This is a genomic window from Luteibacter sp. HAY1-4A, assembly GCF_056755355.1.
On sequence record NZ_JBNDHZ010000002.1, the window covers coordinates 1 to 56,835 of the forward strand.

50 protein-coding genes (1 of these 50 only partly in view) are annotated in these 56,835 nt (G+C 67.7%); 16 read left to right on the forward strand and 34 right to left on the reverse strand.

What is annotated here, in order from left to right:
- Nucleotides 1-233: 233 nt before the first annotated feature.
- Nucleotides 234-677 (forward strand): DUF192 domain-containing protein, encoded by a 444-nt coding sequence (locus ACPYOD_RS00900; RefSeq protein ID WP_481299840.1) that lies wholly within the window; start codon nt 234-236, stop codon nt 675-677.
- A 229-nt stretch (nt 678-906) separates the two neighbouring features.
- Here the strand turns inward: ACPYOD_RS00900 and ACPYOD_RS00905 are convergent, their stop codons facing one another.
- Entirely contained in the window at nt 907-1,098 is a 192-nt protein-coding gene (locus ACPYOD_RS00905) for a rubredoxin (RefSeq protein WP_481299841.1), read from the reverse strand.
- 72 nt (nt 1,099-1,170) lie between these two features.
- Here ACPYOD_RS00905 and thiE point away from each other — a divergent pair, with 72 nt between their 5' ends.
- Entirely contained in the window at nt 1,171-1,818 is a 648-nt protein-coding gene (gene thiE / locus ACPYOD_RS00910) for a thiamine phosphate synthase (RefSeq protein WP_481299842.1), read from the forward strand.
- Nucleotides 1,815-3,092 carry a glutamate-1-semialdehyde 2,1-aminomutase gene (hemL, locus tag ACPYOD_RS00915; RefSeq protein ID WP_481299843.1) on the forward strand — a complete coding sequence of 426 codons (1,278 nt, stop codon included), beginning with the start codon at nt 1,815-1,817 and terminating at the stop codon, nt 3,090-3,092. The genes thiE and hemL overlap by 4 nt, the downstream gene beginning before the upstream one ends.
- A gap of 13 nt (nt 3,093-3,105) precedes the next feature.
- On the opposite strand, the gene ACPYOD_RS00920 is transcribed toward hemL, so the two are convergent.
- Nucleotides 3,106-5,841, reverse strand: coding sequence for a putative bifunctional diguanylate cyclase/phosphodiesterase (locus ACPYOD_RS00920; RefSeq protein ID WP_481299844.1), 2,736 nt, complete (start codon nt 5,839-5,841; stop codon nt 3,106-3,108).
- A 59-nt stretch (nt 5,842-5,900) separates the two neighbouring features.
- Nucleotides 5,901-6,677, reverse strand: coding sequence for an iron-containing redox enzyme family protein (locus ACPYOD_RS00925; RefSeq protein ID WP_481299845.1), 777 nt, complete (start codon nt 6,675-6,677; stop codon nt 5,901-5,903).
- A gap of 220 nt (nt 6,678-6,897) precedes the next feature.
- Between ACPYOD_RS00925 and ACPYOD_RS00930 the strand changes: the two genes are divergently transcribed.
- A complete protein-coding gene (locus ACPYOD_RS00930) occupies nt 6,898-8,949 on the forward strand; it encodes a M13 family metallopeptidase (protein ID WP_481299846.1) in 2,052 nt (683 codons plus the stop codon).
- A 4-nt stretch (nt 8,950-8,953) separates the two neighbouring features.
- On the opposite strand, the gene ACPYOD_RS00935 is transcribed toward ACPYOD_RS00930, so the two are convergent.
- The 8 genes from ACPYOD_RS00935 to ACPYOD_RS00970 all read right to left on the reverse strand — a co-directional run bounded on the left by ACPYOD_RS00935 (nt 8,954) and on the right by ACPYOD_RS00970 (nt 19,343).
- Nucleotides 8,954-9,670, reverse strand: coding sequence for an ABC transporter permease (locus ACPYOD_RS00935; RefSeq protein ID WP_481299847.1), 717 nt, complete (start codon nt 9,668-9,670; stop codon nt 8,954-8,956).
- Nucleotides 9,667-10,596, reverse strand: a complete 930-nt coding sequence (locus tag ACPYOD_RS00940; RefSeq protein WP_481299848.1) for an ABC transporter ATP-binding protein — start codon at nt 10,594-10,596, stop codon at nt 9,667-9,669. Before ACPYOD_RS00940 ends, ACPYOD_RS00935 begins: the two co-directional genes overlap by 4 nt.
- The gene (locus ACPYOD_RS00945) at nt 10,593-11,756 is read right to left on the reverse strand and encodes an ABC transporter permease (protein WP_481299849.1); all 1,164 of its coding nucleotides are present in this window, start codon (nt 11,754-11,756) and stop codon (nt 10,593-10,595) included. The genes ACPYOD_RS00940 and ACPYOD_RS00945 overlap by 4 nt, the downstream gene beginning before the upstream one ends.
- Nucleotides 11,757-11,769: 13 nt before the next feature.
- Entirely contained in the window at nt 11,770-12,672 is a 903-nt protein-coding gene (osmF, locus tag ACPYOD_RS00950; protein ID WP_481299850.1) for a glycine betaine ABC transporter substrate-binding protein OsmF, read from the reverse strand.
- Between the two features lie 3 nt (nt 12,673-12,675).
- Nucleotides 12,676-15,276 carry a glycoside hydrolase family 31 protein gene (locus ACPYOD_RS00955; RefSeq protein WP_481299851.1) on the reverse strand — a complete coding sequence of 867 codons (2,601 nt, stop codon included), beginning with the start codon at nt 15,274-15,276 and terminating at the stop codon, nt 12,676-12,678.
- 45 nt (nt 15,277-15,321) lie between these two features.
- On the reverse strand, nt 15,322-16,485 hold the full coding sequence (locus ACPYOD_RS00960) for a GGDEF domain-containing protein (RefSeq protein ID WP_481299852.1): 1,164 nt from the start codon (nt 16,483-16,485) through the stop codon (nt 15,322-15,324).
- Between the two features lie 103 nt (nt 16,486-16,588).
- Nucleotides 16,589-18,298 (reverse strand): ATP-binding cassette domain-containing protein, encoded by a 1,710-nt coding sequence (locus ACPYOD_RS00965; RefSeq protein ID WP_481299853.1) that lies wholly within the window; start codon nt 18,296-18,298, stop codon nt 16,589-16,591.
- 1 nt (nt 18,299) lies between these two features.
- Nucleotides 18,300-19,343 carry a phosphoenolpyruvate carboxykinase (ATP) gene (locus ACPYOD_RS00970; protein ID WP_481299854.1) on the reverse strand — a complete coding sequence of 348 codons (1,044 nt, stop codon included), beginning with the start codon at nt 19,341-19,343 and terminating at the stop codon, nt 18,300-18,302.
- A gap of 168 nt (nt 19,344-19,511) precedes the next feature.
- Here ACPYOD_RS00970 and ACPYOD_RS00975 point away from each other — a divergent pair, with 168 nt between their 5' ends.
- Together ACPYOD_RS00975 and ACPYOD_RS00980 are read left to right on the forward strand one after the other, a co-directional pair.
- Nucleotides 19,512-20,984, forward strand: a complete 1,473-nt coding sequence (locus ACPYOD_RS00975) for a B12-binding domain-containing radical SAM protein (RefSeq protein WP_481299855.1) — start codon at nt 19,512-19,514, stop codon at nt 20,982-20,984.
- A gap of 9 nt (nt 20,985-20,993) precedes the next feature.
- Nucleotides 20,994-22,211 carry a nucleotidyltransferase family protein gene (locus tag ACPYOD_RS00980; protein WP_481299856.1) on the forward strand — a complete coding sequence of 406 codons (1,218 nt, stop codon included), beginning with the start codon at nt 20,994-20,996 and terminating at the stop codon, nt 22,209-22,211.
- Nucleotides 22,212-22,226: 15 nt separating this feature from the next.
- Here ACPYOD_RS00980 and ACPYOD_RS00985 read toward each other — a convergent pair whose 3' ends face one another.
- The 12 genes from ACPYOD_RS00985 to ACPYOD_RS01040 form a co-directional block, all read right to left on the reverse strand.
- Complete coding sequence (locus tag ACPYOD_RS00985) at nt 22,227-23,348, reverse strand: glycosyltransferase family 4 protein (RefSeq protein WP_481299857.1); 1,122 nt, start codon at nt 23,346-23,348, stop codon at nt 22,227-22,229.
- Nucleotides 23,345-24,454, reverse strand: coding sequence for a glycosyltransferase family 4 protein (locus ACPYOD_RS00990; protein WP_481299940.1), 1,110 nt, complete (start codon nt 24,452-24,454; stop codon nt 23,345-23,347). Before ACPYOD_RS00990 ends, ACPYOD_RS00985 begins: the two co-directional genes overlap by 4 nt.
- 23 nt (nt 24,455-24,477) lie before the next feature.
- Entirely contained in the window at nt 24,478-25,986 is a 1,509-nt protein-coding gene (locus ACPYOD_RS00995; protein ID WP_481299858.1) for a B12-binding domain-containing radical SAM protein, read from the reverse strand.
- Nucleotides 25,983-26,699, reverse strand: a complete 717-nt coding sequence (locus tag ACPYOD_RS01000) for a class I SAM-dependent methyltransferase (protein WP_481299859.1) — start codon at nt 26,697-26,699, stop codon at nt 25,983-25,985. Before ACPYOD_RS01000 ends, ACPYOD_RS00995 begins: the two co-directional genes overlap by 4 nt.
- On the reverse strand, nt 26,696-27,907 hold the full coding sequence (locus ACPYOD_RS01005) for an amidohydrolase family protein (RefSeq protein ID WP_481299860.1): 1,212 nt from the start codon (nt 27,905-27,907) through the stop codon (nt 26,696-26,698). The genes ACPYOD_RS01000 and ACPYOD_RS01005 overlap by 4 nt, the downstream gene beginning before the upstream one ends.
- A gap of 2 nt (nt 27,908-27,909) precedes the next feature.
- Nucleotides 27,910-28,755, reverse strand: a complete 846-nt coding sequence (locus ACPYOD_RS01010) for a class I SAM-dependent methyltransferase (protein WP_481299861.1) — start codon at nt 28,753-28,755, stop codon at nt 27,910-27,912.
- Between the two features lie 375 nt (nt 28,756-29,130).
- A complete protein-coding gene (locus ACPYOD_RS01015; RefSeq protein ID WP_481299862.1) occupies nt 29,131-29,955 on the reverse strand; it encodes a Wzz/FepE/Etk N-terminal domain-containing protein in 825 nt (274 codons plus the stop codon).
- Entirely contained in the window at nt 29,928-31,112 is a 1,185-nt protein-coding gene (locus ACPYOD_RS01020) for a hypothetical protein (protein WP_481299863.1), read from the reverse strand. Before ACPYOD_RS01020 ends, ACPYOD_RS01015 begins: the two co-directional genes overlap by 28 nt.
- Nucleotides 31,109-32,047: a glycosyltransferase family 2 protein gene (locus ACPYOD_RS01025; RefSeq protein ID WP_481299864.1), complete on the reverse strand. Its 939-nt coding sequence runs from the start codon at nt 32,045-32,047 to the stop codon at nt 31,109-31,111. Before ACPYOD_RS01025 ends, ACPYOD_RS01020 begins: the two co-directional genes overlap by 4 nt.
- Before the next feature lies 1 nt (nt 32,048).
- Nucleotides 32,049-33,299 (reverse strand): O-antigen translocase, encoded by a 1,251-nt coding sequence (locus ACPYOD_RS01030; RefSeq protein WP_481299865.1) that lies wholly within the window; start codon nt 33,297-33,299, stop codon nt 32,049-32,051.
- Nucleotides 33,296-34,414, reverse strand: coding sequence for a DegT/DnrJ/EryC1/StrS family aminotransferase (locus tag ACPYOD_RS01035; RefSeq protein ID WP_481299941.1), 1,119 nt, complete (start codon nt 34,412-34,414; stop codon nt 33,296-33,298). The genes ACPYOD_RS01030 and ACPYOD_RS01035 overlap by 4 nt, the downstream gene beginning before the upstream one ends.
- Before the next feature lie 2 nt (nt 34,415-34,416).
- Nucleotides 34,417-34,842: a sugar 3,4-ketoisomerase gene (locus ACPYOD_RS01040; protein WP_481299866.1), complete on the reverse strand. Its 426-nt coding sequence runs from the start codon at nt 34,840-34,842 to the stop codon at nt 34,417-34,419.
- A gap of 141 nt (nt 34,843-34,983) precedes the next feature.
- On the opposite strand from ACPYOD_RS01040, the gene ACPYOD_RS01045 reads away from it, so the two are divergent.
- From ACPYOD_RS01045 to dusB, 8 genes are all read left to right on the forward strand, one after another.
- Nucleotides 34,984-35,532 carry a cytochrome b gene (locus ACPYOD_RS01045; RefSeq protein WP_481299867.1) on the forward strand — a complete coding sequence of 183 codons (549 nt, stop codon included), beginning with the start codon at nt 34,984-34,986 and terminating at the stop codon, nt 35,530-35,532.
- Nucleotides 35,533-35,582: 50 nt separating this feature from the next.
- On the forward strand, nt 35,583-36,923 hold the full coding sequence (locus ACPYOD_RS01050) for a cytochrome C (protein WP_481299868.1): 1,341 nt from the start codon (nt 35,583-35,585) through the stop codon (nt 36,921-36,923).
- A 26-nt stretch (nt 36,924-36,949) separates the two neighbouring features.
- Nucleotides 36,950-37,342, forward strand: a complete 393-nt coding sequence (locus tag ACPYOD_RS01055) for a c-type cytochrome (protein ID WP_481299942.1) — start codon at nt 36,950-36,952, stop codon at nt 37,340-37,342.
- Nucleotides 37,343-37,385: 43 nt separating this feature from the next.
- Entirely contained in the window at nt 37,386-38,156 is a 771-nt protein-coding gene (locus ACPYOD_RS01060) for a TorF family putative porin (RefSeq protein ID WP_481299869.1), read from the forward strand.
- A gap of 69 nt (nt 38,157-38,225) precedes the next feature.
- Nucleotides 38,226-38,810, forward strand: a complete 585-nt coding sequence (locus ACPYOD_RS01065) for an RNA polymerase sigma factor (protein ID WP_481299870.1) — start codon at nt 38,226-38,228, stop codon at nt 38,808-38,810.
- On the forward strand, nt 38,807-39,448 hold the full coding sequence (locus ACPYOD_RS01070) for an anti-sigma factor family protein (RefSeq protein ID WP_481299871.1): 642 nt from the start codon (nt 38,807-38,809) through the stop codon (nt 39,446-39,448). Before ACPYOD_RS01065 ends, ACPYOD_RS01070 begins: the two co-directional genes overlap by 4 nt.
- Nucleotides 39,445-40,761, forward strand: a complete 1,317-nt coding sequence (locus tag ACPYOD_RS01075) for a S8 family peptidase (protein ID WP_481299872.1) — start codon at nt 39,445-39,447, stop codon at nt 40,759-40,761. The genes ACPYOD_RS01070 and ACPYOD_RS01075 overlap by 4 nt, the downstream gene beginning before the upstream one ends.
- A gap of 10 nt (nt 40,762-40,771) precedes the next feature.
- The gene (gene dusB / locus ACPYOD_RS01080) at nt 40,772-41,758 is read left to right on the forward strand and encodes a tRNA dihydrouridine synthase DusB (protein WP_481299873.1); all 987 of its coding nucleotides are present in this window, start codon (nt 40,772-40,774) and stop codon (nt 41,756-41,758) included.
- Nucleotides 41,759-41,765: 7 nt separating this feature from the next.
- Here dusB and ACPYOD_RS01085 read toward each other — a convergent pair whose 3' ends face one another.
- From ACPYOD_RS01085 to ACPYOD_RS01115, 7 genes are all read right to left on the reverse strand, one after another.
- A complete protein-coding gene (locus tag ACPYOD_RS01085) occupies nt 41,766-43,058 on the reverse strand; it encodes a dicarboxylate/amino acid:cation symporter (RefSeq protein ID WP_481299874.1) in 1,293 nt (430 codons plus the stop codon).
- 23 nt (nt 43,059-43,081) lie between these two features.
- Complete coding sequence (locus ACPYOD_RS01090) at nt 43,082-43,954, reverse strand: amidohydrolase family protein (RefSeq protein WP_481299875.1); 873 nt, start codon at nt 43,952-43,954, stop codon at nt 43,082-43,084.
- Nucleotides 43,955-43,958: 4 nt separating this feature from the next.
- A complete protein-coding gene (locus ACPYOD_RS01095; protein ID WP_481299876.1) occupies nt 43,959-44,651 on the reverse strand; it encodes a 4-carboxy-4-hydroxy-2-oxoadipate aldolase/oxaloacetate decarboxylase in 693 nt (230 codons plus the stop codon).
- Entirely contained in the window at nt 44,648-45,370 is a 723-nt protein-coding gene (locus tag ACPYOD_RS01100; RefSeq protein WP_481299877.1) for a PIG-L deacetylase family protein, read from the reverse strand. The genes ACPYOD_RS01095 and ACPYOD_RS01100 overlap by 4 nt, the downstream gene beginning before the upstream one ends.
- 23 nt (nt 45,371-45,393) lie before the next feature.
- A complete protein-coding gene (locus ACPYOD_RS01105) occupies nt 45,394-46,476 on the reverse strand; it encodes a 4-oxalomesaconate tautomerase (RefSeq protein ID WP_481299878.1) in 1,083 nt (360 codons plus the stop codon).
- Between the two features lie 151 nt (nt 46,477-46,627).
- Complete coding sequence (locus tag ACPYOD_RS01110) at nt 46,628-47,536, reverse strand: LysR substrate-binding domain-containing protein (protein WP_481299879.1); 909 nt, start codon at nt 47,534-47,536, stop codon at nt 46,628-46,630.
- Between the two features lie 64 nt (nt 47,537-47,600).
- The gene (locus tag ACPYOD_RS01115) at nt 47,601-48,953 is read right to left on the reverse strand and encodes a carbohydrate porin (protein ID WP_481299880.1); all 1,353 of its coding nucleotides are present in this window, start codon (nt 48,951-48,953) and stop codon (nt 47,601-47,603) included.
- A gap of 296 nt (nt 48,954-49,249) precedes the next feature.
- Here ACPYOD_RS01115 and ACPYOD_RS01120 point away from each other — a divergent pair, with 296 nt between their 5' ends.
- Both ACPYOD_RS01120 and fdhD read left to right on the forward strand, forming a co-directional pair.
- Complete coding sequence (locus tag ACPYOD_RS01120) at nt 49,250-51,586, forward strand: FdhF/YdeP family oxidoreductase (protein ID WP_481299881.1); 2,337 nt, start codon at nt 49,250-49,252, stop codon at nt 51,584-51,586.
- Nucleotides 51,576-52,406 carry a formate dehydrogenase accessory sulfurtransferase FdhD gene (gene fdhD / locus ACPYOD_RS01125; protein ID WP_481299882.1) on the forward strand — a complete coding sequence of 277 codons (831 nt, stop codon included), beginning with the start codon at nt 51,576-51,578 and terminating at the stop codon, nt 52,404-52,406. Before ACPYOD_RS01120 ends, fdhD begins: the two co-directional genes overlap by 11 nt.
- Nucleotides 52,407-52,433: 27 nt before the next feature.
- Here the strand turns inward: fdhD and ACPYOD_RS01130 are convergent, their stop codons facing one another.
- The 4 genes from ACPYOD_RS01130 to ACPYOD_RS01145 form a co-directional block, all read right to left on the reverse strand.
- Nucleotides 52,434-52,769 carry a hypothetical protein gene (locus tag ACPYOD_RS01130; RefSeq protein ID WP_481299883.1) on the reverse strand — a complete coding sequence of 112 codons (336 nt, stop codon included), beginning with the start codon at nt 52,767-52,769 and terminating at the stop codon, nt 52,434-52,436.
- Nucleotides 52,766-53,317: a molybdenum cofactor guanylyltransferase gene (gene mobA / locus ACPYOD_RS01135; protein ID WP_481299884.1), complete on the reverse strand. Its 552-nt coding sequence runs from the start codon at nt 53,315-53,317 to the stop codon at nt 52,766-52,768. The genes ACPYOD_RS01130 and mobA overlap by 4 nt, the downstream gene beginning before the upstream one ends.
- 188 nt (nt 53,318-53,505) lie before the next feature.
- Nucleotides 53,506-55,575: an elongation factor G gene (gene fusA / locus ACPYOD_RS01140; RefSeq protein ID WP_481299885.1), complete on the reverse strand. Its 2,070-nt coding sequence runs from the start codon at nt 55,573-55,575 to the stop codon at nt 53,506-53,508.
- 560 nt (nt 55,576-56,135) lie between these two features.
- Nucleotides 56,136-56,835, reverse strand: the final stretch of a protein-coding gene (locus ACPYOD_RS01145) for a membrane-bound PQQ-dependent dehydrogenase, glucose/quinate/shikimate family (protein ID WP_481299886.1). The gene runs 1,688 nt beyond the window's last position; the window shows 700 of its 2,388 coding nt (coding positions 1,689-2,388); its start codon lies off the right edge, out of view; its stop codon occupies nt 56,136-56,138.

The window sequence follows — 56,835 nt, forward strand, 5'->3', positions numbered from 1 at the left end:
CGTCCCGAGGTGAGCCGCCCATTCTATATCGTTTTTCCTGTCCGTCAACACCCTCGTGATGCTTATTTTCGAGGTGGCTGACGCTTCGGAACCCCTCGCAGGGAGGCTTTCGTCGCGAGGGATTGAAAGTATAGGCCGACCTCGCATCGGTGTGAAGGGGGTCTCGACATCTTTTCGGAAGATGTTCGCGCGGTAGACTCCGCGAGTCCCTTCCACACTAATAAGGTCAGACGATGTCGAAGCGGTTCCTGCCGGCGGTTCTGCTGGTGCTTTCCCTGGGCGCGCATGCCGCCGACAAGCCCTCCGTGACGCTGCACGGGAAGGTTTTTTCCACCGAATTCGCCACCGACGACGCGTCGCGCGAACTCGGGTTGATGAACCGCACGTCGCTCGCGGCGGATCACAGCATGCTCTTCATCTTTCCGGACGACCAGCCGCGCGCGTTCTGGATGAAGAACACGCTGATCCCGCTGGACATCCTCTACTTCGACAAGGACCGGAAACTCGTCTCGATGCAGCTCAATGCGCTGCCGTGCAAGGCCGATCCGTGCGCCATCTATCCCAGCGACGGGAATGCCCGCTATGTCCTGGAAGTGCCGGCGGGCACCGCCGGAAAACTGGGCCTGAAGGTCGGTGAGTCGCTTGCCGTGGAGGGTGAGCCGGGTTCCGTCCGCTGATCCGGCGACAGCCCGTGTTCGCAGGGCACGCCCACGTGGTACGGGACGAGCTGGGCCGGATCGAGGCCGGCAAGCTCGTCCCATTGGTCGTCGAAGGGGATGAATCGCTGCATGACCGCTTCCTCCGCTGATGGCCGCGTTGCGCGGCCTGGGACCATGGAAGCAGGTTTTCCTGCGCAATCGCTGGCGAATTGGGGCGAAATTGTGTCCGCCCCCTCTCGTAACCGCGTCAGTCGAGCTCGACCATCTCGAAGTCGTCCTTGGTCACGCCGCAGTCCGGGCAGGTCCAGGTGTCGGGGATGTCTTCCCAACGGGTACCCGGCTCGATGCCCTCGTCCGGCAGGCCCAGCGCCTCGTCATAGATGAAGCCGCAAACGACGCACATCCATTTGCGGGTGGTGGTTTCGGTGCTCTGGCTCATGGCTTTGCGTGTAGTCAACGTGCGGATAGTCCCTCATTCTGTCACCCCCCGCGCTCAAACCCAAGGAACACCATGACGACGCTTCTACGGTCCCGGCCCTCGGGAAAGGGAATCTACGCCATCACCGACGGCCCCCGCGACGACCTGTTCGCAGCGGTCGAAGCCGCCCTGGCAGGCGGAGCCCGCCTCTTGCAGTACCGGGACAAGACGACCGACGCCGAACGCAGGCGCTCCGAGGCGGACGAGATCTCACGGATCTGCGCCCGCTACGAGGTGCCCTTCGTCGTTAACGACGACGTCGCGCTGGCCGGCGAGACGGGTGGCGGCGTGCACCTGGGACGTGAAGACGTCTCCATCGCGGAAGCCAGGGCGGCCCTTGGCCCCGACGCGATCATCGGCGTGTCCTGCTACGGCTCCCTCGAGCGAGCGCGCCAGCTCAAGGCGGAAGGGGCGGATTACCTCGCCTTCGGTGCGATGTATCCCTCCACGACGAAACCGCATGCGCCGGTGGCCTCCCATGACGTATTGACGCAGGCGAAGGCCCTGGGGCTGCCGATCGTGGCGATCGGCGGCATCACCGTCGACAATGCGCGGGTACTGATCGGTGCCGGCGCCGATTATCTGGCCGTGGTTTCCGCCATTTTCGCCGCACCGGATATCCAGACGGCCACACGCCGTTTCGCCGACCTCTTCGACCCACGTCCCGGACTCATTCGATGACCACGAACCACGAACTCTTCGCCCGCGCCCGACAGTTGTTGCCCGGTGGCGTGAACTCGCCCGTGCGTGCTTTCAAGTCGGTGGGCGGCGAGCCGTTCTTCACCGCGCGTGCGGATGGCGCCTACCTGTGGGACGTCGAGGGCAACCGCTACATCGACTATGTCGGCTCCTGGGGCCCGATGATCGTCGGCCACAACCACCCCGCCGTGCGCGAAGCGGTGGAGCGCGCGGTCCGCGACGGCCTTTCGTTCGGCACGCCCTGCCCCGCGGAAGTCACGATGGCCGAGACCATCGTGTCGATCGTTCCGTCCGTCGAGATGGTGCGCATGGTGAACTCCGGCACCGAAGCCACGATGTCGGCCATTCGCCTGGCCCGCGGCGCCACGGGCCGCAGCAAGATCGTGAAGTTCGAGGGCTGCTACCACGGCCACGGCGACAGCTTCCTGGTGAAGGCGGGATCGGGCGCGCTCACGTTCGGCGTGCCGACCTCCCCCGGCGTGCCGAAGGCGGCGGCCGACCTGACGCTGACCCTGCCGTTCAACGACATCGATGCGGCGCGCACGCTGTTCGCGCTGGAGGGCCACGACATCGCGGGCCTCATCATCGAGCCGGTGGCCGGCAACATGAACTGCATCCCGCCGAAGGAGGGTTACCTGCAGGCCTTGCGCGACCTCTGCACGGAGCATGGCACGCTGCTGATCTTCGACGAGGTGATGACCGGCTTCCGCGTCGCGCTCGGCGGCGCACAGGCCTACTACGGCATCACGCCTGACCTCACCTGTTTCGGCAAGATCATCGGTGGCGGCATGCCGGTCGGCGCCTATGGCGGACGCCGCGACCTCATGGAGCAAGTGGCGCCAGCCGGTCCGATCTACCAGGCCGGCACCTTGTCGGGAAATCCGGTGGCGATGGCCGCGGGCCTGGCCATGCTGGAACTCATCCAGGCACCCGGCTTCCACGACGACCTCGCGGCGCGCACGGTACGCCTCACCGACGGCCTGCTCGATGCCGCGCGGGAGGCCGGCGTGCCCTTCAGCGTGAACCGTGTCGGCGCCATGTTCGGCCTCTTCTTCACCGAGGAAACGGTGGAGAGCTATGCGCAAGCCACGGCCGCGGACGTTGGCCGCTTCAACCGGTTCTTCCACGGGATGCTGGAGCGCGGCGTCTACCTCGCACCCTCCGCCTTCGAGGCGGGCTTCGTATCGAGCGCGCACGGAGAGACGGAAATCGACGCGACGCTAGCGGCGGCAAAAGCGGTCTTCGCTTCCCTCTGAGGGCAACGGCCGCTCAAGCGCGCTTGGGCGGCACCAACGACAGGCGCTTGCCGCGCGTTGTCTTCGGCGCGAGGAGGCGCTCGATTTCGTCGGGCGGCAGCGGCCGCGAATAAAGGAACCCCTGCCCTTCCTGACAGCCGGCACGAAGCAGGAACTCGTGCTGGCCTTCCGTTTCGATGCCTTCGGCGATGGTGTGCAGGTCGAGGCTGCGCGCGATGGCCACCATCGCCTCGGTGATCGCCACGTCGTTCGGGTTCGTCGGCAAGCCGGTGACGAAGGAGCGATCGATCTTCAGGTACGCCACCGCCGGCAGCTTCAGGTACGCGAGCGACGAATAGCCCGTGCCGAAGTCGTCGATGGCCACTGCCACGCCGAGGTTGTGCAAGGCCTGCATGGCCCGATGCGTCTCCTCTCCCAGGCGGAGGATGGCGCTTTCCGTGAGTTCGACGAGCAGGCGGTTCGGCGGGATGCCGCTTTCGCGAAGCGCCTCGCTGACGCCATGCAGGAAGTCGGGATGGCCAAACGAACCCGCGGACACGTTCACGGCCATGCGCAGGGCCGGCAGGCGCGCCTCGTCCCAGGCCACCAGCTGCCGGGATGCGTTTTCCAGCACCCACTGGTCGATCTGGCGGATGAGGCCGAGACTTTCCGCGATGGGGATGAACTCGTCGGGCGCTATCTGCCCGCGTTCCGGGTGACGCCAGCGGATCAGTGCCTCGACGGCGACGATGCGGCCGCTCTTCATTTCCACGCTGGGCTGATAGACAAGCTGGAATTCATTGCGCGTCAGCGCCTGGCGCAGTTCCGACGCGAGCTTCAGGCGGCGCCGCGCGTCCGCGTGCATCTTGGGCGTGTAGAAACGCAGTGCGTTGCGCTCTTCGGTCTTGGCCACATACATCGCGGCGTCGGCATTCGCGATCAGCGTAACCGCGTCGTTGCCGTCCAGCGGATAGCCGGCAATGCCGATGCTCGCGCTGACGAAGAGTTCGTAGTCGCCCAGGTCGAAGGGGCGGGCAAGCGCCGCCAGCATCGCCTCCGCCACCAGCAGTGCCTCTTCGCGCGAACGCAGGTCCGCGAGGAGTACCGTGAATTCATCGCCGCCGATGCGGCCGGCCACATCGTGCGGCGCCAGCTGGGCGCGGATGCGCTCGGCCACGCGCATCAGCAAGGCATCACCGATCGCGTGGCTGTAGCTGTCGTTCACCACCTTGAAGGCGTCCAGGTCCACGAACAGCACCGCCACCGCGCCCCGTTCATGGGCGGCGCGGGTGATCGCCTCGGCGCAGCGCCGCTCGAATTCGGAGCGGGTGACGAGCCCGGTCAGCGGATCGTGCGTGGCCAGGTGTTGCAGGCGCTGGCGGTCGGCCTTGCGTGCCGTGATGTCGGAGACCACCGCCACGTAGTGCTGGGGACGTCCCTCGCGGTCGCGGATGGTGCTGATGCTCATGAGCTCGGGATAGGTGCTGCCGTCGGCGCGGCGGCTTTCCACCTCGCCCAGCCAGTTGTCGCCCGCGGCGATGTCGTCCCACAGGGTCTGCGGAAGGGGCCGCCCGTCGGGCAGTGTGCGGGTGGCGTCGAAGCGCGTGCGCCGCAGTGCCTGTGCAGGGAAGCCGGTGAGCTTGGCGTGCGCGGCATTCGCCGTGGTCACGCGGCGATCGGCGTCGGCGATGATCACGCCTTCGGCAATACTGGCCAGGGCCTCGGCGGCGATCTTGCGCTCCTGCTCCATGGCCACGCGGTCGGACACATCGCGCACGATGGCCTGCGACACCTGGCGCTCGCCCCACGCGACGAGGCTGCTCTGGGTCTCCACGGGCCGGGTATTGCCATCGGCACTGCGAAGCAGTCCCTCGCCCGTCTCCGGCGAGCCCTCCACGAAGAGGCTGGCCAGTTCCACGCCGGTAAGCTCGGCGCGCGAACAGCCCAGCCAGGCCGCCGCCCGGTCGTTCGCATCGAGGATGCGGCCGGTTTCCTGGTCCACCATGAAGATGGCGTCGGCCGCGCTGTCGAACAGAAGGCTGTAGCGTTCCTCCGTGCCGCGGATGCCGGCGAGGATGTGCTGCGCCAGGCGCAGCCAGAGCAGCGATGCCACGGCCGCGACACACAGCACCAGGAAGAACAGCACGCGTCCCAGCCATGACGCCCCGTTGGCGATGTCCAACGAGAAGGCCTTGGCGCGTGGCTCGATGTAGTTATTGAGCGCCGCGATCCGCGTCCGCTCGCCCGCCGCGGCCTCGGGCTCGAGCGTGCCGGCCGTGTATCCCCGCTCGAGGCGAACGGCGATCGCATTCAGTTCGGTAAGGCTGTCGTCGACCGACCGCCACTCCGCCACGGCCTCGCGCACGTACGGCATGCCGGAAAAATACTGAAAGATGAATACCATCCCGGGAATGGCTTCCGGGATCACCCCACCGCGCGCGAAGTCGTTCTCCACGTCGGCATGGGAAAAACTGCCACTGGCGATGGCGTCGCGTGCCTGCCTGTCGGCCACCAGCACCGCGTAGTTCCGCCGGAAGCCGGCGAGGTCCGCGGGCCGGCCATGGGCGGCATATTCGTCCAGGTCGATCACGGCCTGCTTCTGGGCCTTCGACCAAAGACTCTCGCCGTTGAGGAAACCGGCGAGAGTCACCTGGGTCTGCATCGCGACCCACGTCAGGGTGAGGATCAGCCCCACGACCGCCACGAGCGCATAGGCCAGGGGCCTGAGGCGCCGCGACAGGAGTTGTTGGTGGCTGGCCTCTGGGCGCATCGGATCCTCTAGTTCCCGAACCTGACGGATAGTGCGCTAATTTCCGGCCAACTTGCGAGTCACGCGGCCGCCTCGTTCCACTTGCGCACGGTGCTCGTCGCGTCCATGCAGCGGTCGAGGGTGATGCTCATGCTCACATAGCTACGGCGTACACATTCCCTTATGTGCTCCACCTGGTCCACAGGGGGGTTGCCGCCGAGCAGCGTGCACACGATTTCCAGCGCCTCCCAAGGATGGGTATCGTCATAGGCGGCGTGCAGCTGAAGCCAGCGAAGGCCGGCTTTTCGGCCGGAAATCGGCAGGCTTTCGGCATAGGTCGTGCTTTCGTACACCAGCTGCGACCAGTCCCCGGTCGCCCCCTCCACCGCATAGTTGGTCGCGGCGATGCCCGCGGCCAGCGAGTCGTTACGGCTTACCTCCTCGCACCAGTCGGCCAGGGCCTGGGTGCCCTTCGGCGGTTCCGCGGCCAGAACCTCGGCCCGCGGCACCCCCGCGCTCTCCGCCCAGTTCAGCCAGTACTCCGCGTGGTTCTGCTCCACGCGGATGTTCCGCACCAGCCAACGCCGGGCGAGATCGTCGCCCGGACTGCGGCCGAAACGGGTCTTCAGCAGGCTGTGCGACATGTAGCCCGGGAAGCGCTCGATGACGGGCCACACGCCCACCATGAAGTTCCGGGTGGTCTGCCGGTCGAGCGTGGCGGCACACATGGCCGCCCACATGTCGTGGCTGACGATACCGCGGCGGGCATCCTCACAGGACGCGACCATGTCCTGTGCCCAGGTGGGATAGCTGGCGATATCGGTCTGCGGACCGTTGAGTTCGAAACGTGCGTTCATATAGATCTCCCTAAAGATCTGCCAAGGATGGTCAGGCGAGCCGGGGCGCCCCGCGGCCCGCCCTGGTACGGTCCCGTTGCGGGACCGACGGCCATTAGGGCACATCGCAGGCAGGGCTTCGTTGGCGGTGAGGGTGGCCTTGCGCCTAGTCCATCGGTCATGGACACAAGGCCCATGGCGGCGACTATCGTGTGCATACCAATCACGAAGGGCACCCTCCATGGCCACTATCCATCGGCTCCTTGCCGCCTCGATCGCCTGCGGCCTCGCTTCCACCAGCGCCCTCGCTGCACCGCCGTCCGGTATCGACACGAAGGGCATCGATCGCTCGGTGCAACCCGGCGACGATTTCGACGGCTATGCCAACGGCACGTGGAAGAAGACCGCCGAGATTCCGGCGGACCGGGCCAGCACGGGTGTGTTCCTCGAGGTGTTCCAGAAGGCGGAGAAGCGCAACGCCGAACTCATCAAGGCGGCGGGCGAAGGGAATCCCGCGGTGGGCAGCAACGAGCGCCTGATCGCCGACTACTACAAGGCCTACATGGACGAGGCCGCCATCGAGAAGGCCGGGCTGGATCCCCTGAAGCCGGCGCTGGCGGCCATCGACGCCATCAAGGACAAGGGCGAGCTGTCCACCGCACTCGGCGCGCAACTGAGGGCCGACGTGGATCCGATCAACGCGACCAACCTCGACACCGAGCACCTGTTGGGACTGTTCGTCGCGCAGGGGCTGGAAGATCCCTCGAAGAACGTTCCTTACTTGTTGCAGGGCGGCCTGGGCATGCCCAACCGCGACTACTACCTGAAGAACGACAAGGACATGGTCGAGGCGCGCACGAAGTACGAGGCCTATGTGCAGGCGATCCTGGCCCAGGCCGGTACGCCCGACGCGGCGGCGAAGGCGAAGGCCATCGTGGCGCTGGAGACGAAGCTGGCCCAGGCACAGCAATCCATCGTCGAAAGCGAGGACATCCACAAGGCCAACAACCCCTGGCCGCGCACCAGCTTCGGCAGCAAGGCGCCGGGTATCGACTGGAACGCGTACTTCAAGGCGGCCGGGCTCGACGACCAGCCCACCTTCATCGTCTGGCAGCCGGGCACCGTCACGAAATTCGCCGCCCTCGTGGCCAGCGAGCCGCTGGACACCTGGAAGGCCTGGCTGCGCTTCCACACCATCAACGAGAACGCCGCGGGCCTCCTGCCCAAGGCCTATGACGATCTGGCCTTCGGCTTCTACGGCAAGACCCTCACCGGCACGCCGAAGCAGCGCGATCGCTGGAAGCGCGGCGTGGGCCGGGTGAACACCGACCTCGGCGACGCCGTCGGCCAGATCTACGTGAAGAAGTACTTCCCCGCCTCGTCCCGCTCGGAAGTGCAGGACATGGTGAAGAACATCCTGAAGGCGTTCGACGCGCGCGTGGACACGCTCGACTGGATGTCGGCGGCCACCAAGCAGAAGGCCAAGGCGAAGATCGCCACCGTCAAGGTCGGTGTCGGTTATCCGGACACCTGGCGCGACTACTCGAAGCTGGAAGTCCGGCCGGACGATCCGCTCGGCAACCACCAGCGCGCCGAACTTGCCGAATATCGGCATCAGGTCGCCAAGCTGGGCAAGCCGGTGGATCGCGACGAATGGTGGATGACGCCGCAGACGGTGAACGCGGTGAACCTGCCGCTGCAGAATGCGCTGAATTTCCCGGCCGCCATCCTGGAAGCGCCGTTCTTCGACCCGAAGGCGGACCCGGCGGCGAACTATGGCTCCATCGGCGCGGTGATCGGCCACGAGATCAGCCACAGCTTCGACAACACCGGCGCCGAGTTCGACGCGCAGGGCCGTCTCGCCAACTGGTGGACCCCGGCCGACGAGAAGCACTTCAAGGAAGCCGGCCAGCGCCTGGTGCAGCAGTTCAACCAGTACGAAGCGCTGCCGGGCCTGCATATCAACGGCCAGCAGACACTGGGCGAGAACATCGCCGATGTCTCGGGCCTCGCCATCGCCTATGCGGCGTACAAGGAGAGCCTGGGCGGCAAGCCGGCGCCGGTCATCGACGGACTCACCGGCGACCAGCGTTTCTTCCTCGCCTTCGCGCAGTCGTGGCGCACGAAGACACGCGACGCGGCGCTGCGCCAGCAGGTCATCGGCGACGGGCACGCGCCCGGGCAGTTCCGTGCGCAGACGGTGCGCAACCTCGATCCCTGGTACGACGCCTTCCAGCCGAAGCCGGGACAGAAGCTGTACCTCGATCCGAAGCAACGCGTGCGGATCTGGTAAGGCACTAAGCCTCGATCCCGCGCAACTTCCGTTCAAGCACGGCGAGCATTCCGTCCACCGTCAACGCCAGGGCGCCCACCAGCAGGGCGCCCTGCACGACATAGGCGGCATTGTTTCCCACCAACCCTTCGACGATCGGGGAGCCAAGCGTCGTCGCGCCCACGGCGGAGCCGATCGTGGCGGTGCCGACACCCACGATGGCCGACAGGCGCACGCCGGCCATGATCGGCCCCGCGGCCAGCGGCAGTTCCACGTCGACGAGGCGGCGCCAGCGGCCATAGCCCATGCCGTCCGCCGCGTGCAGTGCGGCAGGCGGCACCTGGTCGAGGCCCGCCACGGTCTGTCCCAGCACGGGCAGCACGCCGTAAAGCACCAGCGCCAGCAGTGTCGGTGCGGCGCCGAACCCGAGTAGAGGCACTGCGATCGCGAGTACCGCGACAGGCGGCACGGTCTGGCCGATGACAGCGATCGCGCGAACCGTGGGGAGCAGCGAACGCCCCGCCGGACGCGTGGCGACGATACCCAAGCCAAGGCCTACCGCAACGGCCACCACCGTGGCGACAGCGACGAGTCCTACATGCGCGAGCGTGAGCGCGAGGAACGAGTGGCGCGTGTACAACGGATGCGACAGTTCCGGTTGCCAGGCGTGGAACCATCCGGTCGCGTGCGGCAGCCCGACAAGCAGCGCGACAAGCAACGCCAAGGGGGCGACCACCCTCATGCGCGGCGCGCCACGAGGTCCGCCAGCACGATCGCACCCACCCCCTCGCCGTGCTCGCGCACGGGCAGGCGGTCGCGGCCCTGGGAGAGCATCGCGCCCAGCGCGTCCTGCAAGGAGGCACCGGCATCGACCGGATCGCCGTCGGCGTACTCGCCGCGGCGCATGCTGTCGCGAACGGTGCGCACGGCGAGTTCGCGCAGGCTCGCACGCGTGCCACCGACGAAGTCGCGTACGCGCTCGTCCGCCGGGGCGTGCAGCAGGTCCAGCGGCGTTCCCACCTGTACGAGGCCGCCGTCGAGCATCAGGCCGACACGGTCGCCGAGGCCGAATGCCTCGTCCATGTCGTGCGTGACGAAGAGGATCGTCGTTCCCGTATCGCGCTGGATCGCCTTGAGGCTGGTCTGGAGGGATTCGCGGGTAAGCGGATCGAGCGCTCCGAACGGTTCGTCCATCAGCACGATGCGTGGCCGCGCCGCGAGCGCCCTGGCCACGCCGACGCGTTGCTGCTGTCCCCCCGACAGCGTGTGCGGGTAACGCGCGCCCATGCCGGGTTCGTCGAGACGAAGGAGTGAGAGCAGTTCGGCGGTGCGCGCGCGTATCTCGGACTCAGGCCAATGCAGCAGGCGCGGCACCGTCGCGATGTTCTCGGCGACGGTGCGATGTGGAAACAATCCCACCGACTGGATCGCGTAACCGATGCCCCGGCGCAAGGCTTCCACGTCGCGTGTCGCAACGTCTTCGCCGTTCACCCGCACCTGCCCCGAGTCCACAGGCACGAGCCGGTTCACCGTGCGCAACAGCGTGGACTTGCCCGACCCGGACGGGCCCACCAGCACGAAGAACTCGCCATCATCGATGCGCAGCGAGAGATCGTCGATCACCACCTGTTCGCCGAAACGTTTATGGACGTGGTCGAACTCGATCATGCGCGACGCTCCGTGAGGGCCAGCAAACCCTGGAATAGAAGGTCCGCGGCAAGGGCCAGGACGATAATGGCGAGTGTGCCCAGCAGCACCATGTCCATCGCGCCCTGCCCGATACCGAGGAAGACGAAGCGGCCGAGCCCGCCCGCGCCGATCAGCGCCGCGACCGCCGCGAGGCCGATCGTCTGCACCGCGACGATCCGCAGTCCCGCGAGCAACACCGGCCACCCGAGCGGCAGTTGCACGCGCCACAGCAGCTGCGCCCGGCTCATGCCCAGGCCACGCGCCGCCTCGCGTGCGTCACCCGGCACGGCATCCAGGCCGGCGACGGTGTAACGCACCACGGGAAGCAAGGCGTACAGCAGCAGCGCGAACACGGCGGGCGCGGCGCCGGTGCCTCCAAAGCCCACCGCGCCCAATGCGGGCCATGCATGCGCGAGCCAGGCAAAGGGGCCGATGAGCAATGCGAAAAGCGCCAGCGACGGCACCGTCTGCAGGAAAGCGAGCACGCCCACCAGCCAGCCGTCGCCACGGCGCGTTCGCCACACCCACCAGCCCAGCGGCGCGCCGACCGCGAGTGCAAGCAACAGCGTCATGGCGGCAAGCCGCAGATGCTCACCTAACGCGGCGGCGAACGGTGCGCGCTGCGCCTGCCATTCGCGCACGAGCGAGAGGCCATCGAACGCGCCGGTGGCGAATGCCGCGAGGACAACGGCGAGCGCGGCAAGCCATGCGCTTGCCTGCAGAAACGTGTGCACACCTCGCAGGCGATCGAGCAGAAGCAGCGCCGCGGCGAGCCAGCCAAGCCAGAAGCCCGCGCCGAGCTGCACCCGTGTGTACGGGCTGGCGTGAGCGAGGATGCCGCGCGCATCCATGCCGGCGAGCAGCGGCAGGCCGACCAGTCCTGCCCAGGCGAAGATGGCCAGGACCAACCGTCGTCCGGGAAGAACGAAGAAGGTACAGGCGACGACAAGGAGCCATCCGCCTGCCAATAGCCATGCATGAGGATCGAGCGGCACGCCGGTGAGCAGGCGGTTCGGTGCGACGCGAAGGAACGCCGGCAGGAAGGCGGCGACCAAGCCGACAATGGACAGCACCCAGACGGGCAACGCCGCGTCGTTTTCGATCGGGGCCGCTTCGCGCGTGTCATGCGCGCGCTTCATGAGAGACGCCCCTTCACTTGAGCAATCCCCGCGAGCGCAGGTAATCGCCCGCCACCTTGGCGGCATCCTCGCCGTCGATCTGGGTCCGCGCGTTCAGGCCTTGCAGCAGCTCCACCGTGAGCGGTCGGAACGCCGCCTCCAGCGGCGCGCGCATCGCCGGATAACGCCGCAGCACCTCTTCGCGCACCACCGGCGCCGGCTGGTAGACGATCTCCACGTGCGCGGGATCGTCCAGCACCACGAGCCCCGTGACCGCGATGGCGCCGTCGGTGGAATAGACCATGCTCGCGTTCACGCCGGAGATGCCTTCGGCCGCTGCCTTGATCGTGGCCGACGTGTCGCCGCCGGCCAGCACCAGCAGCTGTTCGCCGCGCAGGCTGAAGCCGTACGCGGACTGGAACGCGGGCAGTGCCGCGTCGCTCTCCACAAATTCCGCCGACCCGGCCAGCAGCACGCGCCCCCCTCCGTTCACCCACCGCGCGAAGTCGCGCAGCGTGTGCAGGCCCTCCCGCTTCGCCAGGTCGCCACGCACGCCGATGGCCCAGTGGTTGTCGGCCGGCGCGGGCGTCAGCCAGACCAGCCGGTTTGCAGCGAGATCCAGCGAGGCCGCCAGCGCATACGCCTTAGCGGCGTCCCGGAAGGCGGGATCGCTTTCGCGATGGAAGAAGAACGCCGCGTTGCCGGTGTATTCCGGATAGACGTCCAGGTCGCCGTTCAGCAGCGCACGACGCACGATCGACGTGGGCCCCAGCTGCGTGCGGTCGACGACCGGGATGCCCGCATGCCGGAGCACCTGCAGCACGATCTGCCCCAGCAGCGCACCTTCGTTGTCCGCCTTCGAGCCGACCCGCACGGGTTCCTGCGCATGCAACGCGAAAGCCATCAAGGCCAGCGCCAGGGCTGTCAGGCGGCGCACCGGTCAGCGGCCCAGCATCTGGGCGAAACCGCGCTTGAAGGCGTCGTCGATCGGTGTGGCGCCCACGCTCTCGGGCAACGCTGCATAGCGGGCCTCGAAGCGTTTCACTTCCGCGGAGAAGCGCTCCGCCCTGCCCGCGTCGTCGCCCTCTTCCACCGCATACGCGAGCACGCGTGCGGCCTGCCCCGCGAGGTCTACATCGTCGGGCAGTGCCGAGATATCTCCCCACACCTGCTTCAGGTACTTCACCGCATCGCCGGCACGGCGCATGCGGTGCAGCAGACCGGACGGCGGCGCGTGCTCGGGCGCGAAGCGCGCCAGGACATCCTGCGCCTCGTCGACGGGTACCGGGCCGAGATCGACGCGGATGCAAAGCCAAGCCGCATCGAACAACCAGGTGCGTGGTCTGGGTTCGGCACTGTAGGGCAGCGGTTCACCGTTGACTTCGACGCTCTCGGGAATACCCGCATCGAGCAGTTCAACCACGTACGACCGGTTGGCCGGGCGGCCCCGGTACTGGCCATCCATCGCGTCGACATGGACGCGATGGATCTGCTCTGCGCGCCGGCTGGTGACCCGCGTGCGCGCGAATTCCCCGCGCCGGTAGCCCTGGCTCGTGCCGTCGTCGTCATACAACGAGGTATGGCCCTCCTCGCCTGGGAACACCTGCAGGATGAGGCAATCCGGGGGGGTGGCCAGGTCGCGCAAGCCTTCCGGGTACAACGGCACCACGCTGCCCGGGCGAACGAAGATGGGAATCTCGCCGAGCGTATATGAGCGCTCGAATACCTTGCCGCCTTCGAACGACTCCGCGCCGTCGCGGCTGTACCAGAGGCCGGGCGGCAGCCATACCGGAAACGGCGCGGTACCGTCGGCACCCGCCGGCACGGTCACCGGCGCAACGAGGATGTCGTCGCCGAACATGTACTGGCCCGGGTAGGCATAAGCCTCTTCATGATCGGGCCAGTGGTAGTACATCGGCCGCACGATCGACACGCCGGTGTCGAAGGCATGGCGTGCGGCCGCATAGATGTAAGGAGCGAGCTGGTAACGCAGGCGGATCGCGGCGAATATCGCGTCGCCATACGGCGGCCCGAAATGCCAGGGCTCCTTGTGCAGGCTCGCTTCCTTCGCCGAGTGCGTGCGCAGTACCGGGCTGAACACGCCAAGCTGCATCCAGCGCGCGTACAACTCGGGCTCCAGGTGGCGTTCCGGCCGCGGAATCTTCTTGTCGAAGGTGTGGCCGCCGATGTCGTGGCTCCAGTAGCCGTACAACACATTCGACGCCATCGACGTGAAGTGGGGTTGATAGGCGAGCGAGGTCCAGGAGATGACGCTGTCGCCGGAGAACCCGATGGGGTAGCGGTGATTTCCGAGGCCGCCCCAACGGTGGTAGATCAGTCCACGGCGGTCGCTGTCACGTTCCATCTCGCGAAAGAACACGTGGTTGAGCCACCAGGTGTTCGACAACCCCGGGTGGCTTTTCGACTCCGGCCACTGCTGCCAGTCGAGCCACCAGAAATCCACCCCCTGCTTTTCCAGCGGATGCAGCACGGTATCGAACAATGCGCGCATGTACGGTTGCGATGCACCCTCGAAGGGTATGGGCGCCTGCGTGGACGTGTCCCACGACAGGGCCTTCGCCATCGCTTCGTAACGTTCCTCGTGCGGCATGACGCCGGATGCGGGATGCAGGTTCAGTGTGATGCGAAGGTTCTGCCCATGCGCCCAGCGCATGAAGGCCTTCGGATCGGGGAAGAGGCTGCGGTTGAAGGTGTAGCCGGTCCAGCCCGAGGCCTCGCCGAAGATGTCCTTGTGCTCGTGGCCGGGGCGAAGCGACAGGCCCGGCGTGGTGTGCCAGTCCATGTCCAGCACCAGCACGTCGAGTGGAATGCGTTCTTTCTCGAAGCGAGCACCGAGTGTGCGCAGTTCCTCGTCGGAGTAATTCCAGTAACGCGACCACCAGTACCCGAACACGAAACGCGGCGGAATCGGCTGGGGGCCGGCAATGGCGGCGAAATCCGCAAGCGCCGCGCGGTAGTCGCTGCCGTAACCGAAGAAGTAGAGATCCTGGCGCTCGCCTTCCGGGCGCTCCACCACCCAGCCGTCGTCATCGATGCCGAAGCCGTCGGTGTCGTCGACGACATGCCAGCCGTCGCGTGCCATGAGTCCGTCTTCCAGTGGAAGCTTGCTGCCGTCCTGCCAGGTGTCGCCGTCGTAGCGGTCCAGCGTGCGGTAGGTGCCGCCCAGGTTCGCTTTCTGCGCGTCGCCGGGGTTCCAGGTGACGGAATCGCCCTCGCGACGCACCAGGATCGCCAGGTTCGCGGCGTTGAAGCGTCCGGTGCCCTTCTCGTAGCGCACGCGCAGCTTGCCCGTGTCGATCTCGACGAAACGGCCGTCGTCGGCCAGCGTGAAGGGAGGCACATCGAGGGCGCGCTGCACGACCACCTGCGTCCGGCCGTCACGGAAGGACCGGCGTGCGCTCCATTCGAGGCGGACAAGGCGCGGCGTGAGCACGGTGAAGCGCACGTCGTCGCGCTCCACCATCGCCTCGGGCCGGGCTGCCGCGCCGGTGGCGGCGTGGCTGTCTGTCGTGGCTTCCATGGGGCGGCGTCACCTCTTCGCGAAACGGAGGTGGGCCATTATGACTCAGAGCAGCACGCAGCGATTCCGTCCCGCGCGTTTCGCGGCGTAGAGCGCGCGATCGGCACGGCCGAACGCGTCGGTGGCCTCCTCATCGGCCTCGAAACGCGTGATGCCGCCGGACATCGTGATCGTCACCGGCTTGGAACTGGCGTGGAAAGCCAACGCCTCCACCGTGTCACAGAGTCGCTGGGACACCGCGCCGGCATCGTCCAGCGACGTGTGGTGGAACACCACCACGAATTCTTCACCGCCGTAGCGCGCCACGAACGCGCGTCCTTCCAGCTCGCGCGCCAGGGTCTGCCCGACGATGCGCAGCACGGCATCGCCGGCGGCGTGGCCATACGTATCGTTGATCGACTTGAAGTGATCGATGTCGAAGGCGCCCACGCAAGCCGTGGCACCCTGGCGCACGTCCCGTTCCACCTCCGCCATGCGACGTTCGTAGGCCAGGCGGTTGGGCAGCCCGGTGAGGCCGTCGGTGAGCGCCAGTTCATGTTCGCGGCGCAACGAGTCCTGCAGGGTGGTGGCCTGGCTTTCCAGTTCCTCCACGCGGTCGCGCATGCGTTCCGCCCGGTGCCGATACGCGGCGAGCCGGGCATCTTCACGTTCGCGGTATTCACTGAAATGGCGATCGATGAGGGACAGCCGCGCGTTCACCTCCGCCTGCAGGCTCCCCAGGTCGCTCGCCGCAAGGGTCTTCTCGCCGAGCGCGCGCATTTCCTCGCGCACGCGGGCGTCCAGTTCCCGGCTGCCGCCTTCCCCGGTGCTTGCCGCTTCCAGTTCGCCGGCGAGGTATCGGGTCATGTCGCCGAGGCGCGTACTCACCGTCGCCAGCAATTCCTGGAGCCGCGCGATATCGGCGCGAAGGGCCTCGACGGTTGCCGCGTCTTCGCCGCCGTCCGCCGCGGGCGCCTCGTCGAGCCGTGTCACGACCTCGCCCAGCGCATCGAGCAGCGGTTCGATCGACGCCGGCGACGGCGCGCCGCGCAACTCGGTCGTCAGGCGTTCCAGCAGGGCGTCGACGTCGGCGTCGGACGTCCTGACCAGGGCCGCGAGCCGGAGCGCCAGCCGGCGCAGCACTTCCTCGACGGCGCGAAATTCACGCTCGTCGCGTTCCATCCGTTCCAGCGCAAGATGGTATTTGCGCTCCCAGACGCCCTCTTCCAAGCCGTTCCCCGATCTCGTTGCCCTGGTTCATCCTACGACGAAGCGGGCTTCACCCGTTGACCGGGCGCAACATGCGGCAAATACCCAGACCGAGGCCGGGTCGCTAGAGGACGGGCGAAGCCGTCGCCGGCTCGCGTGGGCGTGACACGGTTGCCCGGCCACCGGCGACGGTGACGATCTGGTCGGCCAGGGACACCACGCCCCGACGGTGCGAAACCACGAGCAGGATCGTCGTCGGCAGGCGCTGCTTCAGGGCCGCGAGAACGGTCAGTTCGGATGCCGCATCCAGCGCGCTGGTCGCCTCGTCCAGGATCGCCAACCGCGGCCGGCGGAGGATCACCTGCGCCAGCAGAAGCCGCTGCAGTTCGCCGCCGGACAGCCGGCTCGACGCGTTCGCCAGCGCCGTGTCGAGGCCGTCGGCGCTGTCGTCGAGCCGGCGATCCAGTCCCACGTCGGACAGCACGCCGCGTAGCGCGGCGTCGTCGGCATCGGGCGCCGCCCAGGCCAGGCACTCGCGCACCGTGTGTTGCCACAGGCGGACACCCTGGCTGACGTAGGCACCCTTGCGCACCAGGGCACGGTACGCCGCGAAGTCGATGCTCGCGGTACCGGCGCGGGCGACGAACAACTGTGGCGGCGCCATGCCGGCGAGCACGTCGACGAGGCTGGTCTTGCCGATGCCGGAATCGCCGGCGACCAGCGTGAGTTCCCCCGGCACCAGTGCGAGGCCCGACATCTCGATGCCCCACGAAGGCGGCCGTACGCACATGTGCTCGACGGTCACCGCCACGGGCGCCGGCGGGGCGACGGCGTCCGCGACGGGCGCGGCCCCGATATCCATGTAGCGCTGCCACAGGGCCAGGGCCGGCGCGGCCGCCCGCAGCTGCTGGAAACTCTGCCGCGTGGTCGCGACGTAAGGAAGCAGGCGTCCGAGCAGCAGGCCCACGGCGACGAGCGCGGCGCCGTCGATGCCATGCCAGCGCCGTGCCAGGATGAAGAGGCCGGCGATGCCGACGGCCGTCACGAGTTCCAGGATCAGCCTGCCCGACGCAACCAGTTCCAGCTGGCGCGCATAACCGCGGCACAAGCCATCGGCGACCTCGCCATAGCTGGCCTTCTCCGCTTCTTCGCGCCCGAACGAGCGCACGTGGCGAAGGCGCCGTGGCAGGTCCTCGCTGTGCCAGAACAGGCGTGTCATACCCGCGACGTACGCTTTTCCCACCTCGGCCTGCTCGCGCCCGAAGGCCCGCGACGCAAGCAGGCCGGCCGCCGCGAACACCGGCACCGCGAGCATCAACGGCGGCGAGACCCAGAAAGCGAATGCAAGGTTCACGGCCGCGGTGCTGCCTGCGATGAGCAACTGCTGGAGTGCGCTGAACCCTTGCACCGCTATCTCGGTGTTGTGCGTGAGGAGGTTGGCTATCTCCGCGGACGTGGCGTCCGCCAAGGCAGGAAGCGGCGCCTCGAGCAGGCGCGCCTGCACGCGTCGGCGCAACGCCGCGCCGTAGTGTGCGGTGAGCCGTGCGCCGAGTCGCGAAGCCTGCCAGCGCAGCAGGGCGAACACCCCTGTGGCAAGGGCGAAGATGACCGCCGGCACGTCGCCGCCGGTCGCGGGAAGCAGGACATCCGGAATCGGCAGCGCATGCGCCGGCTGCACCAGCGGCACGATCAGCAGTGCCGCGATACTGCCTGCCAGTGCCGAGCCGAGCGAAAGGGCCACATACCCCGCTATCTTGCGATGCTCGCCGGCAGGCAGCGTGTCCAACAGGGCACGCAGCGGCGTCCTGTCGCGGGTGGCGGCGCCGGTAGCCATGTCAACCCGCGGCACCGGCACGTTCGAACAGTGGCGCCAGCGCACGGATCGCATCGCGCGGATGGGCACCGCGGCGCAAGCGATAGACACCGGATCGACCCAGCCTCTGCACGAAGCGATCCCACCCCACCTGGCCCGCGCCGTAAGGCTGGTCGCTTGCCAGCATGGATGCCGCGAATTCCCAGGGCACGCTATCCAGCAAGCCTTTCGATGCGTCGCCCGGTACGTCGGACACGAACACGGCAGCCACGATGCGCATCGGCGCGGATGCCGCCAGGCCGGCGCGCTCGCGCACGTCGGCTTCATGTTTGACGACACCACTGCGCCGACGGATCACCGGCGCGCGTTCGATCCACGCACGCACCTCGGGATCGTCGACGAAGCGCAACGTGTCTTGCTTCACGTGGAGGAAATTCGCCACGCCGGTGGCGAGCAGGCTCTCCGCATGCACGAACACACTGTCTTCCGCCAGCATCTGCATGCCGTCGAGCATGGCCTGCAGCGTGAGCGTCGACTTGCCCGCACCGCTCTCGCCCAGCAGCAGCACGCCAAGCCCGTCCCTGCCGATGCACGCGCCGTGCAGCGGCACCAGGTTCAGTACGCGCGCCGCGAGGAGGAACACCGCGAACTCGATCAGCTCGTAACGCACGTGGTAGGGAAACGCGAGCATGTCCTCGGACACCACAACGAGGCCGCGGCGCTGCGCGGGCACCAGCACCACATGGTTGCAGGCATCGGCGACACCGCAGAGCAGGCCCTTGCCGCCCTGCATGCGCACCGGCGGTGGCTCCGTGAGCGGCGGTCCCCCGGTGCGGGGAACCACGCGCAGTTCGATGTGGAATTCCGGCGACAGGCCGGGGAAGCGATGCGCGGGAAGGCTGCCATAGGCGGCCTCGACCAATTCGAGCAGGGCGATGTTGTCGCTCTCGAAACGGAAGCGGCCGCCGAGCACCTGGCGGCTCATGCAGATGGCCGGACGCAGCCGTTCGCCGAAAGGATCGGCACGGACATCGTCGCGCAGGAAGGTATCGCTCGGGTACATCATTGCCGGTCGGTCGTCTCTGGCCGGAACGCAGTGACGCGTAGGTGCCCTCCACCTCGCGAATGGTTGTGCCGCCACGAACGGCAACCTCCGGGGCAAGGCCAGGCACTCATGACCATGGCAGCGTCGCCCGCGCGGCGTCCCGATGGTTCCGTTCGAGGCTTCCAACCGATGCTGAAGATCCAGGTAGGTCACTCCTATTTCCTGCGCTACGACAGGAAGCAGTGGGAGCGCGGCAAGCCTTATCCGCCGCTGGCGACGATACAGATCGCCGCCCTGTTGCGCCGCATGGGGCATGAGCTTTCCGTGTTCGACGCGATGCTGTCCGATGGCGTGGACGATTTCCTGCCCGCGTTCCACAACGCCGCTCCCGATCTCGTCGTCTTCTACGAGGACAACTTCAATTTCCTGACCAAGATGTGCCTGGGGCGCATGCGCGAGGCGGCCTGCCAGATGATCGCGGAAGCACGCGCCGCCGGAGCCCGTGTGATCGTCGCCGGCTCCGACGCCTCCGACCAGCCCGAACCCTTCCTTGCCGCGGGAGCCGACGCCGTGCTCGTCGGCGAAGGCATCGGTGCGCTGATCGCGCTGGTGGAGCGCCTGGGGCGCAACCCGCTTATCGACGACGCCAGCTGGACCGCCGGCTTGCCGGGTGTGGCCACGCTTGCGGGTGACGGCGTTCGACGCGCCCACGTTGGGCCGCAGCCACCCGATCCGCGGGTGGTGGGACAGCCCGCGTGGGACCTGCTCGACGTGGAGCGCTACCGCGACTTCTGGCGGGAGCGCCACGGCTACTTCAGTCTCAACATGGCTGCCTCCCGCGGCTGCCCCTTCCGCTGCAACTGGTGCGCCAAACCCATCTGGGGCAACCACTACAACCAGCGATCCGCGCGCGAAGTGGCCGACGAGATGACCTGGCTCAAGCGCACGTACCGCCCCGACCACATCTGGATGGCCGACGACATCTTCGGCTTCCGCACCGACTGGGTGGTCGAGTTCGCCGGGCACTTGCAGGAAGAAGACGGATCGGTGCCATTCACCATCCAGACGCGCGCCGACCTGGCCAGCGAACGCATGTGCGCCGCCCTGGCGCAAGCGGGATGCGGGGAAGCATGGATCGGCGCCGAAAGCGGCAGCCAGCGCGTACTCGATCGCATGACCAAGGGTACCCGCGTGCCGGAACTCATCGGCGCAAGGCGTCGTCTCGGCGCGCACGGCATCCGCGTCGGGTTCTTCATCCAGCTTGGCTACATCGGCGAGCAGCTCGACGACCTGCTCGCCACGCGCGAGCTCATCTCGGACGCGGCACCGGACGATATCGGCGTCAGCGTTTCGTATCCGCTTCCGGGCACGAAGTTCTTCGAGGAAGTGAAGGCGCAGCTCGGCCGCAAGACGCACTGGGAAGACAGCGCCGACCTGGCGATGATGTTCCGCGGCGCGTACGACTCCGACTTCTACCGTGCGTTCCGCAACCTGCTGCACGACCAGGTGACCTTGCAGCAAGGGCCCGCCGACGGTGCCGCGGAAGCCGCCCTGCGCGCGCGTTGGGACGAGCTCATCGCCAGCGAACGCGCCCATCGCAGCGAAGAACCCACGCTGCCGTCGTCCATGGCGCTGCAAAGCGTCGCCCTCCCCTTCGTCTGAAGCCCGGCCATGACTCCTCCGCTGAAGCTCGTCCGCCGTGGATTGCGCGATACCACCGAAATCCTCGCGAACGAGCTGGCGCGGGCGCTCCCAGGCACCGACATGCCCGCCTGGAGCGAACTCGAGTGGCGGCTTGCGACGGCTGCCGCCGTCGCCCACGGCATTTCCCCGTTGCTCTGCCGGTTTTCCACGTGGCAGCGGCCCGCCTGGCGCCGCTTCCTGGTGGAACAGCGCGCGCACGTGGAGCAGCGGCACGACCGCATCGCCGCGCTGCTGCGGCGGATCGACGCCGGGGCGCGGGCCAACAGCCTGCCCCTCATGGCGCTGAAGGGCGCGGCGCTGCATGCGCTGGGCCTGTACACAGCGGGCGACCGGCCCATGGCGGACATCGACCTGCTCGTCGACGATGCACACGCGCAGTCGGCGGCGGACCTGCTCGCATCGCTCGGCTACGAGGCATCGTTCACCCAGTGGAAGCACCGCGTGTTCAAGCCCGGCGGCGCGGCACCCGTCACGGAGCTGGGGGAACACCGCGACACGCCGATCAACATCGAGCTGCATACCCGCATCCACGAGCGGCTGCCCATCGCCACCGTCGACATCACCGCGCAGATGCGGATGGGCGACGCGCAGCCCGGCATCAATGCCTATCCGTCCGCGGGCGCACTGATGAGCCACCTGCTCCTGCATGCGTCGGGCAACATCTGCGGCCGCAGCCTCCGCCTCATTCATCTGAACGACATCGCGTTACTTGCCACGCGCATGACGCCTGCCGACTGGAAGCCTTTGTGGTCGGGCGACACGCCATGGTGGGCGCTGCCGCCCTTGCGACTCGTGGCTCGCTATTATCGCGGCGCCGTGCCGCCAGCTGTCCTCGCGACGCTTGAGCGGCAATGCCCGCCGCTGCTTCGCGCCTTCGCGCGACGCCAGACGCTCACCAGCCTTTCCTGTTCCAACCTGTGGCTGAACGCGTTGCCCGGCCTCGAATGGTCGCGCTCGCCGCGCGAGGCCATGCGTTACCTGCGAAACCGCTTGCGCCCGACGCAGGAAAGCGTGCAGGAGCGAAAGGACATGCTGCGTACGCAGGCCTGGCTGCAGGGGCAGGAATGGGTCACGCTCGGTCATCGCCGCCGGCTGCTCACATGGCTTACGCGGCCCGTTCCACGGATGGACACGCTCTACGTGGTGCGCAAGGCGCTGGAACACGGCGCGCCGCTTCCCGGCTGACACCGGCCCGCTACTTCACGCCCCCGCTTGCGCGTGCCGATGGGCGACAAGCTCGTCATACAGCGACTGGAAGCACGCGGCCGTGTGGTCGGCATCCTCGGCGAGCGCGAGGCGCTGCGCCTCACGGGCGAGGCGCATGCGCAGCGCGTCGTCGTCGATGACCTGGGCCACCGCGGCGGCCAGCGCATTCGCATCGCCCACCGGCACGGCGAGCGACGCCGCCGGTGCCCATTCCGCGATGTGCCCTACCGCCGTGCCGACCGTGGGAACGCCCGCCACCGCGGCTTCGAGCAACACCAGGGGCCCGGCCTCGTGCAGCGAGGACATCACCAACAGATCCGCTTTCGCCATGAGCGGGCGTAACTGGCGTTGCGTACGGAAACCGAGGAAGGTCACGCGCCGCTCGAGACCGAGGCAATGTGCGAGGTGCTGCACCTCCCCGCCGAGTGTGTCGACACCGACGATGCAGAGTTCGAACTCCACGCCGGCGTTGGCCAGCTTGCCCATGGCGCGCAACAAGGTCGCCTGGTCCTTCACCTTGTTGAGGCTGGCGACGTGGATGAGCCGCGCCGGTCCGGCGCCGCGCGGACGCGGGGCCAGTGGTAGCCACGCCTCCATATCGACGCCGAGCGGCACGCGGCGCGCCGCGATGCCAAGTTTGCGCAGCGAATGCAGGATCGGCGCACTGGCAGCGGTAACGACATTTGCCGCTCGCAGCACCAGCGCCTCGCGCAGCCGGCTGCGCCACTTCCTGCGGCCGCCGTAATCGATGGCGGGCAGCGCCACCAGTTCGCCACCGGCGATGTGCACGAGGCTCGGAAGACCGAGCGACCTGGCCGCCACGACGGCGATGAGACCGCAATGGCCCGAAAAGATCGCGTGCACGACATCGAACGCGCCGTGCCGATGTTCCGCGCGAATGGCCTGGATCGTGCGCCACACGGTACGTCCCGCACCGATGTTGTGTACGGTGGCGCCCGCCAGCGGCCACGAATCCGGTCCGGCCTCCTGGTGCAGCGCGAACACATGCACCTCGTGACGGCGCGCCAGCCGCTCTATCAAGGCGAGGAACGCGGGAATCACCCGCTCCTCGCCGCCGCGGTCCACACCGCCCGGAAGCACCAGGGCAATCTTCATGGCGATCGCTTCCCCACGAGCAGCTGCGCATAGGCGTGTGCCCAGCGCGCACCCAGCGCATCGAACGACAGCGTCCTGTCGAAATGCGTGCGCACGGCGCTTCGATCCGCAGGACGTTCCGCCGCCGCGACCAGGGCATCCGCAAGGGCCGCGGCGTCGCCGCGCGGCCATAGCCTGCCGACGAGGCCGTCCCCGGTGATCGCCCGGAAGGCGGGAAGATCCGTCACCACGGGGAGCGCGCCACAGGCGAGCGCTTCCAACAGGGCATAACCGGAGCTTTCGGCGAGACTGGCCGACACGAACACGTCGGCCGCGCGCAGCAGGCGCTCCACATCCGCGTGCGGCACGTTGCCAAGCAGGTGCACGCGCCCGGCCAGGCGCGAGTCACGCTCGATGCGTTCGCGCACGTCGGACATCATCGGCGCGGTACCGAACGCGCAATACAGGCGCAGGCCCGGCAGCCGTTCCGCCGCACGCGCCACACCGTCGAGCATCGTCATGGGGTCCTTGCCGGCGGCGAGATGACCCACAGAAACGACGCATGGATCGCCGAAAAGGCCAGTCGTCGCGCGCGCCTCTCCTTGGTCGCCTGGCGTGAAACGGCAGCTGCTTTCGGGAATCGCGAAAAGAGGCATGCCCCGGCGGAACAGACGTCGACGTGTGAACGGCTCCGCCTGCGCGGTGGAGGTGAAGACGATGCCCGAGGCCACGCCGTACCAGCGGCGCCATGGCAGCCGCCGCCATCCGCGCGGCACGCCGTCCGCGTGGTCCTGGAGCAGGACGGGCGATCCCGGCAGCGCGCGTGACAAGGCCGCCGCATGCCGCGCATACGCCAGGCTGTGCACGTGCACCACATCCGCGTCCACTTCCGCCACGGCACGGGCCGCGCGGCGACCGAGTTCACTCGCACGCCGGGCGCCGCCGGTAGCCACGAAGCGATACGCCACACCAGCCCGCTCCAGCGTTGCGTCCGTCTCGGCCATTTGCAGCACGGTCACACGGGTTCCGCCGCGCGCGGCGATTTCCGCAATATCGGCCAACGAACGCCAACGTGCGAACAGGTCTTCGGGAGACGCTCCCGGCGGCGCGGGGAGGAAGTTCACCATCGCGACGTGCACGGGCCGCCGCCTCAGAGGCCGGACACCTGCGGCAGGCGCAGGCGCACCAGCCGGTTGGCCAGGTTGAGCTCCCACGGGCGGTCGTAGCGGCGCCGACGGTAGCGCCATGCCGCCATCGCGCTGAGGCCACGCTTCGCCCACGATGGCGAACGCAGGTCCTGCACCGTGGGAAACCGGCAGCGCAGCACGGTGACGAAGTCCTGGATGTGCCGGCGAAGGTCGTCGCTCAGCCACGGTGCGTCGGCGTGGCAGGCGTAGTCCACCCAGCGCCGCTCGGTCCATTCCTCCGGCGAGGAAGGAAACACCACCGGGTTGCCGTGCAGGTCGAGCAACGGCATGGATGCGCGCTTGCCGCGTTCCTTCTCGTGCTTGCTGCTCTCCGGCAGCGGGGTGTAGATGTAGACGATGATCTCGGACTGCGGATTGATCTTCTTCAGTTCGCGAATGAATTCGAACGTGTGGATCGTCTCTTCCTCGGTGTTCACCGGCGGCGCGACCATGAACGACAGTTCCGGAATTACGCCGTGGCGCCGGCAGAGTTCCGCCACTTCCAGTGTCTGGTCCGGACGCGTACCCTTGCGGATCTCCTTGAGCATGGCCCCGCTGGGCGATTCCGCGCCGATGTATGCCATGCGCAGGCGGCTCTTGCGCACGAGTTTCCAGGTGGATTCCGAAAGGTTCAGGAGGGCGTCGGAGCGCGCGTAGCACCACCACGGCAGCTCGAGCTTCGCCATGATTTCGAGCAGCGGCACCATGTCCGCTTCGCGGTCGAAGAAGTTGTGATCGAAGAACTGGATGGAGTCGGCGCCCAGCTGGTGCTTGAGGTAACCGAGGTCGCGCTCCAGGCGCGCGGTGGTGGGCAAGGCCGTGGTTCCGCCGAACATGGCCGCCACGCCGCAGAACGTGCAACGGAAACGGCAGCCGATCGCGGCCTGGTGCGCCGCCGTGCGCCGCCCGAGGAAGGTGGGTGCCAGGTAACGGCGTGGATCGCCGAGCTTGTCGTAGGGAAGCACGATGCCGCTGTCGCCCAGCGAGAAGCGCCGGTTCGGGTTGTGTACGACACCGCTGTCGTTCTTCCAGGAGAGGCCACCGATGCGCGACAGGTCGCGCTCCCCCCGGCCCAGCGCCGCCAGGAGCTCCGGCAGGCTTTCCTCGCCCTGCCCGCGTATCGCGTAGTCGACATACGGTGCCGACAGTGCGGTGTCGGTGTAGAGCGTGGGAAAGTAGCCTCCCCAGACGATGGGCAGGTCGGGACGATGTTCGCGGATGGCCTTCGACACGGCGATCGACGGGGCCATCTGCGGGCCGCCCATCACGCTGATGCCGACGGCGTCGAAGCGTTCTTCTCCCAACGCCCGGAGCGTGGCGTCGACGAGGTCACGGTCCACGTTGCCGTCGACGATGCGACTGCTGCCGTTCCGGTCGAGCGCGGCCGACAAGTGCAGCAGCGACAATGGAAAACGCGCGCTCGCGCGGGACGTGATGGTGGGATTCACCAGGAGCGTGTTCGTGGGCGTCATGGCAGCGATCCGGTAACGGAGGCGGCGGCGCGGCGCAGAAGGAACACCAGCGCCACCGGCACCTCGAGCGCCTTGCTATCGAAATGCGCGTCCGCGGGAATGTCGGAAGGGTCGAGCATGGGTTCGAGCACCCGTTCGACGACGAGGCCCAGCCGCGCACAGGCGGCGTGCCAGTGGCTGTACAGGTGCGGCGTGTGGCGCGCGGCGTAGCGGCGGTTGCCTGCCTTGAAGTCGCGCAGCCAACCGAGTGCGTGTCCCGTGGGATGCACGTCGCTGCAGATCACGACTCCATCCGGGCGCGTGACGCGGCGCAGTTCCGCGAGGGCCGGTTCCAGTGCCTCGACGTGGCCGATCGTGAGGCCGCATACGGTGACGTGGGCCAGCGCGTCGGGCAATGGCAGCGCGTCGAGGCTGCCTTCGCTCAGCGCCACGCGCGACGTTTCGTCGGCCAGTTCGACGGCGGCCCGGGCGAGCATGGCTCGCGAGAGGTCCACACCGTGTACCCGTGCCGCACCACGGGTGAGCGCATGCCGGATATAGCGCCCGCTGCCGCACCCGGCGTCGACGACGATCGCCCCTGACAGGTCGGCGGGCAACAGGCCCAGCATCGCCCGCTCTTCCGCGCACATCACGGGATTGTGCGCGCGCGCCGGATAATGGGCGGCCCAAAGCTCATAGGCCTCCAGCGGGGCCAATACCGGGGTGCCGCTCATGCGCGCGCTCCCGCGCAGCGGGCACTGCGCACCGGCGCCGCCCATTCGAGCCCGGGCTCCATGGCCAGGAGATCGGCGTCGGCGAAGGCGCGCGCGAGCAGTTTCGGCTTGCCGTCGAGCGTCACGGAGATCGTGTCGACTTTCGCGGCCTCGAACCACGGAGCAAAGTCGGGGTCGGCCAGGCACGGCAGGCCATCCCGCACGACCGCGCGAAGATCGGCGCGCGAAAGTCCGACCAGATTGCCTGCACCGTCGGCGCCCCTGTCCTCGACGATCACGAGATCCGCCGTGCAACCGGCGTCGAGCCGGCCGTGGCTAGGAAGGCAGAGCAGGCGAGCCGCATCGGACGTTGCGAGGCCGAGCAACGCATCGTCGTCCAGTTCGCCGCGCGCCGCTTCCGCGCGCATCTCTTCGAGCAGGTCGCGCGCGCCGCTCAGGCGCGAGTCGCTGCCGAGCGCGAGCCGCCCCGCCGCCTGCAACGGGCGAGGGTCGAGCGAGCGACCCAGCAACCGATGGTTGCTGCCTGGGCACCACACCACGGAGGCACCCACTTCGATGATCCGTTCGACATCGCGCTGGCCCATGCCCACGCCGTGGATCAGCACCGTATTCGCCGCAAGGCAGCCCATGCGGTCGAGTTCGTTCAGTTCCCGTGCCGCCACCTCGTCGGTGCCTTCGGCAAGGTGGATCATCCACGGCCTGCCGAACGGCGTGGCGGCGAAGCTCGCACGCACGGGCGGCCCGTAGGCCGGCCCATGCAGTGCATAGCTCCAGCCGTGATCGCGCAGCACGCTCACCGGAAAGTCCGGGCCATCCAGCACCGGATGCCATGGATCGTGGTGCGCCACGCAGGTGACGCCGGACAGGAGGTTCTTCAATCCGCCGTGCCGCATGCGCCGCGCCTTCGGTACCGCAAGCGCAGCCACGGTGGCGGGGTCGGCGAAATGCGCCTGGAAGGCGTCGATCCAGTCATAGGCGCTGGGAAAGACCGTGTCGCCGGGCAACGGCGGCACGTTGTTCACCTGGAGGTGTTCGTGCGCATTGACGAGTCCGGGAAAGACCATGTGGTCGCGCAGGTCCACCGGGAACGAACGGTTGCCTGCGCGCGCGACGATGCGGTCGCCGCGCAGGTGCAAGGGAGCACGGGTCTTTCCCGCCAGGCTCGCGCCGGCAAGGGTGAAGCCCGGAAGCAAGGCTGCGCCGCGCATGCTCACCGCCGGTGCATCACGATCAGGAAATGGTCGCCCATGTCGCGCAGCAAGGGGAGGTCGCCGAAGCGATCGTCCAGCCGGCCCAGCCGCTCGTACCTTCCGGGGCGGCGGCGGTAGCGGTCGACCATGTAGGGCGGCGGCAGGAACAGGCTCAGCGCGCGGTAGCTCGCAAGCGTGAAGTGCTCCGCGAACGCCGCGTAGAACTCGCGCGGCGTGTAGTACCAGGTCCAGATGGTATGGCCGTTCATGCCGACCTCCCGCACGCCTTTCCCGAAGCGGATGCCGGCCCGGCCGAAACGGCGACGAGCCGCGTAGTGCGCGAGCTCCCAGGGGCATATCCGCCCCATCACGGAAAAGACGAGACTGCCGCCGGGGCGAACCAGCCGCGCGCACTCGTCGGCGACGGCGCGAAGGTCCGGCGCGCAGTTCAGCGGTCCGAAATTGGAATAGACGCCGTCGAACCGTCCGCCCATCATGAAGAGTTGCTGGATGCCGAGGTGCACCGTACTGAGCCGCGCCTCGACGCCTTCTTCCATGGCGCGGGCGCGCGTGCGCGCCACCATTTCCGGCGACCAGTCGCTGGCGACCACGTGGTAGCCGTGGCGCGCGAACTCCACCGCATCCAGTCCGGTTCCACAGCCCAGGTCGAGCAGGCGCGAGCCGGCGGGAAGTTCCGCGCCGACGGTATTCCACATCGTGGTGCGCATGCGCTGGATCAGTTCGTTGTTGCCACGCGGCCCGTCGTAGTCGGCGGCCACGCTGTCGAAGGCGCGCTGTGTATCGATGAGGCGCGTCTCGTCGAACGCCTGGGGTGCCGGCTGCCCCGCTTCTGCTTGCTGTTTCATGGCGGTAGGTGCCGTCGCGGGTCGGTTAGGTTTAATCCGGAGCTCGGCTCGGCTACGCCATCGCCCTGGCTGCCTGGCGCGGCGGCGAGAGCCCTCGGCCGTCCCCCTCGTCGCGGGTAGCGGAGGTGAGGACGGGCGGCGGAGAAGGCCCGAAGGGGGCCGGCCAGGATGGCCGGTCTTTTCCGCCGAGACAGGATGTCGAGTCGGAAAACCCCGCCGACCGTCCGTGCGCGCCGGGGCGCAAGCCATCAGACACTGGCCGCGCAGCGGCCCTCCTTGCCCAAGCGACACCGCAGCGTAGCGACGAGGGGGACGGCCGAGGACTCGTGCCGCCACGCACGACTGCACATGCGATGGCGTAGCCGAGCCAGCCTCTTAAGCAGGAACTTCCATCCACCGCGACCGCAACGCATGCCGTGCCACAGCCGCGAGTGCCGCAAGAAAGCCGGCGGCGAGCAGACCGATGCCCAGGGTGAGCACCGTGTTCGGGAATACCCTGCCCTCGTCGACGTATACCGGCCAGGCGAGAGAGGTTTCATAGGTGTAGTTGGCGAGCTGGCGCACGGCGAGGTCATCACGTACCTTCTCGAGCGCGCGAATGTCCTGGTCGCTGGTGGCCAGCGCCAGGTTCGTGATCGCCGCCGTCTCGCCCTGACCCTGGCTTCCCGCCAGCAACCGGTCGCGGCGTGCCTGTGCGGACTGGAGGCTCGCCTCCACCGCTTCGAGACGCTCGCGCGCGAGTGCCGCCGGCGCCGCGGCGATTTGCGCATGGGTGGCGTGCAGCACCGTGGCCGTCGCGGTCGCCAGCTGCTTCGCGTCTTCCGCCGAGTAACCGCGCACCCGCACTTTGACGAGGTTGGCGTACGGCAACTGCTCGATCTTCATGCTTCCGCGGTAGAGCTTTCCTTCGGGCGCATCGCCGGGCACGCCGACGCTCTTCAGCACCTCGTCCTGGAAAGATCGAGACTCGATGCGCTCGACCGTCCGCGAGTACGCCTCCACGTGCGGGTCCTGCCCGGTGGGCGCGGTGCCCACTTGCCCGATCTGGATCCACGCCGTGGCTTCCCACTGGCTGCGGGCGTGGTGGAGGTAGGCGAAGGTCGCCGCGAGAACGACGAGTCCGACGCCGATGAACCATCGCCATTCGCGCAAGACGATGCGCCACATGTCGATCAGGTAGATTTCGTCGTCGTTTGCCATGCGGGGAGCTCGTGGTGGTGATCGGAATAGGAAAGTGAGGCAGGCACTCGCCGGCTCGGAAGAAGGCCGGCAAGCAGTTGCAGCAAGAGGCAGAGCACAAGGAGGCCGCCGTTCATCCAGATGAAGATCTGCGGCGCGAAGGGCGACATCACCGCGACATAGGCGATGCGCAGAAACATCAGTAGTCCGAAAAGAGGCACGGCCGGCCGGAGCCGGCGGACGCACCAGAGCAGCAATGTATACGCAGCGATCATGGCGGCAAAGGCGCCGGCGACACCCCAGGCCATGAGGAACGGCAGGTATTCGGTGCCTACGTTGATGTTTACCGCATCCAGAGGGATATCGGTGTCCGCTGTCGCGAGCGCGCCGCTGCCCGGTACGAGCTGGTGCAACAGGAAGTCCGTGTTCGCGTAATGCTTGGCGAGTATCGCCGCGAAGTTGTAGGGTCCGGCGCTGATGTACAGCAGCAGCCACTTCACCCCCTGCGGCGCGGACCGATAGAAATCGCCGAACGGGAGCGCCACGTGTTCGATCGAGCCGGACCGAAGCGTGCCGAGCACCGAAAACACCACGCAGCCGGCCACGCCCAGTACGGCAATGGCTTTCCACGGCAACGGCCGGGCATCGTCCCGGCGAAATGCCAGCACGAAGGCGATGGAAAAGAGCCCCGCGAAGATGCGGTTACGATCGATCACAAAGACTGGAAACAACAGCCCGAACGCGAGCAGCCCGTAGCGGAGTGCGGGGTGCCGTGCGCACAGCAGGCCGATGACCGGCAAGGTCCAGCACATGTCGGAGATATGGCGAAGGTGTTCGCGGCCGGGCTCCAGGCTCGCGTAAGACGACGGGTTGCTGATGAGCGGCACGGGATAGAGCAACAGGTCGAGTACGCAGAACACGATGACCACGCCGGCGAACGCGAGCGCGACGAACCCTTCGCGTGTACCGGCGTACCGACGCTCGCGGAACCGATGCGGCGCGGGCAGGCGCGGCCCGAACGACACGTCGGCCAGCATGATGCCCAGCGACGCGAACACGAGCAGCAGGATGCCTTGTCCGTACCCCTGTGGCAGGTCGTACGTGAGCAGCGTGACGCCGCACGCCAGCAACATCGGCAGGCAGAGGTAGGTGGACGGCAGGCGGAGCAGCCTCTTCATGCCGCACCCACGCGTTGACGTCCGTGCGCGAAGCGCAGCTTCGACATCGCCAGCAGCGAGAAATAGGCCGCCATGTGTACGGCAACTCTTCCCATCCTTCCCTGCAGATAGGCGATCTTCGCGCCGATGCGGCACGCCTCGGCACGAAGCAGCGTGCGGTCCGGTTCCGCGAACATGCACACGCGCCGTAACGCCACTTCGCGTGCCTCCGTAAGGTTCACGATGCGCGTGGCCGTGTGGCGGGTCTTGCTGAAGTTCGCGCCATGCAGGCGGTATGCGCACACCTTCACGTCGATGAAACCGATGGCATCGCGGGCGGCGAGGCGCAGGAACAGGTCCCAGTCGTCGACGCGCAGCCCCTCTGTCCAGCGCGCGACGGTTTCCAGGGCGCCCTTGCGCAGCATGGTCACCGGGCCACCGATGGCCCAATGACTGATCACCGCCCTGCGAATGCCTTCGTCGGTGCGGTAGAGGCGCTTGTCGGCGCCGTGCAGGTCGCTCATGCCGCTGTCGAGGATCTTCGTGCCGTCACGGTCCACGACCACGCAATCGCCGATGGCCGCGCCCTTCGCCGGGTGCGCCATGAGGTAACGCACCAGCGCATCCGAGCCACCCGGAAGGAGGAAATCGTCGCTGGCCCCGATGCGCAGGAATTCCCCGTGCGCGCGCGCCGCCAGCTCGTTCAGGGTGGCGGCGATGCCCCTGTTCTCGCGGCGTACGTATTCCACGGGAATATCGTCGCGATGACGCGCCAGCCATGCCTCGATCCGTTCCGCCGTGCGGTCGGTCGATCCGTCGTCGATCACGACGATCTCCTTCGCCGGATAGGGGTCGGCGAGAATGCTGTCCAGGCATTGCTGCACGAAGGCCTCGTGGTTGTATGCAGGCACGAGCACCGAAACGAGCGGCATCGACGTTGTCGCCGGCGCGTTCATGTCACAGGGCTCCCAGGTAGCGCCGCGCCACCACGAGGTTGAAGACCAGGTAGATCGCGTAGTTCGCGGCGAAGGCATACATCGCGCCGATGAGGCCGAAGCGGATCGTCAGGGCGTGCACGAGGAGGAAATACGTGGCCGCGAACACGATTTCGGAGACGATGAAGAGCCGCGTCATCGCCTTGGCCAGCATCAGGTAAGCGAGTACGAACGAGGCGATCTTCAGCACGTCCCCGATCAGCTGCGGCGCGTAGAGATCGTTCGCTACCGTGAAGTCCCCGCTGAACAGCACGCGGGTGACCACGTCGCGCAGAAGGTAGATGACGAGCGCGACGACCGTCACCGCCGGCAGCAGGAATCGCCATGCCTCGTTCATCGCGGCGACCAGCGGCGCACGTTCCTTCGCCGCCGCCAGCCTGGGCAGGTAATGGATGTTGATCGCCGTGACGACGAACAGGAGGTAGGCGTCCGATACGCGGGTCACTGCCTGCCAGTAGCCCACCTGCTCCCATCCGAACCGGGCGGCGAGGTCGTCGCGGACGGCGATGTTCACCAGCGGCGGCACGAGGGCGGAGGTAAGCGTCATCGTGGAGAAGGCCGCCAGGCGGCCGGTCATCTCGCGGTCGAAGCGCATGCGCAGCATGCCGCGCTCGAAGTATGGGCTGCGCCACCAGGCCGGCAGGCCCACCACCAGCCACAATACCTGGCCCAGCACGAGGGAAAGCAGCGCGCCGTAGAGATGCAGCCAGCGCGACAGCACGAGCGCCGCGAGCATGGCCAGTGCCGATCCGGCGACCTGGACGAGGGCCAGGCGGCGAACGTCCATGAAGCCGTTGATGACCGCGAGGATGTAGTTGACCGCCGCGACACCCAGCTGCGCGATGGCGAGCACGCGGACCAGGCTGGCATAGCCCTCGTCGCCCAGCAGCCATGCGGCGATCCTGACGCTGAAGATCCAGGTCGCGAGACCCATCGTGCAGGAGGCGAGCAGCGCATACCACAGCGCGGCGGACAACAGCCGGCCCAAGCGTGCGCTGTCGTCGCGGTACTCCGCCACGTACTTCACCACGGCGGAACCGATGCCGCCACCGGCGAATACCGCAAGCAGCGACATCAGGCTGATGAACTGCCCCAGCCGTCCCACACCGGCTGGGCCGGCGAACGAGGCGACGAGCTTCACCACGAGCAGTGCGGCAAGGAGGCGTGCGGCCGTTCCGGCCGCCGAATAGAAACCCGAGCGGACGATGTTCATGACGCGGGGAACGAAAGGCAGGCTTCCACGACGCGCGCGACCTGGTCCGCGCGCAGGGTGGGACCCATCGGCAGGCTCAGCACCTCGTCGTGGAGGCGCTCGGTGAGCGGCAACGACAGGTGGCGCAACTGCGGACAGGCAGGCTGGCGGTGCGGGGGAATCGGATAATGCACCAACGTCTGCACGCCCGCGGAGGCAAGGTGTTCGCGCAGCGCGTCGCGGTGCCGGCTACGCACCACGAAGAGGTGCCACACGTGGCCACCGGGGCTTCCCTCGTCCGGTACGCGGATGGCGGGATGGTCGATCGACTGCCGATAGACGGCGGCGATCCGTTGCCGGGCCATGTTCTCGGCATCGAGGTAGCGCAGCTTCACGCGCAGCGCCGCTGCCTGCCATTCGTCGAGGCGGGAGTTCACTCCCTGGCGCTCGTGCCGGTATTTCTCCACCGAACCGTAGTTGCGCAACGCGCGAACAGCGGCGGCAAGACGGTCGTCGTCGGTCACCACGGCGCCGCCGTCGCCGAGGGCGCCCAGGTTCTTGCCGGGATAGAAACTGAAGCCCGCCGCGTCGCCGAAGCTTCCGGCCTTGCGTCCAAAAGCGGCCGCGCCGTGCGCCTGAGCGGCGTCCTCGATCAGAAGCAAGCCGTGGCGCCGGGCGATCGTCGCCAATGCACGCATGTCGGCCAGCCGGCCGTAGAGGTGCACCGCCATGATCGCGCGCGTTCGTGGACCGATCGCGGCCTCGACCCGTGCGGGGTCGAGGTTGAACGAGGCTTCGTCCGGTTCTATCGGCACGGGCACGAGGCGGTTGCCGCTCACGGCAAGGAAGCTCGCGATGAAGGTGTTGGCCGGCACGATCACCTCGTCGCCCTCCGCCAGCGCACCCATGTCGATGTACGCGCGCAGGATCAGCGACAGCGCATCCAGTCCATTGCCGACCCCCACGGCGTGGCGAACACCGCACCAGGCCGCGAATTCGCTTTCGAACGCGCTCAGCTCCTCGCCGAGGACATACCTGCCGGAGTCGATGACCCGGGCCGCGGCCGCCTTCAGTTCGTCCGCATGCGCGGCATTGGCCTCGCGGAGGTCGAGGAAAGGTACGTCCGGCAACGCCAGGGTCACCACGCGGTGCCCTCCAGCCTCGCTTCGCCCCGTACCTCGCGGATGAACTCGTCGTAGTCGGTGATGTAATCGGCCGGGTCGTACAGCTGGTCGGCCAGCACCATCAGCACGCAGTCGGTGCTGAAGTCGTAGAGGTCGCGCCACACCATGCTGCCGAGGAGCAGGCCCCGGGTGGGATCGTCAAGCGTGACCGTGGTGGGGCCGGTGCCGTCGTCGAGCAGGAACGTGACGCTGCCGCGCACCGCGACCGCCAGCTGGTTGAGGTGCCGGTGCGCATGCATGCCGCGGTGCACGTCGGTGCTTGTCGCGAAAAGGTAATAGACCCGCCGGATAGGAAACGGCACGTTTCGCTCGTGCTCGAGGGCGACGAGCATGCCGCGGCTGTCGCCGTGCGTCTGCAGGGGGATCGATTGGATATCCATGTGCGTGCGACCTGCTGTGCTGACGGCGGGCTCGAGGTTTGAGTGCCGCGCGCTCCTGGAAAAGGTTGCGGGGTACGCGGGTGCAACCTTCCCGCCGCCCGGCGGCACTCAACCGGACACGACACCCGAGGGGTCCCCGGCATGGAGAGAAACGAACCGGTACCGACGCGCCCGCGCAAGCTGGTGGCGCTGCACTGGCTCACCGTGCTTTGCGTGGTCGTCGCGGCAACGCTCATCCTGCTGCGCGACGAACTGGACGGACGCGCCATACGCGCCTGGCTGCTCGAAGGGCACCGCCATGCGGGATTGCTGGTGCTTCTGCTCTTCGTCGTCCGCGTGGGGCTGCGCATCCGCTATGGAAAACTGCAGCCGGGCGGCGAGCATGCGCGCATCGTGCGCATCTGCGCGGGCCTGACGCATGTCGCCCTGTATGGCCTGCTGCTCGCGCTTCCGCTGCTCGGGTGGGCGATGTCCGGCGCCGCCGGGCAGGACGTGCACTTTTTCGGCCTCACCCTTCCGGCCCTGGTCGGCGAGGACGAGGACCTCGCGGACAGGTTGCAGGCCTGGCACGTGGACGCTGCCTGGGCACTGCTGGTGCTCGTGACCCTGCACCTTGCCGCGGCGCTCTGGCACCACTTCGTGGTGCGCGACCACACCTTGCGAATGATGTTACCGGGGCGCCGCCACTGATGGGCGGCCGCCGCACGTTGCGACCCATCGACAGTAAGAAGGAACCGACCATGCTGCCGCTATCGAACCGACGCGCAAAGCGAAGGACCGACATTTCCCTCATCGGCGGCCTGCTGGCCGTGCTGCTGTTTTTCGCCGCCGGCAGCGCCCAGGCCATCCCCGCCTATGCGCGGCAGACCGGCGCGGCCTGTGCCGATTGCCATGCCGGCGCGTACGGCCCCGCGCTCACGCCCTACGGCATGCGCTTCAAGCTGGGCGGCTACACCGACACCGACGGCAAGGGCACCAAGATTCCGCTGGCCTTGCAGCTCACTGAAACGCACACCAACCCGGCACGCGGAGACAGCAGCACCTCGCTGACCGAAGGCGACCTGTACATCGCCGGCCGGCTCACCGACCAGTTCGGCGGCTTCGTCAAGGTCGAGGCGGACCATACGGGCCACAACACGTACAACACGAAGCTCAGCAGCGTGGACCTGCGCTTCGTGGCCAAGGAACTGAAGATCGGCGGCAAGGACACCTTGTTCGGCATCAGTGTGAACAACAGTCCGGGCTTCAACGATCCGATCGCCGCCCTGCCGTCCGCCAGCTTCCTCGGACCCGCGGGCATCACGGGTTCGCTGCTCAACCCATCCAGCCCCAACTCGCTGTCCAACCGCGTTATCGGTGCCACCGCGTATGCCTTGTATGACGACAACTGGTACGGCGAGGCGGGCACCTACCGCTCGCTGCCCACGTCGCAGCAGGACCACCTGGGATACAACATCGGCGGCGATCCGGGCCGGCTGCGCGACACCGCCTACGGGCGCTTCGCGTACATGAAGGACATGAAGAAGCAGTTCTTCTCCGCGGGCGTGGTCGGCCTGACCACGAAGCGCCAGCTGCCGCGCTCCGGCCCCAGCGACGACATCGTGGACCTCGGCTACGACCTCACCTACCAGTACCTGGGCAACCGCGAACACATCGTGCAGCTGGCCTACGTGAACATCCTGGAGAAGCGCGACTACGGCAGCACGCCCGTGATCGGCGGCGTGCTCGCGCGGGACAAAGGCATCGTGCACGACCAGACGATGTCCGTCACCTATACGTTCAAGCAGACCTATGGCGTCACCGTCTCCCACTTCAAGAGCACCGGCTCGCGCGACCTGGCGCGCTTCGGACCATCGGGCGATCCGGACACCACCACCAACCTCATCAGCGTGTACTGGGCACCGTTCGGGAAAGACGAATCGTATACCTCGATCGCCAACCTGAAGCTCGCGGCCACCTGGTTCCGCTTCACCCGCTTCGCCGGCAGGGAAGACGACATCTTCTTCGCGCCGCCGGGTACGCAACGCACCGATGCGCGCGACCTGAACGCGTTCTCCCTGTCCGCCAGCATCGCCTTTTGACCATGACGGGAGTTGCCTGCGTGTCGATGTCCAACCGTGGAAACAAAGTCCATCTCGCACTGTTCGCACTGGCCGCCCTTTGGGCATCGGCATCGCCACCGGCCCGGGCCGGCGACGCCGCTGCCGGCAAGGACGTGTTCAAGTCCGAATGCGCCGAATGCCACGCCGTGGCGGAGGGCCGCAACAAGAAAGGCCCCAGCCTGTTCGGTATCGTGGGCAGGAAAGCCGGAAGCGTGGCTGGCTATGACTATTCTGACGCGCTGAAACAGAGTCCCTGGACGTGGACGACGGACCAGCTGCATACGTACTTGTCGCAGCCCGCGAAAAAAGCCAACCCGGGCACGAAAATGAAGTACGACGGCCTCGACGATGCCAAGGATCTCGACAATCTGATTTCCTATCTCGAAACCCTGCACTAGAGTGAGCGCGGCGCATGCCGCGCCCGAGGGCTGGAAGCCGCAGATGGAGTACGGTCCCGCGTTCACGCACGCACCGCCACGCCGAAAGATTTCCCGCACCCGCGCGAGCCGGCACATGCGCGCGGGTGCCGCTGTCGTGTGGCTGGCCCTCGGCGTCCATGCGGCGCACGCCCAGGACTCACCCTTCAGCGGCACCGTGGCGATCTCGTCGCAACTGGTGGACCGCGGCCTGGCCATCACCCGGCCGGGCCCCGTGCTGCAGGGGGCGCTCAACTGGACGTCTCCCTCGGGCTGGTCCGCCGGGGTTTCCGCCAGTGCGCAGGCACGAACGCCGCGCGGGTTCGCCGGCTTCGTCGCCCAGGTCGCCCATTCCTGGTCGCTCGCGCCCGACTGGCAGATGCAGGCCGGCTTGCTCGACTACCGCTATCCGAGCCACGGCCGTGGACGAACCTACGACCGCGTGGAGCTGGGCGTGAGCTGGATCTACCGCGACGTCCTCACCTTCGGCCTGTCCGCCTCGCACCTCGACCGCTACGGCGGACAGCGCCCGCGCGGGGCCGCCGACGTGGGCGTTCGCTGGCCCCTGGCCCACGGGTTCTCCCTGACGGCGAGCGCCGGCGTCGCGCAGGAACTGGTCCCGCCCCGCGGCAACGGCTACGAACGCCGGAACCACTACTATTACGGGCACGCCGGCGTCGCCTGGGACCACGGTCCCTGGCGGGTCGAGGCCGCCCACGTCACGAGCGATCGCGACCGCCCGGGCTACCAGCCGAAAGTCTCACCGTGGATTGCGACGGTGGCGTGGGCTTTCTGAAAGGCGGCGAAGGCAACCTTTCGCGCTCCGCCCGGCACCAAGAGTCATGCGAACCCACGAGCCACGCCCATGAGCGAAGCCGACAACGAGGCCGACGCCACCGACCGCCAACTGCTGCGGCGCATGGCCGACGGCGACCGAGCCGCGCTCTCGGTGATGTACCGCGCGTATCACGGCCGGCTCTGCCGCTTCCTGTCACGCATCACCCGCCGCGCCGACATCGTCGAGGAAGCCATCAACGACTGCTTCCTGGTGGCTTGGCAGAAGGCCGGCACGTTCCAGGGCGATTCCCGCGTATCCACCTGGATCATGGGCATCGCGTACCGCTGCGGCCTCAAGGCACTGCGCCAGCACGGCAGCGAGCCGGTCGACGAGGACAGCTTGCCCGAGGACCGCACGCCGTCGCACGACCCGGACGAAGACCGCGTGATGCGCGACTGGCTGGGCAAAGGCCTCGAAAGACTGTCCGCCGACCAGCGCGTGGTGGTCGAGTTGGTCTACGGCGTCGGCCACACGCTCGACGACGTGGCGACCATCATGGGGTGCCCGGTGGGCACCGTGAAGGCCCGCCTCTTCCACGCACGCGTGAAACTGCGCAACGTGCTTCCCGGCCTCGCCGGGGAGCGGAATATACACAGAGAGAACGCGCCATGACCCTCCAAAAGGATGCCGGCAGGGATTGCACACGAGCCTGGGAAGCGATGCCCTGGGTAATCCGCGGCGACGCTACCGCCGCCCAGGACGAGTGGTTGCAGACCCATCTCGCCGGCTGCGATGCCTGTCGCGAGGAATTCGCGCAGCAGGAACGCCTGCGCGAGGCACTGTCGCTGCCGTCCGACCTTCCCCTCGACGCCGAGGCGGGCCTTGCCCGGCTGATGGCCCGCATCGACGAAGACGAGGCACGGCCACCGGTGGCACGCCGCCTGGCATCGTCGGGCTGGCTCGTCCGCGCCTTGGTCGCCGCCGTGCTGGTGCAGGCCATCGGCATCGGCGTGCTGGGTGTGAAGCTCCGCGGCGAGACACCATCCGCGCCGGCCTACCGCACGCTGAGCCAGGACGAAACCCCCGCGGCCGCCGGCTCGTTGCGCGTGGTGCCGCAGTCCACGATGAAAGTCGCCGAGTGGAACAAGGTGCTGCAGGACCTGCACCTGCGCGTGACCGGTGGACCGAACGACGTCGGGGCATACACGCTGGTGCCGGAAGACGGCAAGGCCGCATCGGACGAAGCATTGAAGCGCCTGCGCGCCACGCAGGGCATCCGCTTCGCGGAGCCCGTCGCCGGAGCACCATGAAGCGTCTGCTGGTCACTCTCGCGGCGTGCCTCCTCATGCCCGCGCTCGCGGGCTGCGCGCCGACGCGTGCGCTGACCGGCAAGTCCACGGACACAGCCGGACCCGTCGGCGATGTCGCCGCGATGGACAGCGGCCGCGACATCGTCCTGGCGGTGGCCAACCCGCTCGAGCCCGCGGCGACCCACGCGGGCTCCAACCTCCTCGGCTACACGCCCGCCGCGAACTACAGCGCGGGCCAGCGCGCGGCGTCCGCCCTTGCGGACATCGAAAAAGCCTATGGCGTGCGCACGATCACCGGCTGGCCCATCAAGGCGCTCGGCCTGTACTGCGTGGTGATGCATCCTCCGCCGGGCGTGGACCGCGACGCCCTGATCGCAAGGCTCGCCGCCGACGAGCGTGTGCAACTGGCGCAGCCGCTGCAGGAGTACACCGTTTTCGGCGAGGCCGACAACGCGCAGCCCTCACCGCCGCCGGCTGGCCGCCGCTACAACGATCCGTACACCGACCTCCAGCGCGGCTTCGTCGAAACGCATGCGGCCGTGGCCCATACGGTGACCCAGGGCGGCGGAGTGCACGTGGCCGTCGTCGATACCGGCGCGGACATGAGCCACCCCGACCTGCACGATCATGTGCGCGATGCCGGCGACGCCGTGGACGGCGACGCAGCCAACTACGACGGCGACCGTCACGGTACCGAAGTGGCCGGCATCATCGCGGCCGAAGGCGACAACCACCAGGGCATGGTCGGCATGGCGCCGAAGGCGCGCATCAGCGTGTACAAGGCCTGCTGGTACCCCCAAGCCGACAAAGGCGCGCGGTGCAACTCGTTCACGCTTGCGAAAGCACTCGCCGCCGTGAACGACACCGATGCCCGCATCGTCAATCTCAGCCTCGGTGGCCCCGCCGATCCCCTGCTTGGCAGGCTACTCGCACAGCTGCTCGAGCGTGGGCGGATCGTCGTGGCCGCCATGCCGCCCGGCGGCGGCACCGGCGGCTTTCCCGACAACGCGCCCGGTGTGCTCGTGGTGCGCTCGAGCGACACTACACCCGCCGCACCCGGTGTCCTGAGCGCCCCAGGCAAGGACATCCTCACCACCCAACCCGGTGGTGGCTACGATTTCTCCTCCGGCTCCTCCATGGCCGCGGCGCACGTCAGCGGCATCCTCGCCCTCCTCGTCTCCATCTCGCCACGCCTCGACGCGGCCACGGCGCGCGACATCCTGCTGCGCACCAGCACCCTCAGCCACGGGGTGCTCGAAGTGGACGCCGCCGCGGCGGTGGCCGCGCTGGGCGCGGAGCGCGGAAAGCCGTAAAATCAAGGGCATGCGCATCGGCCCCTACACCATCGCGCCCGCCGTGGTGCTCGCGCCCATGGCCGGCGTCACCGACAAGCCGTTCCGTCTCCTGTGCAAGCGCATGGGGGCCGGGCTTGCCGTGTCCGAGATGACCACCGCCGATCCACGCCTTTGGAACACGCGCAAGTCGTTGCGGCGCATGGACCACGAAGGCGAGCCCGAGCCTGTCAGCGTGCAGATCGCCGGCTACGATCCCGGCATGCTCGCCGAGGCCGCCCGCTACAACGCCGACAACGGCGCGCAGATCGTCGACATCAACATGGGCTGCCCCGCCAAGAAGGTGTGCAACGTGTGGTCCGGTTCCGCCCTGCTCCAGGACGAGCCCCTGGTGGCGCGCATCCTCCACGCCGTGGTGAAGGCGGTGGATATTCCGGTCACGCTCAAGATCCGCACCGGCTGGGACCGCGAGCACCGCAACGCCCTCACCATCGCGCGCATCGCCGAGGACGCCGGCATCGCCGCGCTTTCGGTGCATGGGCGCACGCGCGCCGACAAGTACGAAGGCGAAGCCGAGTACGCCACCATCGCGGCGGTGAAGGCCAGTGTTTCCATTCCCGTGCTCGCGAACGGCGACATCGTCGATCCGGCAAAGGCGCGCGAGGTGCTGCGCATCACCGGCGCCGATGCGGTGATGATCGGCCGAGGCGCCCAGGGCCGGCCGTGGATCTTCCGCGAGATCGCCCATCACCTCGACACCGGCGGCTTCCTTCCTGAGCCCACGCCAGGCGAAGTACGCGACATCCTCACCGGCCACCTCGAGCATCTCTACGCCTTCTACGGCGAGCAGATGGGTGTGCGCATCGCACGCAAACACCTGGGCTGGTACGCGAAGGACCGTCCCGAGAACGCCGCTTTCCGCCATGTGGTGAACAAGGCTGAAGATGCGGCGACGCAGTTGCGGCTCACGCGCGAGTATTTCGACGCATTGGAAGCGGGCGTTTCGCTGGCGGCTTGAACCCCGATCAGGCGGCTTTCAGCACCGCTGCCATCTTCGGACGGTCCAGTTCATGCTCCCAAGCCGACACCACGATGGCCGCGACACCGTTGCCGACGAGGTTCGTCATCGCGAGGCCGGTGCCCAGGAAGCGGTGGATGCCCAGGATCAGCACCATGCCCGCGACCGGGACCACGGGCACGACGCTGAGCGTCGAGGCGAGCATCACCAGCGCCGCGCCGGCGACGCCGCTCGCACCCTTCGACGTCAGCATGCCCACGATCGCCACCGTGATCTGCTGTTCCAGCGTGAGCGGAATGTTCAGCGCCTGCGCGATGAAGAGGATCGCCATCGTCAGGTAGATGTTCGTGCCGTCCAGGTTGAACGAATAGCCCGTCGGTACCACCAGGCCCACCGTCTCCTTCGGGCAGCCCAGCGCCTCCATTTTCCGCATCAGCGGCGCCAGCACCACCTCCGACGAACTCGTGCCCAGCACGATCAGCAACTCGTCCTTGATGTAGGCGCAGAAGCGCAGGATGCTGAAGCCCGCGAGACGCGCCACCGCGCCGAGCACCAACACCACGAAGATCACGCACACGAGGTAGAAGCTGCCGATCAGTTCCATCAGCGGCACCAGCGATACCACACCGTACTTGCCGATGGTGAACGCCATCGCGCCGAAGGCACCGATGGACGATACCGCCGTGATGTAGTGCACGATCTTGAAGAAGACCTGCGCGCCCGCGTCGATCACGTCGTATACCGGCTTGCCCCGCTCGCCTACCGAAGCCAGTGCGCAGCCGAACAGCACCGAGATCAACAGGATCGAAAGCACGTCGCCCTTCGCGAAGGCGCTGACGAACGTCGAGGGAATGATCGAAAGCAGGAAACCGATCGATTCGATGTTGTGGCCCTGTGCCACCAGGTTGCCCACCTCGCCCGCCTTCAACGTACCCGGGTCCACGTTGAATCCGGTACCGGGATGGAACACGTGCCCGGCGACCAGCCCGAAGAACAGGGCGAAGGTGGATATCGCCTCGAAGTACAGCAGCGCCTTGCCGCCCACCCGCCCGACCTTGCGCATGTCGCGCATGCCCGCGATACCGGTCACCACCGTGCAGAAGATGATCGGCCCGATCACCATCTTGATGAGCGCGATGAATCCGTCGCCCAACGGCTTCATCGCCACCGCGTACTTCGGCGACAGGTAACCCAGGATCACGCCAAGCACCACGGCCACCAGCACCTGGACGTACAGCTGCCGATAGAACGGCTTGCGCGGCTTCTGCGATGCGGGAACGGTGGCGGCGGTATCGGACATGGGATTCTCGTGGCGTGGATCGATCAGGCGAAGTCGTACAGGCGCGCCGGGTTGTCGACGAGCAGCCGCTTGCGCAGCGCCTCGTCCGGACAGAAGCGGAACATGAGGTCGACCAGGCCACCGTCGTTCGGCATGTCCTTCGAAATGTTCGGATGCGGGAAATCCGTGCCCCACAGCACGCGGTCGGGGGCGGCGTCGATGAGCGCGGCGGCGAACGGAATGGCGTCGTCGAAAGGCCGTTTGCCCACAGAGACGCGCTCGGCACCGCAGACCTTCACCCAGGCCAGCGGGTTGTCCCGCATGAGTGCCAGGAGAAGGCGGAACGGTTCCTGGTCCAGCCCCTTCGCAGCCTGCACCCGGCCCATGTGGTCGATGACGAAAGGTACGCGGATCTTCGCGAGCACGTCGTCGTTCAGTTCCACGATGTCGTTGGCGTCGAGGTGCAGTACCACGTGCCAGCCCATGTCGGCCACCTTGTCGAGCACGCGCCAGAACACTTTCATGTCCGGACGGCCGCCCAGGTGCTGCACGAAGTTGAAACGCACGCCGCGTACACCACCGCGGTCCAGCGCTTCGAGGCCCGTGTCGTCGATGCCGTCGTCGACGATGGCCACGCCGCGGTAGCGGCCGTTGCCGCGCTCGATGGCGTCGAGCATGGCCGTGTTATCGGTGCCGTGGCAGCTTGCCTGCACGATCACGCCGCGGTCGAGGCCAAGGAAGTCGTGCAGCGAAACGAGGTGCTCGTAAGGGGCATCCGGCGGCGTATAGCTGCGGTCCGGCGCATAAGGGAAACGGTCGGCCGGACCGAAAACGTGACAATGCGCATCGCAGGCGAGCGGGGGCAGTGCCTGCAGCGGCTTGGTGGGATGGGGATCGGGGGGGAGGCAGGACTTCATCGGATCACTCGTTCGGAAGGTCGTCGACGTAACGGAGACCGGCGGCGGCGAGCTTCGGGCGCATATCGTAGATATCGAGGCCCAACTCGCCTGCCGCAAGCCGCTTGCGCTTGTCTTCTTCATTCAGCATGCGCTTGCGGGATGCGGCGATGGCGGCGTCCACGGTCGCATGGGGCACCACCACCACGCCGTCGTCGTCGGCCACGATGGCGTCGCCGGCCTTCACCACCTGGCCGCCGATCACCACCGGCACGTTGACCGAGCCCAAGGTGGCCTTCACGGTGCCGCGGGCGTGCACGGCGCGCGCCCAGACGGGAAAGCCCATCCGGCGCAGTTCCGCGCTGTCGCGCACGCCGGCGTCGATGACCAGGCCGGCCACACCGCGTCCCATCAGGGACGTGGCGAGGAGGTCGCCGAACATGCCGTCGGTATTTTCAGTGGTGCAGGCGACCACCAGCACGTCGCCGGGACGGCACTGCTCCACGGCGACGTGCAGCATCCAGTTGTCTCCAGGCTGGGCCAGCACCGTAACCGCCGAGCCGGCGATCGCGCGGTCCTGCTGGATCGGCGCGATGCCCGGCAGGAAGAGTCCCGTACGCCCCTGTGCCTCGTGCACCGTGGCGACACCGAGCGCGGCGAGGGTGCTCGCCTGCTCCGCCGTGATGGCCGGCCGGTTGCGGACGACGATGCCGATCATGCGAGCGTTCCCTGCGTCACGTGCGGGAACACACGCTGGAAAGCTTCCGCGTAGGTGATCTTGAAGTCGGAGTTGCGCGTGGCCTGCGCACCGCGCTGGAGTCCGACACGCGTGTAGTACTCCCACAGGTGTTCCTGCGCCCGCATGGTCTCGAACGCGGCCCGCTTCTTCTCCCATACCGACGTGATGTCGAGGAACAGCTCCGGCTTCCATTCGCATTGTTCCGGCTGGTGCGGTTCGAACAGGAACACCGGCGGCGCGCCGATCACCGGCACCTGGGGATCGTGGCCGTGCGCCTGGGCGACGACCCGCGCTTCCTGGGCGACATGGGTCGCGAGCGGGTGGTCGAAGTTGTAGGGGTCCTTGAGGGAATGGCTCAGCACGAACGACGGACGCAGTTCGCGATACACCTTGGCGAGGTGGAACACCACGTCCAGGTCGGCGCGCATCGGGTAGTCGCCGATGTCGAGGAATTCCACCGTGGCGCCGAGGATGTCGGCGGCCTCCTGCGCTTCCGCGCGGCGGTCGGTCTTCACCTTCTCCATCGTCATGCCGGGCTGCCGCCACAGCTTCGCGGACTCGCCGCGTTCGCCGAAGGACAGGCAGACGATGTGCACGCGCCAGCCCTGCGCCGCATGCAGCGCGATGGCGCCGCCGGCGCGCCAGACGAAATCGGCGGAATGGGCGCTGACGACCAGCGCGGTCTTCGGTTCGGACATGGTGGGCTCCAGGTGGGGATGGATCAGGCAGCGGGGCCGCGCCAGATCGAGGGGGAGACGGGAACGGTGCCGCGCATCAGGAGGCGCGCGGTGCGCAGGAGCGCCGCGCGGACCACGCGCGTGCCTTCCATGCCCACCTCGACGCTGAATTCTCCCGTCGGATGTTCGATCGACAGCGTGCGTACGTCGCCTTCGCCGGGGTTGGCGACGTCGTACGCCACGGAACCGGGGAGCACGGCCGCTGTCGCGACCGTGACCGCGCCGAGCACGCCGATGGACGTATGCACGTCGTGCGGGATGAACGTGCGCGTGCCGATGGCGCCGCCCGCGCGTGGCGGGGACACGAGGGTGATCTTCGGGACGGGCTTGCGGCTGACGTCGCCCAGGTTCATGAGCGGCGCCGCCTTGAGCCGTAGTGCCTCGATGCGCGCCTTGAGCGCGACGTTCGCGGCAAGTTCCTCCGGCGTCTCGTCGCCTCGCACGCCCAACGATGCCGCGGCGATGATCATCACCGGCATGCCGTTGTCGATGAGCGTCATGTCGACGCCGTCGATCGTGTCGCGCACGTTGCCGGTGGGCAGGAGGCTGCCGGTGAGCGAGCCTTCGGTATCGAGGAAGCCGCAGCTGACGGGCGAAGCGGGACGCGGCACGCCGTCGATGTGCGCGTCACCGTCGTAGACCGGTTGGCCCGAGGGCGTTTCGATGGTGATTTCCGCCACCACGCCGGTATTCACCGTGCGTACGCGGCGGGTCGTGGTGCCATGGTCGCCCTGGAGGAGTCCTGACTCGATGGCGGCGGGCAGCGCGGCGGCGAGCATGTTCCCGCAGTTGGGCGTGGTGTCCACCGTCGCATCGGCGATGCCGACCTGGCCGAACAGGAAGTCGAGATCGGCGACGCCGTCCGTCGGAACAGACAGGATGCCCACCTTGCTGGTCAGCGTCTTCGCGCCGCCGAGGCCGTCGATCTGCCTGGCGTCCGGCGAACCCATGGCCGCCAGGATCACCGCGTCGCGGGTGGCGCCGTCCGCAGGCAGGTCACGGGCAAGAAAGAAAGGTCCTTTCGAGGTGCCGCCTCGCATGTACCAGCAGGGAATCTCGTATGCCATCGCTTTCGACCGGAAGAGCTGATGAGCGATGGTCTTCCCGCCGGCGAGGGGGTACAACGTGATCGGCAGCCTATCTGCTTTGCACAATTGTCATATCCCGACCGGCGTCTTGCGTTTGATGCAATGCAGCACCTGCGCCTGTGGCACGGAATCATCCCTGAGGATCGAGCTTCCCTTCCGCGATCAACTCGTCCACCAAGGCCAACGCCTTCTCCGTGATGGGGCTCATCGGGCGCTGCGTAGGCGTGGCCACCACCAGGCGCGTGACGATGCTCGGCATCACGATCGGTACTGCGCGCAGCTGGTGCGGGCCGCGGCGGGCGAGCACCGCGTTGCGCGAGAGCACGCCATAGCCCACACCCCTCTCCACCAGATCCAGCAGTGAACGAACCGAGTCGATCTCGAGACGGATGTCCAGCGGCACCCCGTAACGGGCGGCGTCGGCCTCGATGAGCTGGCGTACGGAATGCAACGGCGACGGAATGATGAGCGGGTATTGCCCGAGTGTCGCCAGCGGCACGCTTTCCGGCAGTTCGCGGCCGTCCTTCACGCTGCCGATGAGGTAGAGCTCTTCGGAATGCACATGGCGGAAACGCATGTTGGCGTTCACCGCGGGGTTGTAGAGCAAGGCGCAATCCAGGCGGCCGAGTTGCAACCATTCGAGCAGGCTGGCGCTCAGGGCTTCCACCACACTGATCTGCGCGGCGGGATAGCGTTCGCGAAAGCGCATGACGAGATCCACCGTGAGCAGCCCGCCGACGCTGGGCGGGAGGCCGATCGCAAGTTTTCCCGCGAACACGCCCCGCGCCTGGCCGAGCTGCATGCGCGCCACTTCCACCTGGCGCAGGATGCCGCGCCCGTGCTCGACGAGTTCGCGCCCCGCCTCGGTGGCGACGACGCCGCGACCGTTCCGCTCGAGCAGATGGGTGCCCAGCTCCATCTCCAGCTGGCGAACCTGGCGGCTCAGCAGCGACTGCGACACGTCGAGCGTGGCGGCGGCCCGTGTGAGGCTGCCGAACTCGACGATGCGGATGAAGCTCTGCAGGTGTTTCAGGTCCACGGAAGGGTCACGCGACGGCCGGCCAGGGTGGCCCGATTATGTGCCCATCCGGTAGACCGGTGCCTCATTGGCTACCCGGGCCGCCCATGTTCACCATCACGCGCAAGCCGATCACCAGCGCATTGGCGGGGACACGCTTGACGCCCACGGTGTTGCCCAGGATGTCCGGATGCACGATGTACTGGATGTTGGGTACCAGGCTCACCACTGGGAAGAGCTTGTAGCTGTAGTTGAGTTCGGTCATCCACTCGTTGCGGGCGAAGTGATCGTCGGTGTCGCTGTTCTTGTGGATGAGGTCGTCCTCGAAACCCACCGCCTTGCGGCTGAAACGAAACAACGTGGCCTGGAAGCCCAGCGAGTCGGTGGGACGCGCGGCGGACAGGCCGGTCCAGAGCATGCCGAAGGTGGACTGCAGCGTGTAGTTCTCGGCGTTGTCGAGCGGACCGGTGATCGAACCGAACAGCGCGAGGTTGCGTGTGTTCCGGGTCGGGTCCGGCTTCCACACCACCTTGTCGGCAAGCACGTAGAGGCCGTAACGGCCGCCGTCGTAGCTGCGCGGTGCGCCGCCGACCAGGCCGCGGTGCAGGCCGCGCGTATTGAGTTCCGGATCGGTGAACGGCGCGGAGTTGTACCAGCCGCCGATCTTCAAATGCTTCGGGTACGGATCGTTGGCGAACGTCGTGCCATACCCCACCTCCACCGGAATAAGCACACCGGTAGCGTCGTGGATGCCCCAGTCGAGGCCGTTGTTGTTCCGGCGCTCCGGGTTGATCTCGAAAGCACCGATGGAAACGTAGCGCGCGTCGGGCTGGTAGGTAACACGGGCGCCCCAGTTCACATAGGGAAACCCGGTGAACCCGCCGGTCGTGTTCGTGAGCTGGTAAGGACAGTCGGGCGCGCTGACGAAGCGGCAACCGTATGTGGAACGCGCGAACTGCCACGTCGCGTTGATACGGCCCGCCAGCACGTTGATGTGGCTGCCGGAAAACTGCTGCTCCCAGCTCAGCTGGGCCAGTTCCCACTGGCGCTTCGGATACCAGTAGCCCTGGATCTTCTGGATCACGCCGATGTCGTTCGCCGCGACGCTGTGCCCGTAATAGCGCGCAAAGGTGATGTGCATCTTGCCGCCTTCGATACCGGCGAGCTTGCCCATGTCGAGGTCCGCCCCACCCACGGCACCGCCGCCGTTCGTCGCACCGAGTCGTTCGCCGCCGCGCACGCTGCCCGCCCAGTCGTTGGCCCAGACGAAGCGAAGCGACACACCGTCGTCGCGCAGCCGATCGACCGGGCCCTTGTCGTCGTTCGTCGGCGCCTGCGCGGTCTGGCGAGGTTGCTGGGCATCGGGCGTGCTCTGCGCGAACGCAGAGGGCGCGGCGAGTGCGACCAGGGCGGCGATGGCGAAGTGTCGGAATGTCATGGCGGTTACCCCCTACCCGCCGAAACGCCGACGGAGCGCAGGCGATGCTCGTCGGCGCCGCGCGGCGGAACAACGCGATGGGGTACCTATCAGGTATGCGAAGAATGCATGACTTGCATTTCGTCATGACTATTGTGCATTGCACAATTCCGGCAAAGGGCTGCCGGCGGGGCGCAGCGCTCCGTGTTGTGGCGGCGCGGCAATAACTTGCGCCGCCGTACCTTCGTTCAATTGCCCGCTGAAAGTGGCGCGTAGAATGATCGGCCGGCGGCCCCATACACCTGCGAGCAACGTCCATGACCGATAAACCCGTCCCCGGCTTCGAACCATACGATGGCCCGGCGGGAGGCTGGGGCGCCCTGGGCGCCGTGGCGAAAGCGCTCAGCGGCCAGATGGCGATAGCGCGCGAGTCGATGGCCCTGCACAGGGTGAACCAGCCGAAAGGCTTCGACTGCCCCGGCTGCGCCTGGCCCGACCCGAAGGAAACCTCGTCGTTCGAATTCTGCGAGAACGGCGCGAAAGCGGTCTCGTGGGAAGCCACTGCCAAACGCGTGCGGCCGGAATTCTTCACCAGCAACACGGTGGCTAACCTGTGGAACCTGACCGACTACGCATTGGAGGGCCTGGGCCGGCTGACCCACCCGATGGCCTACGACCGCGCCACGGATACGTACCGGCCGATCGCGTGGGAGGAAGCGTTCCAGCGCATCGGCGCGGCGCTGCGTGCATTGCCCGATCCGAACATGGCCGAGTTCTACACCTCGGGCCGGGCGTCCAACGAAGCCGCCTTCCTCTACCAGCTGTTCGTGCGCGAGTTCGGCACGAACAACTTCCCCGACTGCTCCAACATGTGCCACGAGGCCACCAGCGTGGGCCTGCCGCAATCGGTCGGCTCCGGCAAGGGAACCGTGGTGCTGGACGACTTCGAGCATTGCGACGCCATTTTCTGCATCGGACATAACCCCGGCACGAACCACCCGCGCATGCTGTCCACGCTGCGCGAAGCGTCGCTGCGCGGCGTGCCCATCGTCGTGCTCAACCCGCTACCCGAGCGCGGACTGGAGCGTTTCACGTCGCCGCAGAGTCCCGTGGAGATGCTCACCGGCAAGTCGGTGCGCATCGCGTCAACTTATTACAAGCTGAAGATCGGCGGCGACGTGGCCGTGTTGAAAGGCATGATGAAAGCGCTGCTGGCCGCCGACGAACGCGCCATCGCCGCGGGCATGCCCGGCGTGCTCGACCGCGAGTTCATCGCCGCCAACACCACCGGCTTCGAGGCGCTGGCGGCCGACCTGGCGCGCACGTCGTGGAACGCCATCGAACGCCATGCCGGCCTCACGCGTGCCCAGATCGAAGACGCGGCCGACATCTACGCCAAGGCGAAGAACGTCATTGTCTGCTACGGCATGGGCATCACGCAGCACGCGCACGGCACCGAAAACGTCCAGCAGATCGCCAACCTGCTGCTCCTGCGCGGCAACATCGGCCGCCAGGGCGCGGGCATCTGCCCGCTGCGCGGACACAGCAACGTGCAGGGCGACCGCACGGTCGGCATCACGGAAAAGCCCAACGACGAATTGAACGACGGCATCCGCCGGACCTACGGTTTCGAGCCGCCCGTGGAGCACGGCCATGACGCCGTGGCCGCGGTAATCGCGATACGCGAAGGCCGTTCCAAGGCGCTCGTCGCACTGGGTGGCAACCTCGCCGTCGCGATGCCCGATACCGAAGAAACCTTCGAGGCGATGCGCAAGCTGGACCTCGCCGTGCACGTGGCCACCAAGCTCAACCGCTCGCACCTCATCCTGGCGAAGGAATCGATCATCCTGCCCTGCCTAGGCCGCACCGAACTCGATGTGCAGGCCACCGGCCCGCAGGCGGTGACGGTGGAGGATTCGATGTCGATGGTGCATGCATCGGCGGGAACGCTCACGCCGGCATCCGAACACCTGCGTTCCGAACCCTGGATCGTCGCCGGCATTGCCAAGGCCACGCTGCCGCACACCCGCGTGGACTGGGACCGGCTCGTGGGCGACTACAACCTCATCCGCGACGACATCGAAAAGGTGTTCCCGATCTTTTACGACTTCAACCGCCGCGTAAGCGCGCCGGGCGGCTTCCGCCTGCGCGTCGCCGCCAGCGAGCGCGACTGGGCCACGCCGGACAAGCGCGCGCACTTCCTCCTCGCCGCCACGCTCGACGAAGATGCGCCGGCGAATACGCGGGAGTTGATCCTCACCACCGTGCGCTCGCACGACCAGTACAACACCACGATCTACGGCCTCAACGACCGCTACCGAGGTGTGACGGGGCGGCGCGACGTGGTGTTCATGCATCCGAACGACCTCGCCTCGCGCGGCCTCGCGCATGGCGACGGCATCGACGTGTTCGCCACCGGCGCGAACGTGGCCGATGGCAAGCAACGCGCCGTGCGCAGCTTCATTGCGGTGGCCTACGACATCGCCGAGGGCTCGGTGGCCATGTACTACCCGGAGGGCAATGCGCTGATCGCGCTGGAAAGCCACGACCGCCGCTCGGGTACGCCGGCGTACAAGTCCGTGCCAGTGCGCATCGAGGCCGCCGTCACGACCGCCGGCCGCACGGCCACGCCGAAGGCGGAATATGCCGCCTGAGCAACAGACCCCGCCCGGCAGCGCCATTCGCCCCGTCGTTCGCGTCGAGCGCGGGCGGCGCAGCGACGACGACGATCGCCTCGCCGAGGAAGTGCCCGTGGCAATGCATTTCGACGGCGCGCCGTTCGCCGTGATGATGACTTCGCCCGCCGACCTCGAGGATTTCGCACGCGGCTTCGCGCTCACGGAGGGCAAGGTCGCTTCGATGCTGGAGATCGTGGACATCGAGGTGCGCGAGGTGCTCGAAGGCATCGTCGTGGACATACGCACCTGTGGGAGCCGCTTCAGCGGCGAAATCGCCGGCGAAGCCGGCTCCCACACAAGCCGCGAGTTGCCCGGCCGCAGCGGCTGCGGCATCTGCGGCAGCCGCGAGCTGGAAGACGTGGTGCGCCATCCGGCGCCGGTGGCGGCGGGTCCGACCATTACGCCGGACGCCATCGAGCGCGCACTGGACGCACTGCGTTCCCGACAGCCGGTAAATGCGAGCACCGGCGCCGTGCATGCCGCCGGCTGGGCGCTACCCGACGGCACCCTCGTCGACGTGCGCGAGGATGTCGGACGGCACAATGCGCTGGACAAGCTCATCGGCGCGATGCTCGTCGCACACAACGACCCGCGCGACGGCTTCCTCGTCATCACCAGCCGTGCCAGCTATGAGATGGTCACCAAGGCGGCCGTCGCGGGCATGACCATTGTCGTGGCGATCTCCGCACCCACCGCCCTGGCCGTGCACCTGGCCGCGGATTGCGGCGTCACCTTGCTGGGCTTCGCCCGGCCCGGCCGCTTCAACATCTACAGCCGCCCGGATCGCATCGGCTGAGCCGCGTGCGCCGGGGGTACTCTGTGCCTATCCCCGGCGCCGGCGCAGGCTGTCCTTCACGTCCACGTCAAAGCGCACCGTGGTGGCGACGGTGTCGTGGCCGGGAATGTCGAAGGTGAGCCCGTCCTTGCTCGGCAGTCGCGACTGGAGGTCGCGCAGCGCCTGGCGCGGCACTTCCATGCGCCATTCGTGCGCCGTGCCGGAAAGCGTGCAGCCGTTGTCGGTGGCGTCGATCGCGTAGCGCATCGTGAACGCCTTGCCGAAGGCCGTCGAACCGAGCAATGCGATGTCGTCGAGCAATTCGGCCAGTTCGTCTTCGTCGATCCTGATGCGGATCGTGTCTTCCTCCAGCTGCACCCTCATGCGTTCGCCTCTCGCCATTCGTCGGGGGTATTGCAGTTCACCAGCAGCCGCGTGTCCAGGCCGTCTAGCGGCAGCGCCGACGCGCCCACGCGCGCATGGAGGGCGGCGATGGAGCAGGCGGGGCCTGGCCGGTTCATGAGTTCGCCGAGCACGGCGCGCGCCGTGGCGTCCATCGTCAGGCGCATGGGGAGCGGGTGCCGGTGCCAATACGTCGCGGCGTGGCCCCGGTCCGCGAGCAGCGGCGCGAGGACCGCGGGCCCCAGGCGCGGCATGTCCACCGGGACGACGAGCCATTCGCCATCGGGCAGTGCGTGCATGGCGCTGGCGATGCCGCCGACGGGGCCGGTGTCCGGCCATAAGTCCGGGATACCGCCGTCGCGCGCGCCGCTGACGGCCACGCGTGCCGCACCCGCCTCGCGCAGGATGCGCGACGTGCGTTCGAGAAGAGTCTCGCCGCCGATACGCAGCATGGCCTTGTCTTCACCCATGCGCGAGGAACGGCCGCCGGCGAGAACGAGCCCAAGGATCGGAAATGCAAAAGAAGTCATGCACAAAGGGTACTGTGGGAGCCGCTATAGCGGCGAGAAGCCAACGGAGCGGTGTAGCCGTGAGGTAAGCCCATCGCCGCTAAAGCGGCTCCCACAGTGGAGTGATGGCCTCGCCGCTACGGCGGCTCCTACAGCGAAGTGGCAGCCATGCGGGGAAGTGGAGGGGCCGGGTGGCCCCTCCCCCTCTGTTACGCCGAGCGGCGCGACGGCTCCTGCAGCGCCGGGCGGTACGCATGGAAGGCGACCGTTGCCGACGCGCGTCCCTGGCTCAGCGAGCGCAGGGCCGTGCTGTAGCCGTCGAGCTGGGCCAGTGGCACGTCGGCCTCGATCTCCGTGCGTTCCTGCCGGTCGACGAGGTTCACGATCTGCCCGCCGCGACGTTGCAGGTCGCCCAGCACATCGCCCACCGCGGTGCCGGGGGCGCTCACGGAGACGCGCATCACCGGTTCCAGCAACACCGTGCCCGTCGCTTCCAGCGCGGACTTCACCGCGATCTGCGCGGCACGGTGGAACGCCGCCTCGTTCGAATCGACGGCATGTGCCTGTCCATCCAGCACCACCACCGACGCACCGACCACCGGGTAGCCGCGCGGCCCTTCGAGCAGGGCCGACAACGCGCCCTTCTCCACCGCGGCCTGGAAGGCCTTCGGAATGACACCGCCGGTGGTGCGATCCTCGAATGTGTTGGCGTCGCTTCCGTTCGGCGTTACCGACAGGATCACGCGCGCGTACTGGCCGCTGCCGCCGGTCTGCTTGGCAAGCTTGCCTTCCACGGCACCCGAGGCCGACGCCGGCGTTTCCTGGTAGGCCACGCGCGGTGAACCGGTGCGTACCTGCACGCCCCACTCGCGGCGCAGGCGTTCCACCATCACCTCCAGGTGCAGCTCGCCCATACCCCACACCAGCGTTTCGCCGGTGTCCGGATCGGTGCCGACGCGGAACGACGGGTCTTCCTGCGCGAGGCGCGCCAGCCCGTTACCGAGCTTGAGCAGGTCGGCCGAACGCTCGGGCGACAGGCGCCACGACAGCACCGCGGGCTGCGCCTGGATCGCTTCCAGTCGCACGTGCCGATGCGCATCGGACAAGGTCTCGCCCGTGGCCACGTCCTTCCAGCCGGCGATGGCGACGATGTCACCCGCTTCCGCCTCGTCGACGGCCTCGGTGTCTTCCGCGCGCACGACGGCAAGCCGGCCGATACGCTGCACGCGATCGGTCCCGCTGCGCCACACGGCGTCGCCGACATGCAAGCGGCCCGCGTAGAGCCGCACGAAAGCCAGCGGTCCGTGCGCCTGGTTGACGACCTTGAAGACGAGCGCCGCCAGCGGTGCATCCGCATCGGGCGGAACGGTCGTGTCGCCATCGTCGGTATGCGCGATAACCGCCGGGCGGTCCAACGGCGAAGGCAGGTACGCCACCATCGTGTCGAGCAGCGGCTCGATGCCGACGTTGCGGAACGCCGAACCCGGCAGTACGGGCGAACCCAGGCCGGCCAGCGTGCCACGGCGCAGCGCCGCGGCGAGCGCGGCCGCGTCGATGGGCATTTCGGCAAGCCACAGTTCGGCCAGCGCTTCATCGCGGTCGGCGACGGAGGCCACAAGTTCCGCGCGCGCTTCGGCGAACGCCGCACGCTCGGCGTCGTTCCACGGGTGCACGGAGGCCGTGCCGGCGTCGTCAAAACGCCAGGTGCGTTCGCCGACCAGGTCGGCCAGCCCCGTCATGTGCTCGTCCTCGACGATCGGGCGCGCGACCACCCACGGGTTGGCCCCGAGCTTCTCGCGCATCTGCGCCACCACCGCGTCGAAATCGGCGCCGGGGCGATCCATCTTGTTGACGAACGCCATGAGCGGCACGCCATGCCGGCGCGCCTGGTGCCACACGGTTTCCGATTGCGGCTGCACGCCGGCCACGCCGGAGAACACCGTCACCGCGCCGTCGAGCACGCGCAGCGAGCGCTCCACCTCGATGGCGAAGTCGATATGCCCGGGCGTGTCGATAAGGGTGAGGCGATGCGGCTGGCCGCCGTCGGGCGTCCAGTTCGCGCGCACGGCCGCGGCGCCGATCGTGATGCCACGCTCGCGCTCCAGTTCCATGTGGTCGGTGGTGGTGGCGCCGTCGTGTACCTCGCCGGTGCGATGGATCGTGCCGGTCTTGTAGAGCAGGCGCTCGGTAAGCGTGGTCTTGCCCGCGTCGACGTGCGCGATGATGCCGAGGTTGCGCCAACGGCTGACGGGGATGCGGGTTTCTCGGGTGGTACTCATGGCTAACGGTTCCTGATGGGGATACGCCAGGGGCTCGATGGGTCTCGAGCGAGGCACTCCCCGATCCCTTGCCGCCGCCCCTGGCTGAGCAGGACGGTCAGGATCGGGGGTCGCGGCGGTTCTTCATGGCACGTTGCTCCAGGTCGGAATGGCTGGTTTTCAGGACAAAAAAAAGCACCCTTGCGGGTGCTTGGTGTTCGTCGAGGCCGGCGCACCGTCTTACGACGATGGGCCTCCATGCACGGCGCGCGCGCACCCGCGACGCGCCCGTGGGGCGATCGGTGGAACGTGCATCAAATCGTGCTTGCAGCGGAACATGGAGTGGCTCTCTTGGACTGGGTGCGGATGCTACGCCTGCTTTCGGCGCCAGGCAAAGCATCGCTTTCGCGTTGGAACAGCAGTTATGGGGCCGACCGCCGATTTTCAAGGCCGAACGCGGCACTGTGGGAGCCGGCTTCGCCGGCGATCCCGCGGTAGCGGGCACCTGGCGAGTGCGCATCGCCGCTGAAGCGGCTCCCACAAGAGCACGGGCCCTCTTGCCGCGATGGCGCCTCCCGCAATCAGGGCAGTGAGTACGCCATCACATAGTCCCCCGACTTCGTGCCCAGGCCGCTGTGGCCGCCGGCTGCGATGACGACGTATTGCTTGCCGTTCACCGCATACGACATCGGGTTCGCTTGGCCGCCGGCCGGCAGCCGCGCCTTCCACAGCTCCTTGCCCGTGCGTTCGTCGATCGCACGCAGGTAGTCGTCCGCCGTGGCACCGATGAACACGAGGCCGCCCCGCGTCGTCATGTTGCCGCCGATGTTGAAGATGCCGGTAGGCAGCGGCGCGTTCACGTGCGTGCCGAACGGCCCGGTGTCGCGCGTGGTGCCGATGGGGTGTTCCCACACCAGCTTGTGCGTGACGAGGTCGATCGCGGCGAGCGTTCCCCACGGCGGCGGATTGCAAGGCACGTCGATGGGATTGAGCCACGGGTGCACCTTGCCCACGTAGGGCGTGCCGTATTGCGGGGCCAGCCCGCCACCCACGTGCGGCTCGTTGCCGCTGCCGTCCCATGGCTTCACCAGGCCCTGGGCCTCAGCCTGTTCGCGCGGGGCCAGGCTGATGATGAACGGGATGTAGTTGGCGTTGGCGATCAGCAGCTTGTTGTACGGATCGATGGACGCGCCGTGCCAGTCGATCACGCCGTCGAAGGCGGGATACACGATGGTGTCTTTCAACTGCGGCGGCGTGAACTGCCCCTTGTAGTACGACTTG

Excerpts from the sequence above, each read along its gene's own strand:
- ACPYOD_RS00900 (WP_481299840.1), top strand. The coding sequence starts at position 234 with ATGTCGAAGCGGTTCCTGCCGGCGGTTCTGCTGGTGCTTTCCCTGGGC.
- ACPYOD_RS00905 (WP_481299841.1), bottom strand. The coding sequence starts at position 1,098 with ATGAGCCAGAGCACCGAAACCACCACCCGCAAATGGATGTGCGTCGTT.
- thiE (WP_481299842.1), top strand. The coding sequence starts at position 1,171 with ATGACGACGCTTCTACGGTCCCGGCCCTCGGGAAAGGGAATCTACGCC.
- hemL (WP_481299843.1), top strand. The coding sequence starts at position 1,815 with ATGACCACGAACCACGAACTCTTCGCCCGCGCCCGACAGTTGTTGCCC.
- ACPYOD_RS00920 (WP_481299844.1), bottom strand. The coding sequence starts at position 5,841 with ATGCGCCCAGAGGCCAGCCACCAACAACTCCTGTCGCGGCGCCTCAGG.
- ACPYOD_RS00925 (WP_481299845.1), bottom strand. The coding sequence starts at position 6,677 with ATGAACGCACGTTTCGAACTCAACGGTCCGCAGACCGATATCGCCAGC.
- ACPYOD_RS00930 (WP_481299846.1), top strand. The coding sequence starts at position 6,898 with ATGGCCACTATCCATCGGCTCCTTGCCGCCTCGATCGCCTGCGGCCTC.
- ACPYOD_RS00935 (WP_481299847.1), bottom strand. The coding sequence starts at position 9,670 with ATGAGGGTGGTCGCCCCCTTGGCGTTGCTTGTCGCGCTGCTTGTCGGG.
- ACPYOD_RS00940 (WP_481299848.1), bottom strand. The coding sequence starts at position 10,596 with ATGATCGAGTTCGACCACGTCCATAAACGTTTCGGCGAACAGGTGGTG.
- ACPYOD_RS00945 (WP_481299849.1), bottom strand. The coding sequence starts at position 11,756 with ATGAAGCGCGCGCATGACACGCGCGAAGCGGCCCCGATCGAAAACGAC.
- ACPYOD_RS00955 (WP_481299851.1), bottom strand. The coding sequence starts at position 15,276 with ATGGAAGCCACGACAGACAGCCACGCCGCCACCGGCGCGGCAGCCCGG.
- ACPYOD_RS00965 (WP_481299853.1), bottom strand. The coding sequence starts at position 18,298 with ATGGCTACCGGCGCCGCCACCCGCGACAGGACGCCGCTGCGTGCCCTG.
- ACPYOD_RS00970 (WP_481299854.1), bottom strand. The coding sequence starts at position 19,343 with ATGATGTACCCGAGCGATACCTTCCTGCGCGACGATGTCCGTGCCGAT.
- ACPYOD_RS00975 (WP_481299855.1), top strand. The coding sequence starts at position 19,512 with ATGCTGAAGATCCAGGTAGGTCACTCCTATTTCCTGCGCTACGACAGG.
- ACPYOD_RS00980 (WP_481299856.1), top strand. The coding sequence starts at position 20,994 with ATGACTCCTCCGCTGAAGCTCGTCCGCCGTGGATTGCGCGATACCACC.
- ACPYOD_RS00985 (WP_481299857.1), bottom strand. The coding sequence starts at position 23,348 with ATGAAGATTGCCCTGGTGCTTCCGGGCGGTGTGGACCGCGGCGGCGAG.
- ACPYOD_RS00990 (WP_481299940.1), bottom strand. The coding sequence starts at position 24,454 with ATGGTGAACTTCCTCCCCGCGCCGCCGGGAGCGTCTCCCGAAGACCTG.
- ACPYOD_RS00995 (WP_481299858.1), bottom strand. The coding sequence starts at position 25,986 with ATGACGCCCACGAACACGCTCCTGGTGAATCCCACCATCACGTCCCGC.
- ACPYOD_RS01000 (WP_481299859.1), bottom strand. The coding sequence starts at position 26,699 with ATGAGCGGCACCCCGGTATTGGCCCCGCTGGAGGCCTATGAGCTTTGG.
- ACPYOD_RS01005 (WP_481299860.1), bottom strand. The coding sequence starts at position 27,907 with ATGCGCGGCGCAGCCTTGCTTCCGGGCTTCACCCTTGCCGGCGCGAGC.
- ACPYOD_RS01010 (WP_481299861.1), bottom strand. The coding sequence starts at position 28,755 with ATGAAACAGCAAGCAGAAGCGGGGCAGCCGGCACCCCAGGCGTTCGAC.
- ACPYOD_RS01015 (WP_481299862.1), bottom strand. The coding sequence starts at position 29,955 with ATGGCAAACGACGACGAAATCTACCTGATCGACATGTGGCGCATCGTC.
- ACPYOD_RS01020 (WP_481299863.1), bottom strand. The coding sequence starts at position 31,112 with ATGAAGAGGCTGCTCCGCCTGCCGTCCACCTACCTCTGCCTGCCGATG.
- ACPYOD_RS01025 (WP_481299864.1), bottom strand. The coding sequence starts at position 32,047 with ATGAACGCGCCGGCGACAACGTCGATGCCGCTCGTTTCGGTGCTCGTG.
- ACPYOD_RS01030 (WP_481299865.1), bottom strand. The coding sequence starts at position 33,299 with ATGAACATCGTCCGCTCGGGTTTCTATTCGGCGGCCGGAACGGCCGCA.
- ACPYOD_RS01040 (WP_481299866.1), bottom strand. The coding sequence starts at position 34,842 with ATGGATATCCAATCGATCCCCCTGCAGACGCACGGCGACAGCCGCGGC.
- ACPYOD_RS01045 (WP_481299867.1), top strand. The coding sequence starts at position 34,984 with ATGGAGAGAAACGAACCGGTACCGACGCGCCCGCGCAAGCTGGTGGCG.
- ACPYOD_RS01050 (WP_481299868.1), top strand. The coding sequence starts at position 35,583 with ATGCTGCCGCTATCGAACCGACGCGCAAAGCGAAGGACCGACATTTCC.
- ACPYOD_RS01055 (WP_481299942.1), top strand. The coding sequence starts at position 36,950 with ATGTCCAACCGTGGAAACAAAGTCCATCTCGCACTGTTCGCACTGGCC.
- ACPYOD_RS01060 (WP_481299869.1), top strand. The coding sequence starts at position 37,386 with ATGGAGTACGGTCCCGCGTTCACGCACGCACCGCCACGCCGAAAGATT.
- ACPYOD_RS01065 (WP_481299870.1), top strand. The coding sequence starts at position 38,226 with ATGAGCGAAGCCGACAACGAGGCCGACGCCACCGACCGCCAACTGCTG.
- ACPYOD_RS01070 (WP_481299871.1), top strand. The coding sequence starts at position 38,807 with ATGACCCTCCAAAAGGATGCCGGCAGGGATTGCACACGAGCCTGGGAA.
- ACPYOD_RS01075 (WP_481299872.1), top strand. The coding sequence starts at position 39,445 with ATGAAGCGTCTGCTGGTCACTCTCGCGGCGTGCCTCCTCATGCCCGCG.
- dusB (WP_481299873.1), top strand. The coding sequence starts at position 40,772 with ATGCGCATCGGCCCCTACACCATCGCGCCCGCCGTGGTGCTCGCGCCC.
- ACPYOD_RS01085 (WP_481299874.1), bottom strand. The coding sequence starts at position 43,058 with ATGTCCGATACCGCCGCCACCGTTCCCGCATCGCAGAAGCCGCGCAAG.
- ACPYOD_RS01090 (WP_481299875.1), bottom strand. The coding sequence starts at position 43,954 with ATGAAGTCCTGCCTCCCCCCCGATCCCCATCCCACCAAGCCGCTGCAG.
- ACPYOD_RS01095 (WP_481299876.1), bottom strand. The coding sequence starts at position 44,651 with ATGATCGGCATCGTCGTCCGCAACCGGCCGGCCATCACGGCGGAGCAG.
- ACPYOD_RS01100 (WP_481299877.1), bottom strand. The coding sequence starts at position 45,370 with ATGTCCGAACCGAAGACCGCGCTGGTCGTCAGCGCCCATTCCGCCGAT.
- ACPYOD_RS01105 (WP_481299878.1), bottom strand. The coding sequence starts at position 46,476 with ATGGCATACGAGATTCCCTGCTGGTACATGCGAGGCGGCACCTCGAAA.
- ACPYOD_RS01115 (WP_481299880.1), bottom strand. The coding sequence starts at position 48,953 with ATGACATTCCGACACTTCGCCATCGCCGCCCTGGTCGCACTCGCCGCG.
- ACPYOD_RS01120 (WP_481299881.1), top strand. The coding sequence starts at position 49,250 with ATGACCGATAAACCCGTCCCCGGCTTCGAACCATACGATGGCCCGGCG.
- fdhD (WP_481299882.1), top strand. The coding sequence starts at position 51,576 with ATGCCGCCTGAGCAACAGACCCCGCCCGGCAGCGCCATTCGCCCCGTC.
- ACPYOD_RS01130 (WP_481299883.1), bottom strand. The coding sequence starts at position 52,769 with ATGAGGGTGCAGCTGGAGGAAGACACGATCCGCATCAGGATCGACGAA.
- mobA (WP_481299884.1), bottom strand. The coding sequence starts at position 53,317 with ATGACTTCTTTTGCATTTCCGATCCTTGGGCTCGTTCTCGCCGGCGGC.
- fusA (WP_481299885.1), bottom strand. The coding sequence starts at position 55,575 with ATGAGTACCACCCGAGAAACCCGCATCCCCGTCAGCCGTTGGCGCAAC.